Here is a 47,440-nt window from a genome sequence, read left to right as displayed (position 1 = left end):
AAGACATCGGCAAGCTGCCCGACTCCTCCATCGCTGAAGCCATCTCCCGTCTGCCGGGCCTGGCTACCCAGCGTCTGGACGGCCGTGCCAGCCGAGTAACCATTCGCGGCTTCGGTGAAAATGAAAGTGCCACCACCTTCAATGGTCGTGAGCAGGTTTCCATCTCCGACAACCGCGGTGTGGAATTCGATCTCTACCCCTCCGAGATCATGAGCGGTGTAACCGTCTACAAAACCCCGACTGCCAACCTGGAAGCTGAAGGCATTGCCGGCGTGATCGACATGCAGACCGTCAAGCCGCTGGAGCGTGGCGAGCGTGTTGTGCAGTTCAACGGTCAGCTGGAAGCGACCAGCTTTGACAAGCTGAATCCGGATGGTGAAGACAAAGGCCATCGTGGCACCTTCTCCTACATTGACCAGTTTGCGGATGATACCGTTGGTGTGGCTTTCGCCTACAACACCATGAGCTCCCCGAACCAGGAAGAGCGCTGGAACTCCTGGGGCTACCGCAACGATACCCCGGGACTGGAAGATTACTCCGTACTGGGCGGTGCCAAGCCGTTTGTACGTTCATCCCTGCTTGAGCGCGACAGCGCCATGCTGGTAGTTGAGTTGCAGCCGAATGACAAACTGCACACTACCTTCGATGCTCTCTACGTAGACTTCACCGACGAGAAGATCCTGCGCGGTATCGAACTCCCCGTTGCCTGGGGCCAGGGCAGCATCACTGCAAATGAAATTGACGAAGCAACCGGCTTCGTAACCAGCGGTACCACCGAAGGTCAGCGCGTTGTTGTGCGCAACGACATGGAGAGCCGCTCCGCGGAAATGAAGTCCTTCGGTTTCAATACCAAGTACGACTTCACCGACGACTTCCAGCTGGAGTTCGATGCCAGCCACTCCAAGGTTGAGCGCGATATCTGGAGCTTCGAGAGCTACTCCGGTACTGGCCGTGGCGACAGCGAAGGTGTTGCTGATGACCTCACATACACCTTCAATGGCGGTAACACCGGCGCACAGTTCGAGCATGGTCTGGACTACAGCGACTATGACCTGATTCAGCTGGGCGGCCCGCTGACCTGGGGCTGGAGCCAGGCGCTGAACGACAAATACAACCTCGCAGGCACTCCCTACGAGAATGCAGCGCAGGACGGCTTCCTGAATGCGCCGGAAATCGATGACGAGCTGACCTCCCTGAAGCTGGCTGCTACCCAAATTGTTGAAGCGGGTATCGTCAACGAAATTTCCTACGGTGTTTCCTACCGCGACCGCCAGAAAGTGAAGCGCTCTCAGGGTTACTACATGACCCTGGCGAACTTCGACGGTACTACCGAAAACAGCACCCTGATCGTGCCGGAAGAATACCGTCTGGGCACCGTTTCCTTGGACTTCATCGGCATGGGCGAGATGATTGCCTACGACGCGGCTGGCATGCTGCGTGACGGCTATTACGAGCTGACCGACGAATCCCTGACTGATATCAAGCACCTGACCAAGTCTTACGATATCAGCGAAGCCGTTACTGCGGCCTTTGCACAGGCGGACTTCGAAACTCAGGTGGCAGGTCTGCCGCTGTCCGGTAATGCTGGTCTGCGCTACGTATACACCGAAGTGACTTCCAAAGGTTACACCGGTAAGGTCGAAAACAACCTGGTCGTTGCAGAAGCCTCCAACGTGAAGCACGACTACGGTCACCTGCTGCCAAGCCTGAACCTGTCTCTGGAAATCGACGAGCAGCAGACTCTGCGCTTCGGTGCGGCCAAGACTATCTCCCGTGCTCGCATGGATGAGATGAACTCTTCCGTAAACTTCGAGTACTCTGCGACTCAGGATGACAACGGCAACAATTTCAAAATCTCCGGTGGTAACCCCTACCTGGAGCCGAAAGAAGCGATTGGCGTTGACCTGTCCTACGAGAATTACTTCAGCGACGAAGGTTACTTCTCCGTAGCAGTTTTCTGGAAAGACCTCGATTCCTGGCACTTCGACGACAACTACGAAGTTGATGTGTCCGAAGTGTTGTCTCTGGATTCCACCCTGATTCCGGATGGTGTTTCCTCCGACGCGACCCGCTACAGTAAGGTCAATGGCGGTGGCGGTACCCTGCAGGGTTACGAGTTGTCTGTGTCTCTGCCGTTCAACATGTTCAGCGAAAGCCTCGACGGTTTCGGCCTGCTGGCAAGCCACACTGGCGTTAGCTCTGATATCGAAGACATCAATGGTAACGAGTACGAGCTGCCGGGCTTGTCTGACAGCATCCAGAACATGACCATCTACTACGATAACCATGGTTTCTCTGCCCGTACCAGTGTGCGCAAGCGTTCTGACTTCAAGGGCGACGTATATGGCCTGGGCTTCGATACCGTACAGGTAGACGTGCTGGGTGAAACCATCGTCGACGCGCAGCTGGGTTACGACTTTGGCGAGTCTGGTATCGGTGGTCTGGAAGGCCTGTCCGTTTACCTGCAGGGCATCAACCTGACCGACGAGCCGTTTACCACACTGAGCGGTGACAATGAACTTCAGGTTCGCGATTACCAGAGCTACGGCAAGACCTTCTTGCTGGGCTTCAGCTACGAGCTGTAAGCACCTCTGAGTTGTCATCAGGGCCCCTGTGATTCCGGTTGCAGGGGCCTTTTTTGTTTTACAGGAGTTTATTGGCAGGGAAGGCGAGAAGTAATTTGAGAGAGCCCTCAACGGGGGATAGTAGTGAACAATAAAAAAATAAAGAAATTAGTCATTCTTGGCGGTGGCACGGCGGGCTGGATGACAGCAGCCCTGATGGCTCGCAGTATGCGCGAGACGGTCGACATTACCCTGGTCGAGTCAGACCAGATTGGTACTGTGGGCGTCGGTGAAGCCACGATCCCGCCAATCCAGAATTTCAATCGCGCGCTGGGCATTGATGAGCAGGATTTTCTCAAGGCGACCAGGGGCACCATCAAGCTTGGAATTCAGTTTGAAAACTGGTCGCGCCCGGGCAGTAGCTATATGCATGCCTTCGGCAACATCGGCAAGAATTTTCCGTTCTGCGATTTTCACCACTACTGGCTGCGCGCCCGCGCAAACGGCGATACGAGCAGTCTGTGGGATTACTCACTGAATTATCAGGCGGCGAAAAATAATCGCTTTGCGCCGCTGCCCAATATACCCAACACCAATCTTCCCGGTATCGCCTATGCCTATCATTTTGACGCCGGGCTATATGCGCAGTACCTGCGAAAGTTCAGCGAGCAGCGCGGTGTGCAGCGCATCGAGGGCAAGGTCTGCGATGTGCGCCAAAACGGGAACACCGGGGATGTAGAGAGCCTGTTGCTGGAAAACGGGCAGTCGGTAGAGGGAGACCTGTTTGTAGACTGCTCCGGGTTTGTGGGGCTGCTGATCGATAAGGTCGTGGGTAGTGAGTACGAGCGCTGGGACAAGTGGCTTCCCTGCGATCGTGCAATGGCAGTACCCAGCCAGTCCGCTGAGAAACTTGTTCCCTATACGCGGTCAATCGCCCACAGCGCCGGCTGGCAGTGGCAGATTCCCCTGCAGCACCGTACGGGTAACGGCATGGTGTATTCCAGTGCGCACTGGAGCGATGAGCAGGCCCGCGACGCGCTGTTTGCCAACCTCCCCGGAGCGGCCCTGGCGGAAGCCCGGATTATCCCGTTCAATACCGGCCATCGGCGCGAACAGTGGAAAAACAATGTGGTTAGCCTGGGGCTGGCGAGCGGATTCCTGGAACCGCTGGAGAGCACATCGATTCACCTGATTCAGTCCGCGGCAACCCGCCTGATCAAATGTTTTCCGCATTGCGGTATTCGCGACGTTGAAGTGGCGGAATTCAATCGCCAGTCCAGGGTGGAGATGGAGCGTATTCGCGATTTCATTATCCTGCACTACAAGGCGAACCAGCGTCGCGACAGTGATTTTTGGCGAGCCTGTGAGGATATGGCTGTGCCCGACAGCTTGAATGCAAAAATCGAGCTGTTCCGCAGTACGGGCAAGGTATTCCGCGATTACGATGACCTGTTTACCGAGGTGGCCTGGCAGCAGGTATTGATCGGACAGGGTGTGCTGCCTGAGGATTATCATGTCATCGCCGAGGGGCTGAGTGACGCACAGCTAAACGATCTGATGCAGAGCCTGAAAACCCTGATTCAGGGTACGGTTGCCCAATTGCCTGCGCACGAGGAGTTTCTAGCGGGGCATGTAGGATAAGCAAATGGAGCGTCATATACCGTTATATGGCGCTCCGGACTCCAGCTTATACTTTCTTGTCACAGTGTCCTTTGAAAAGAAAGTTTACCGCCTGCGGAAATATTCGATTCCAGAATGCTTCGTTGTGCTCTCCATCCGCGTCCAGCTGCGCCCGCCACTGATCAGGGCCAGCGTGTTGTTTAAGAAGGTGTGCCATCTGGTTGAATCCCTCGGTCATCGACTCGCCTTCCTTGCCTCCTGTTGAAAGGTAGATCCGGGTATTTTTCAAAGCGGGGTTGGCTTCGGTTGTCGCCAGTATTTGCGGCGCTATCCAGTAAGATGGCGAAAATAGTCCTGCGAGGCCAAAAGTCTGAGGATGGCGATTGATTGCGTGGTTGGAGATAAGGCCTCCCATGGAGCTGCCCATCACCGCGGTGTGTTCTCTCCCAGGCAGTGTGCGGAACTTCTGGTCGATGCGAGGCTTTAGCTCGTTGACCAGAAAATCCACATAGGCATCACCTTCGCCCTCGCCGAAGCGCTCATTGTCGTAGGGGTTAAGCTCGGTCATTCGCAGCTTGTCCCCGTGGTCGATACCGACCACGATCATTTCCAGGTCGCAGGTGCTGGCTAATTGATTGAGCGCCTCATCCACCCCCCATTCACCCACATACGAAGTGGCGTCATCGAACAGGTTTTGTCCATCGTGCATATACAGCACTGGATAGTGCTTGTTGGATTCTTCGTAACTCTCTGGCAGATACACGCGATATATACGCTCGCGCTGCAGGGTTTTCATTTCTACGGCGGGCATGACGTGCACATTGGACTGGGCGGTGGACGCTGTCGTGGGTGCTCCGTTGGTGGTCATAGCATGGAGGGCCAATAAAACAATTGCGGCTAGGTTGAAGCGCTTGGTCATTATTCCTTCTCTGGAAGTCTCGAGCAGGCTAGCAGTATCTATTGTTCGGCAAGAGTGTGCTTCCGCCTTGGTGGGGGAGGAGGATGGGCATAGTAGTTGCTGGGATGTTTGTCACTTATGGCAGGTTTGTGCAATGGAAGGGGGGCTTCGTCTGGAGCTCGCACCAGATGGATTCAAGTTAACAGCTTCCATACCCCTTTGCGGGCTGTATTCCATACGATATAGGCGATATATTTTTGTTCTTGCCTTACCCGTTCACGCTGGCCACTAGATACGTATCTCTTTTGGACCTCAATATCTAATAATCAAAAAATTTTGGATGGCATATGAAAAGGAATTCTCCATTCAGGTTCAAACTGCTTGCGCTTGCAATTCTCGCCCTGAGTCTGACTGCCTGTGGAGGTGGTGGCGGTGGTTCTGAGGCCCCTGCCCCTTCGCCGCAGCCGACGCCCGAGCCCGTCCCTGAGCCTGCCCCGGAGCCAACCCCGGATGCCAGCGGAGTGATTGTCGATAGTCCCATCGCCAATTTTCACTATTTGACAACCTCCGGCATTGAGGGGAGCACTGACAGGGGTGGGGTGTTCGAATATGTCACTAACGATAATGTAGTTTTCTCTCTGGGTGCGCTTCAGTTCCCGGAAATTCCCACTGCCAGTGCAATAACTCCGCTAGAGCTGTTTGCGGTAAAAGATATTCGAGATTCCAGGGTGGTGAATTTTATTCGCCTGATACAAAGCCTGGATGACGATGGCGATATCGATGAACGTATCCAGCTGCATGAAAGTACTGCGGAAGTGATCAATTCCTCAGGCCTTTCACTGGAGCATTTCAATCAGGACCCGTTGTCGTTCGAGAGCAGTAATGAGGTAACTGCGATTCTTTCGGGATTAGGTCTAGGCCAACTGGTGGACCTTGAGAGCGCGGTTGCGCATTTCTCGGCAACCATGCAGTACTCAAGCATTATCGATTCCGACCTCGATGGAACGTCGAATGCGGACGATCTCGATGACGATAATGATGGCGTTGAAGATGCGCATGATGCACAGCCCTATGATCAGGAAATCGGTGGGGATGCCGACATGGACGGTGTCGATAATATTGAGGACACCGATGATGATAACGACGGGGTAGAAGACGCGGACGATGAGTTCCCATTTGACCCGGCGGAGTCCCAAGATTCTGATGGCGACGGAATTGGCGATGCTGCCGACCCGGATGACGACAATGACGGGGTTGCTGACGAGAAGGATGCGTCTCCGTTAGACCCAGAGGTTTCTGGAGATCGTGACAGTGACGGAGTAGACAATTTATTTGACACTGACAACGATAACGATGGCGTATTGGACACCGAAGACGCGTTTCCTTATGACGAATCCGAGCAGTTGGATTCAGATGGCGACGGTGTAGGGAACAATGCTGACTCCGACGATGACAATGATGGTGTGGCAGATAGCCGGGATTCTGATCCGCTGGATCCGCAGGTTTCCGGCGATTACGACGAAGATGGTATTGACGACCTTCACGACTCGGATGACGATAATGATGGTGTGCAGGATGCGGTAGACGCCTTTCCTTATGACGATTCCGAACAACTGGACACCGATGACGATGGTCTTGGTGATAATGCCGATTCGGATGATGATAACGATGGTATCGAAGATCAGTACGATCAATACCCGAAAAGTGAACTGGCCAGCGGCGATCTCGACGGCGACGGTGAAGATAATATTTTCGATAGTGATGACGACGGCGACGGTGTGGAGGATTCCGAGGATCTGTTTCCGTTCGATGCGACAGAAACTGAAGACTGGGATGCAGACGGTATTGGCAATAACAGTGATCCGGATGACGATAACGATGGAGTCGCGGATCCACATGATGAGTCACCGAACGACCCGGCGCACAGCGGGGATTACGACAGCGATGGGTTAGACAATATCGTTGACCCGGACGACGACAACGATGGGATCGAGGATGAATCTGACCAGTTCCCGTTTGATGAAACGGAAAGTCGCGATTTTGATGGAGACGGCGTAGGTAATAATGCGGATCCGGATGATGACAACGACGGAACTCCCGATTTTCTTGATGAGGCGCCATTGGATCCGCAGGTCACCGGTGATACCGACGGCGATGGTATCGATAACCTGAAAGATCCCGATGATGATAACGATGGTTTTGTAGATAGCCAGGACAGTTTCCCACACGATGCCAGTGAGCATCGGGACTTTGACGGCGACACGATCGGAGATAATGCAGATGTTGATGACGACAACGACAACCTGCTGGATACCGAAGACAGGTTAAGCATTGTTGGCAATCAATCGGTGTACCTGCAGGAAGAGCCGATTGTATTGAAAGTGGAGGGATTTGATCCAAATTTTGAAAAGGCCCTGGATGAAGATGGCTGGCATGTTCAGTTCTATACCTATGATGTAAATAAACCGGAGCGGTATTTGTCGGAATACACCGCTGCGGGTGTATACAACGCGAATTATGAGTCGAGTACGGGGATCTGGAACATTGAATACTGGGCGCCGCGTGTTCCGGGCAGTTACAAGACTGAAGTTACTTTGTATTGCTCCATGTCACCGAGTAATTGCGAAAATCAGTTTCCCTATGTTCAGGTAGAGCAGTTTATCTATTTTGAATCTACCTGTGATGAGAAGCCTTGTACGTATGAGCTGGATGTTCCAACGGGTAGTTATGTTACGAACACCTATGAATATTCGTATGTGCCAAATTTCACGCAGCGGGAAAATGGCGAGCTGGTAGCTGTTTATTCAGAGTTGGACAATACCTATCTTGTGCGCTCTGTAAATCAGGGGGAAACTTGGGAGGCGGTGTCAACGCTGCCCGAGAAGCTCTACGAGAATACAGCCTTGATAGAGAACAGCATTGGAAATCTGTTGCTGTTGGGCTTGTGCAGCGATTTTGAATACTGTGTATATGAAACGGCAGATGGCAGTAGCTGGCTGAAAACGGATATCACTGGCGCGACCAATTTCGCCGGTTGTGATCAAATTGAATGCAATTCAAACGATATACGTCCGGAGTCAATGATCGAGAGTGTCGATGGCCAGTATGTCGTTAGCTACACAGTGCATGATACGAGTAGTGAGAACAGTCGATCAGAGGTTTATGTCACAACAAGCGGCGATTTTCAGAGCTGGACTGATTCAATCAAGGTGTCAGAGAGCGATGATCACAATTTCGCCTCGCAGCTAATGCAGTCCAGCGATGAGCGTTACTACCTTAGTTATGTTTCGTACGCATCTGGCGGGCTAGTTGTGGCGGAATCCGCCGACTTGCTTTCCTGGAGCAATAGTTATTCACTGGGATCCTACAACAACTACCGCTACCCATTTCTTGTTGAGCTGGCCGGGGTCAAGCACCTTTACTTCTCATCCTGGGATGGCCTGTATCACAGTGCGCTTTCGGAGGGGAGTTTTTCCGCGGTGAGCCTGGTCGCTGACGATATCAGGTACCCCAGTGCGATAACTCCTTTGCAGAGCGGAAACATTGGATTGATCTATGATGTGGACCTGAACAACCAGCACGATGTCTTTTATGTAGAAATAGACGCTGCAAATCTCCCGTAATGACCGGGGCAACGAAAAAAGGGGGCTGATTATCAGCCCCCTTTTCGGTTCTGCTTAATGCCGAATCTGCTTCAGTGTGACGTGGTGGTAAATGCGTTACACACCATCACATCCGTCTCCAGCGACCCGATGACGCGCTCGGCAGTATTGCCGCGCAGCAGTGAGCCAGTTTCCCCGTACTGGTTCAGGGTACCCATCACCACCACGTCTGCGTCGATTTCCTTGGCAATCTCGGCAACTACCTCGTTGGTGTAGCCCTGCTTCACGTGGATGCGATCGGTGGGGACACCGGTCTTGTCTGCCAGCTTGGCCAGGGCGCCGCGGTCCGGGTAGCGCATGGAGTCGAGGAACGCATTCACCAGATGCAGCTCGGCACCGTACATATTGGCAATGTAGTTGGCGCGCTCGGTGATCTGACGGTTCAGCTGACGCTGCTGGTTGGTCTGGGCCTGGTAGTTGACGGTCGCCAGTACCACTTTGCGGCGATCCTTGGCGCCGGGGCGAATCAGTACCACCGGGCACTTGGCCTGTTTCAGTACCTGCCACTTGGATTCGGCAAAGGTGAAGCGGCGGCTGCTGGTTCTGGCGTGCACCGGCAGGTAGATCATTTCGGCGTTGCAGCGCTTGGCTTCCTGGATGATGGCTCCCTGCCAGTCGCTGGACCAGCACACGGAGATCTCGAATTCGACACCGGCCTCTTCGATCGGGGTGCGGATCTGGTCGCGGAACCAGAACTCGTCGCGGAACAGGTGGTCGTTTACGGCACGGGTATCTACCGCTTCCCCGTCCACGGCCACGAATACGGCAAGCTTGGGCTGGGGGTTGCGCTCGCGCGCGGTGGTCAGTGCGCGTTCGAGGGCTACATGGCGGTCGTCATTGGGGTCGACGACAACGAATACGACGGGTTTATCCTGCATGGTCACTCCTTTTAAATTGGGAAACGGTTCCCTGAATTCTCTCTGGTATCACCGCGCAACAGGTTGATCTGGCGCAGTTCCCGCCTCTGTAATTGGTGCCAAAAGTGGCTTTGGGGCGGCCCTAAGACTGGGGAGTCAAGCCTATCACCGGCCGCTGCCTTTTTCATCTACGCCCCGGGGCGGGATGATGAAAATGTGGCTGTGGTGCGTACAGTAGGTTGCAGTGATTACCGTTCGATAACGGCGGAGAGAAGATAATGAGAAAAACATCCGGCCTGAGTGCCTTTATCGCCGCTGCCAGCCTCTCGCTGGCCGCCTGTAGCGATGGATCCGTTACGGATCCTGCGACGCCAGTTACCACAGCTGACTCCCCGGTCCACGCCGAGGCTGCGGAGAAGGTCGCGGCACCGACCGGGGCAGACCCATTCTGGAGCAATGCCACCGTTTATTTCATGCTCCCCGACCGCTTTGCCAACGGTGACCCGGACAACGATCTGGCCTACGGGCGCGAGGCCGATACGGGCCACCTGCGCGGTTTTCACGGCGGCGACCTGCAAGGCGTTATCGACAAGCTGAATGAGGGTTACTTCGACGCGCTGGGTGTTGACGCCCTGTGGATGTCCCCGGTCTACGAGCAGATTCACGGTGCCACGGATGAGGGCACCGGGCGCACTTACGCCTATCACGGCTACTGGCCCAGAGATTGGACCACCGTTGATCACAACTTTGGCAGTGAGGCGCTACTGGCGGAACTGATTGATACGGCGCACAGCCGCGGCATCCGCGTACTGCTGGATGTGGTGGCGAACCATACTGGTCCGGTGACTGGCAAGGATCCGCTGTGGCCAGCGGAGTGGAGCCGCGCCGATTCTGTGTGCGACTGGTCTGGCTTTGCCGGTACCGTCAGCTGCATGCTGGTTGATAACCTGCCGGACATCCGCACCGAAAGTGATGCGCCAGTGTCAACGCCGCCGCAGCTGGTGAGCAAGTGGGCGGAGGAGGGACGCCTGCAACAGGAGCAGGCCGAGCTGGACGCATTCTTTGAGCGCACCGGTTACCCGCGCGCGCCCAAATATTACATGGTGAAATGGCTGACCGACTGGGTGCGTGAGTACGGTGTTGACGGCTTTCGCGTGGATACGGTCAAGCATGTGGAGCCGGAAGTCTGGGCAGTGCTCAAGAAGGAGGCAAGCCTTGCCCTCGCAGATTGGAAGCAACGCAACCCGGATAGAAAGCTCGACAATCGCGACTTCTTTATGGTCGGGGAGGTCTATGGCTATGGGATTACCAGCGGACGTGATTTCGATTTCGGCGATCGCCAGGTGGACTTCTTTGACTACGGCTTCGACAGCCTGATCAATTTCGATATCGCTGCGCGCGCCGATCGCGAAGATATGGAGTCGATCTTTTCCCGCTACTCACAAATGTTGAACGGCGGGGCAATGGAGGGTGTTGGTGTGCTCAATTACCTGACCTCTCACGACGATATGAATTCCTTCGACCGCGAGCGCCAGCGTCCCCGCGAAGCGGCATTCAAGTTGATGCTGGCGCCCGGCGCCGCACAGATCTACTACGGCGATGAGCTGGCCCGGCCGCTGACGGCGCCCGGTGCCCAGGGCGATGCCCAGCTGCGTAGCCCTATGAACTGGGGGGATCTGGAAAAAACCGAAACCCGCGAGATACTCGCTCTTTGGCAGAAACTGGGTCAGTTCCGACAGTCTCATCTGGCGGTCGGCGCCGGTGTGCACAAGCGTCTCAGTGAAGCGCCCTATGTATTCAGCCGCACACTGGAAGATGATCGGGTAATAGTGGCACTGGATATGCCAAAAGGGGAGAAGTCCCTGTCTGCTGCCGGCGTCTTCGCCGAGGGCACCCTGGTGAAAGATTATTACTCTGGTGTTGAAGCCCGGGTAGAAAATGGCACTCTGAAATTTGATACAGAGTTCGATACTCTGCTTTTGGGTAGCCCCGCCACCCAGGCATTGAGCGCCCGGTAACTGACCGGGCCGCGAAATTTGTCATCACTCCGCAGCGGTGAGTTCCAGAGCACTTGCTACCGGATCTTGCCTCGTGCAGTGAGATGACTTGGAATTGACGGCTGTATTGACGTCTTTGTTTGTCCGGCCTTTTTTGGCCGCGTGTGACCCCATCTCTTTCTCGTCGAAAGATTTACCGGTATCCGCTGACGCGTGATACCGGTTTTTTTTGCCTGTCACTTTTGTGCGGTACCTCACTTTTACAAACTCTCATTGGCGGGTTTGCCAACTCCTCCCCCGGGGAGGGTGAGGTAATCCTTTGCGATCAGAGTAATTTGAATATGCGCCTTACTCGGCGCTGCGCTTATGCGGTTCCTGCGCACAACACAGCTGCGATGTATTCAGTTGAAAAAAATAAAGACTGAATGTTGAACTGACATGACAGTCGTCCGGATAAAAATAACGACCGGAGCATAGCGATGATATCTGCCCCCCTAGTGGTCGGAGACAAGGTCTCCGCTACCTACGTATGCCTGCGCGCTTTTCTGCTGCTGGTACTCTGCCTGCCTGTTACGGCATTTGCGCAAAACTGGTCGGAAGCGTGGTTTCGCGGCACCCCAAACGATTGGGGTACCACAGCGATGACCTACGACGCAGAAGCCGGTGCCTGGGTTACAGAACAGACGTTCGACGATGCCAACCCGCGCTTCAAGATCAGCCACTTTCAGAACTGGGATGAAGCCTACCCGGCGAATGACTTCCTGATGCAAAACGGGCGCTATCGGATTACTTTCGACGACGTCAGCAAAGCGATTTCGGTGACGGAGATTGTTGATCCCCCGGCTGGGTCGAGTAATCAAATCTGTTTCGATAATGCGCAGAATTATGCTGATCCCCATATCTATTTCTGGGGACCGCAGCCGGCTGCCGGGTTCAACGATCTACCCGCTTGGCCTGGACGACCAATGACCCAGAGCGGTGGCGTTTACTGCTATGACTTTGCCGGGCATCTTGATGGTGCCATGCCGGACTCGCTGAATGTAATTTTCAATGATAACGGTGCAACCCAGACGCCCGACCTGCTTTTCAGTGGCGATCCCTGCTACCTCGATGGCCAGTGGCAACCTGCACAGAGCTGCGGGCTCGATGAAACCCCGGATCAGCCTCCCAGCGAGCGTCCGCTGCTGGCGCAGCCGCTGAATTTCCCCATTTCCGGCAATGTATCCGGTGGCAACTACCGGTTTGAAATCGCCTATCCCAACCTGCAGGGCATGTTTATGTCGCCGGTGATGGTGGTGCCGGATGGGTTGAATGACCTGCTTTATGTTGTGGATAAAACCGGTTCTATTTTTACCTTCCCGAATCGTGAAGATGTCGCTCCGGGCGAGGTGCAGACCCTGCTCAACATCAACACTGAAGTGCGGAACTATCACGAACAGGGCCTGCTCAGCATGGCCTTTGACCCGGGTTTCGCCAGTAATGGCTTTATCTATATCTATTACATCCACGGTACCGATGACAACGAGCGCGCACCGGATGGCAGTTACGGCGATGCCATCCTCGAGCGCTGGACGGTAGATGACCCGAACGGTCCGGTTCAGGTAGTTGCCGGCTCCAGAGCGGAGCTGCTGCGAATTCCCCAGCGCGGTCCCGACCACAAGGGCGGCATGATGCAGTTCCACCCGGAGGACAATTACCTGTACCTGAGTATCGGTGACGGTGCCTACGGGCACAGTGCCACCATGTCGTATCCGGAAGACCCGCGCACTAATAATGGCGCGCAGGAAACCGATAACCTGCTGGGTACTTTTGTGCGTATCCAGCCACTGGCGCAGCCGGTAGACGGGAAGTATTACGCGATCCCCGCAGATAACCCCTTTGTGGGCGTACCCGGTTTCCGTGAGGAGATCTGGTCCTATGGCCACCGCAACCCCTGGCGCTGGAGCTTCGATGGCGAAGCCCCGTATACCCTGTGGGAGACCGAAGTCGGTCAGGCCGGGTTTGAAGAGGTCAACCTGATTGAAAAGGGAAAAAATTACGGCTGGCCGGTGTGTGAAGGCACCACCAACCGCGGGGATCTGGGGGGAGACCCGGCGAAAAACTGCAGCACGGATTTTGAGCCTCCGCGTGATGGTTACGCGCATCCTACCGGTTTCTCGATTATTGGCGGCGTGGTCTATCGGGGCGGTTCGCTTCCGGGACTTACCGGCAATTTCATCTTTGGCGATTACGTTACCAAGCGTATCTGGTCGATTGTAGATGGCGAAGCCAAAACCCTGATCAGTGATACCTTCCCGGAAAACATCGCCTCTTTCGGTACCGACCTCAGTGGCGAAACACTACTGGTTTCCACCTATGGCGTGGAATACGGTGGCCAATCCACAATTTACAAGGTGGTGGATGACGACGCGGAAACCGCGGTAATTCCTGTGAAATTATCTGAAACCGGTCTGTTTGCCGATCTCGAAAACCTGGTACCGGTCTCGGGTGTTTTGGAATACAGCCTGAATACCAAGGGCTGGTTTGATGGCGCCAGTGTGCGTCACTTCATCTCTCTGCCCAACGACAGCCAGATCAATTTTGCCGATATTGATGACTGGGATCTGCCGGTGGGGACGGTGCTGGTAAAACACCAGAGCATCGCCACAGCAGAAAATCCCGAACAACCGTTTACCACATCCGTGCTGTTCCGCCAGGATACCGGCAAGTGGCAAGCGGCGAATTATTACTGGAACAGCGCCGGTACTGACGCTGACCTGGTGAACGAAACGCTCACAGTGATGGATGGCGGCATTGCAAGCCGCCAGCGGGCCGTGCAGTCAGCCGCCGACTGCGGATCCTGCCACATAGGAAGTGGCAGTCGCGAGCCCCTGGCGGTACATACGCGACAGTTCAACCGGGCTTTCCAGTACGGGGAGTCTCCGGAAAGCGCTGCCAACCAGCTGGATGTATTCAATACGATCGGCCTGTTTAGCGAAGATATTGGCAATGCGCAAAATCACGCGCAGTTTGTCGCGGCTGGTGATACCTCCGCAGATTTGAACGAGCGCGCACGCACCTACCTGGATACCAATTGTTCTCACTGTCATGCCAGTGGTTTTATGGATCTGCGCTACGACACGCCGCTGGCGGATACGCGCCTGCTGGAAGTGGAAACCACCGGCAGTACCGCCCGCCTGCGGCCATTCGATCACGCCAGCAGCCTGATTTATATCTATCAGACCACCGATAACAATCGCATGCCCAAAGGGACCCGTTACACCAACCCGGTGGCGGAGGACCTGTTCAGAAACTGGATTGATGCGACAGCCGCGCAGCAAACCGGTATCGCTTTGCTGGCGGGCAGCGACCGCCTCAACAGCGGTGATCTTCTCAGCGTTACCGTGCAAGCCGAGTTTGATAACGGTTTTACCACGGCTGTCGCCGGTACCCCCAGTGTGACTTCCAGCAATAGCTCGGTGGTTACTATCGAGTCCGTCGATAGCGGTGCGTTTACCCTGCGTGCGGTTGATCCCGGCAGCGCCACGGTAACCGTGCAGCAAAACGGGTTTAACAAGTCGCTAACCATTTCGGTGACTACGGTGGATACCGGAATAACGGATATCGCTATTGCACCGCAGGGACTGTCTCTGGAGAGCTCCCGTCAGTTGGCAGCCTACGGTGTGCGCGCCGACGGTACGCGCCAGAACTTGTTCGGACAAGTTAGTTGGTCCGTGGCCAGCGGCCCGGCCTCTGTCGACCAGAGTGGCCTGGTGACGCGCACCGGCGGCGGTGATGTCACTGTGCGCGCGGAAGCCGGCGAGTTTGCTGCAACGGTTGCGCTCACCGAGGCGAGCGCCGGAATCTCTGTGCGCTATGACAACCCGGACGATTGGGCCCAGGTATTTGTACACCTGTGGGTGACCGTCGATGGTCAGGATCAGGCGATTACCCAGTGGCCAGGACTACTGATGTCGGGCCCGGATGTCGAAGGTTGGTGGAGTCATACGATAGCGGAGGAAGATCTTCACAACGGACAGATCAATCTGGTGTTCAACAACGCCAACGGCCAGCAGACCGGCGACCAGCGCAATATTGCCGAATCCTCGAGTCTGGCAGGCGGTACCTGGGAACCCTGGGAGCTCGAGGGCCCGGTCGGCGGCGATACTTCGCGCCTGTCTGTGATTGGCGGTGCCACCGCCGATGGTGGCCGCGACTATGCGATTGGCAGCGTCATTACCGTCACCGCAGATACCCCGCCGCTGGGTACCGAGTTCGCCAGCTGGAGTGGCGATGCGGCACCCTATATCGTCGGCGACCCGTCGCAGCCCCAGGTGCAATTGTTGATTCCCCAGCACGACCTGTCCCTGGTTGCCCTGTTCCCCAGCAGCAACAACGCTTACGAGGCCGGGCAGAATTTTTACGCGGCGCACTGTGCCAGTTGTCATGGCGATCAGGGGCAGGGCGGTGTGGCGCAGGCGCTTGCTGGGTCCGGTAGCAACTGGCAGTTGGCGCAGCTCACGCAATATATCGAAGACTTTATGCCCATGGATGCGGCGGCCAGTTGCGTCGGCGATCAGCCTGGGGCCTGTGCCTATGAAACGGCGCGCCTGATCGTGGATGAAGCCTGGGATAACGGCTCCTGTGGTGACAGCAGTTGCGATGGCAGCAACCTGGACCAGCGCAATCTGCGTCTGCTGACACGGGACGAGTATCTCAACAGCGTGCGCGATATTTTTGCCATCGACTTCGATGCCTCGCTGATGAACCCGGTCCCGGCGGATGGTCGATTCCGCAATTTCGATACCGCCTCTTTCCTGACCGCCGGCAACGATCGTACGCTCGGTTACGAGCTGGTGGCAGAGCAGGTTGCGGATCTCGCCCTCGGACAGACGGGTTTCCTGAATCTTGCCAGTGGTTGTGGCGATGTAAATTGCGTGGTGGACACACTTGGCTTCCGCCTGTTCCGTCGTCCGCTGACCACTGCCGAGATCGCCAACTACACGCCGCTCTACAGCAGCGAGGATGATGGCCGGTTACTGCTGCAGGCCTTGCTGATGTCGCCGCATTTTATGTATCGCTCCGAGTTGGGGCAGCTGGATGCGGAAACCGGACTTTATCGTCTCGATAACTACGAAGTGGCTACCCTGCTGTCGTACACCTTCTGGGGTACCACACCGGACGATACGCTGCTGCTGGCGGCCACCGAAGAAAACTTTGATGTGGCTGCGCAGGTAGATCGACTGCTGGCGGACCCCAGATCTGAACAAGGCCTGCGCCGGTTTATCGGTGGATGGCTGATCAACAACCAGTATCCGTTCCCGGCCATCAGCAGTCCCGATCTGATCGCTGCCTTCAAGGAAGAGACTGTCGGCTTCGTGCTGGAAAATATCCGCAACGATGCGGCTTACAGCACCCTGCTGAGCGGCAATGCCACCTGGGCGGATGAGGTTCTGGCGGCACATTACGGCCTCGATACCAGTGCGGGCAGCGGTTGGATGATGCGCAACTTCCCCGTGGGGGATCCGCGTACAGGTACCGGCCTGCTCGGGCACGGCAGCTTCCTCGCGTCACGTACCAGTACCGTCAACCCGGCGCCGATCAAGCGCGGTGTCTACGTGCGCGAAGTGTTGATGTGCCAGGAATTCCCGCCCCCCGCGGCGGCGGATTTCAACGTGGTATTCGAAGAGACCGACAGCAACCGGGAAGCCACTGCGCGCCACACCTCTGATCCGGCCTGCGCCGCCTGTCACCAGTTTATCGATGGTGTCGGCTTTGGTTTCGAAGGCTTTGGCAGCGATGCGCTCTACCGGACCATCGAAACCATCGGCACCGGTGAACAGCAGGCGATTGATGACAGCGGCAGTATCAAGAGCCTGTACACCCCGGCCACAGTGCTCGATCCCACCAGCCCCAGTTACGACTTCTACTCGGTAGCGGAACTGGCCAGCCTGATTGCCGGCAGTGATCAGGGGGAGGCCTGCTTCGCCCGCCAGTTCTACCGCTATGTGGTAGGGCGAGAGGAAAGCGCCAGTGATGACCTGATCATTCATACGGTGAGTGAAGACCTGCGCAATGGCGGCGGCATGCAGGCCATGCTGCGCAGCCTGGTCTTGTCCGACGCATTCACCCTGCGTCGCTGAAACAGGAGAATAAAAATGAAACTGTTCAATCAATTCCGTCTTCCCACCGTCAAGGAATCCACCAGCCAGTCGCGCAGGAAATTTCTCCAGCGCATGGCGCAGGCGGGTGTGCTGTTGCCTTTGGCCAGCAGCATGCTGGGACAAAAAGTGCTGGCACAGGGCGGCAGCGCCCAGCGGGTACTCTTTCTCTATTACCCCAACGGCGTGGTGCCCTACAACTGGTTGCCGCAACAGGGCGCGGGTGCCATCAGCGGCAGCCAGGAGCTGAGTTTCGGCCTCGGGCCGCTCGCCCCCTGGCACAACCGCATGATCGTTCTGCAGAACCTGACCCTGGACATCGGTTCCGGGGCCGGGGCCCACTACAACGATATGCGCGGCATTCTTACCGGTAACAACCAGATCAGCCGCGAGAGCGCCAGTATTGATCACCTGATTGCAGAACAGCTGGGTAGCGAGGGTGTACTCAGCCTCGGTGTGCGCACCGGTAGCCGCTCGGACATCATGATTTCCAAACCGCGCGGCTACGACAGTGAAGCGCGGCCTATCCCCAACAACGACCCCGCGGATACAGCGCAGAAGCTGGCGGTGGGTATTCAGGGCGGGGGTAATGATAGTAACGGAGAAAAGCAGGCGTATTACGAAGCGGTACTGAACGACTTCGACAGCCTTGCCAACGCCACCCTGGATGCGGCGCGCAGGGACAAACTGACCCTGCACGAAAATGCCCTCAAGCGCCTGCGGGACCTTGCCAGTAATCAGGTGGGCCAGTGCACCTTCAATACCAATGTGATGAGCGATCCCTATTACGCATCCAGCAATCAGCTCACACCCACCGAATGGCAGATGTTCCCGCACCTGGCGCGGGCGCAGGTGGACAATATTGTGGGCGCCTTTTCCTGTGGTCTGCACCGGGTGGCCACCCTGCAACTTTCCAAGGGCGACGAGAATGGCAACCTGGTGAATTACTCCTACGACGAGTGCTGGCAGATGGCTCAGGACGCGATCAGCCAGGGTATCCAGAGCACCAGCGAGAGCGGCCCGCTGGGTGCAACCACTCGCTGGTACAACGAATTTGCCAGCCACAGTGCTTCGCACCGTCCGGGCGATGTGCCGCACACCGCCCAGGTGCGCTGGTATCACTCCCTGCTCGCTTACACCCTGCAGCAACTCGAGGATAGAGGCCTGCTGGATGACACCCTGGTGGTGATGTTCAGCGAGGTGGGGGATGGCTCCAAGCACGGTGGTGCCGCGGGTGCGGTTACGCTGGCCGGTGGCGCCGGCGGCGCGCTGCAGATGGGGCGAATCATCAATTGTGGGGATGGCGCCAACAATGGCCAGCGTATTTTTGGCACACATCAACTGTTCGGTGATGTTGCCCGCTATCTGGGGGTGAACAGCCTGCCGGAAAGCCATTGGAGTGGCGGGGTCGTTTGATCTGGCGAAGTACAACTTGAGAAAAAATCATCAAAAAATACACACGGAGAAGAGCGGGGGAAATATGACTGTAAAGCGGTATGCGTTGACCGGGTTGTTGACGATGGTGGCGCTGACGGGATGCGGTGGCGGCGGAAGTGGTGCAACGCCTGCGCCGACGCCGCAGCCAACACCACAACCAGCACCCGAACCGGAGCCCCTGCCGGAAATTTCCATCGATCCGTATTGGGCCAATGCGAGCATCTACTTCCTGCTGACGGACCGATTCAATAATGGCGACAGCAGCAACGACCTGGCCTACGGTCGCCAGGCCGACGGTGCCCCCCTGCGCGGTTTTCTCGGCGGAGATCTGCGCGGGGTCATTGATAAGCTGAACGAAGGTTATTTTTCCGATCTTGGCATCGACGCTATCTGGATGTCTCCGATTATGGAAAATGTGCACGGCTATCTGGAAAGCTCCGGTCGCACCTATGCCTATCACGGTTACTGGCCAAAGGACTGGACCGCGGTAGATGCCAACCTGGGCAGTGAGGCCGACCTGAAGGAGTTGATCGATACCGCGCACGCGCAGGGCATCCGGGTATTGCTCGATGTGATCGCCAATCACACCGGCCCTGAAACCGCACAGGACGCGCTGTGGCCAAGCGTATGGGTGCGCACCTCACCGGTGTGTGACTGGTCCGGTTTCGCCGGCAATGTCACCTGCACACTCACCGATCACCTGCCGGATATCCGCACGGAAAGTGACGCGCCGGTGGAGCTCCCCGGCTTCCTGCTGGAAAAATGGCAGTCCGAGGGACGTCAGGCAGAGGAGCTGGCGGAGCTGGATGCGTTCTTCGAGCGCACCGATCATCCTCGTGCGCCGCGCTATTACCTGATGAAATGGCTTACCGACTGGGTGCGGGAATACGGCGTGGACGGTTTTCGTGTGGACACCGCCAAGCATGTGGAGCCGGAATTCTGGGCGGAGCTGAAACGGGAAGCCGAAAACGCGCTGGCCGACTGGAAAGCGCAAAATCCGCTGCAGAAAATCGACGATAAAGCCTTCTTTATGCTCGGCGAAGTGTACGGCTTCGGCGTCGATGATTTCTCCAACAGTGACGGTCGCCAGTATGATTTCGGTGATCAGCGGGTGGATTTTTACCAGTATGGTTTCGACAGCCTGATCAATATGGGATTTGTGCACCAGGCGGAACAGTCGCCGGCAGAGCTGTTTGCACAATATGCACAGGGTCTTAATACCGGTGACCTGAAGGGCGCCGGTGTCCTCAGTTACATCAGCTCCCACGACGATTTGGACAGCTTCGACCGGGACCGAAGTCGAGCATTTGAATCTGCCACAAAGTTGCTGCTGGCACCCGGCGCAGCGCAGGTGTATTACGGCGATGAACTGGGTCGGCCGCTAACGGACGAGCAGGCACTGTACGATGCCGAGTTGCGCAGTTTTATGAACTGGCAGGATATGGCGAATGTCGATACCCAGCTTTTGCTGTCGCACTGGCAAAAACTGTTGAATTTTCGCCGGCGGTTTGCGGCGCTCGGCGCGGGTGAGCATCAGGTGATCCAGCAGGCGCCGCTGGTGTTTTCCAGGAGCCTGGAAAACTTTGCCCCGGTGGTGGTCGCACTGGATCAACCTGCCGGCGACAAGCAAATACCGGTCGCTGGCGTATTTGAGGAGGGGCAGTCGTTGCTGGATTTCTATTCCGGCAACAGTACCCAGGTGGTCGATGGTGAAGTTGTAGTGAGTTCACCGAATTCCGTGGTTTTGCTCGGAATGCCGGAATAACCCCGTATCCGTGTTCAAACTGTTCCAATAAAAAAGCCCCGGAGATACCGGGGCTTTTTGTTTGGCGGGTGTGGCTTACTGTTCACTGGGCAGGTTCTGCAGTGCGGCTTTCAGCTCGCGCAATTTTTCCTTTACCCGCGCCGCATTATCCGGGCCAATGCGAATCATCAATTTGTGCAGTCCGGGCATTTTCTCCAGTTTCTCATCCTCAAACTTGTAGTACACCGTGGGGCGGACCAGCTTGATGGGGCCTTCAACTTCCGGTGCCGCCAGTGCCTGATCGATCGCGGCGAGCACCGCCGCGTGGAAGTTCTTGTTCTTCAGCCCGAGTTCGCCGTAGGCCTGTTTCAGGCGCGGGTACCAGAACTGATAGAGATTCACTGCGGTATCGGTATCGACCATGGCGAACAGGCGCACCGGCTGCTCGTAGCGCTGGTAGTTTTCCTGGGAGAGTACGTAGATCTTCTGGCCATCATCGCGGGTTTCCAGATCCTTCACCACCAGAGTGTCCTTCAGGTTGTTGAAGGGACGGTTCTTGTGCATCAGGTCTCCCTTGGTCGCGGTGTTCACCGCCGCTACCCATTTGCGCACCACTTCATCCGGCACTATCCAGTTTGCCAGCGCACCGTCGGAGGAGAGGCTGATGATGTCCTTGCGCGCTTCACTATCACTGTCGTTCAGGGCGGGCAGCTGACGCGGCGGATCTTTCGGCTCGGCGGGTTCCGGGGCGGGGGGAATGACTGGCTCATCCTCTGGCTTGTCGAGGTCGACGCTCGATGTGTCCGGTGCGGGTTCGGTGACGGGGGCGGGGACTTCGGGCTCCGGGGTATCCCGCACCGCGAACCAGTAAATGCCGAAAACTACTGCTGCTACCACCAGCAGCGCGATCAGCCAATCTTTGATACTGCCACCCATCTGCAAATCCTCCCGTTGATTCCCGCGCTCAGCGTCTGGCGCCTTAAAAGACAGTGTAAACCACTGACTGTGAAGTCTAGGACAGTATCAGGTCGCGAAGGTTTCGGATAGCGCGTTCCTCCGCCCCCCGAATATCTTCTGAAAGTCTCTCCCCGCAAAATCTCCAAAAATTATCCCCGCTTAAGTTTGCCTTAATTTGGCCCCCGTAGACTCACAGCATCGACAATCCAAAGAGTGGGTCTCATGGCAGCGGAAAGCTCTCCAAACATGGAACGGGAAAGTAAAGGATCTGCGCGAGTCTTCGCGCCAAGTGGCTGTCCGGGTTTCTTCCTGAGTGCAGCCGGAGACCGCAATCGGACCGCGGTGGAATCCTATATCGCGACCACCTTCGCCGAGACCTACGGCGCGCGGCTTTACCATTTTATGCCCCTGTTGCTGGCCCAGCGCAATGACAGCGGGCTGGTTTCTGCCTTGGGCATGCGCCGGGCGGACACTGGCCCCCTGTTTCTGGAGCAGTACCTGGATCAGCCAGTAGAAGCCGCACTGGCCAGTGCCACCGGCGGCGAAGTCGAACGGGGCGATATTGTGGAAATCGGCAATCTGGTCTCCACCGCCCGCGGCGGCAGTCGCCTGCTGTTTCTGATGCTGGCCGAGCTGTTTGCCGCCGCGGACGTGACCTGGGCCATTTTTACCGCCACCCCGGAAGTGCACCGCCTACTGAAAAAGCTCACCGGAAACCAGTTTGTGCTGTGCCAGGCGGACGGCGATCGCCTGGGTGACCGGCTCGCCGATTGGGGCAGTTACTACGATACCCGGCCGGCAGTGACCGCCATCAATGTGGCCGAGGAGCGCGATGCACTGCTGGCGCATCCGTTGATCCGGGAGTTATTACAGGCCTGTGCCACACCGGCACAGCAGATGGCGCATGCATTGCGGGAGGTTTACCCATGCAATTGATCGAACAGATCGCCGCGCACGCAGCGAGTTCACCGACACGGGCTGCGCTTGTTGGTGTTGAGGAAAACACCAGTTACTCGCAGCTATTAGAGGCAACAGAGTCGCTGGCAGGCGCGTTGCAACAACTGGGCACAGCGGTGCTTGGCTTGTATGCGGACAACGGGCCCCAGTGGCTGCTGGTAGACCTGGCCTGTCAGAAAGCGGGCGTAACGCTGGTGCCGCTGCCGGGCTTTTTTACCCCCCAGCAGCTCGAGCACACCATTCGCACCAGTGGCATGCAGGTACTGCTGACGGACGACTGCGAGCGCTTTACGCCGTTGTCTGTGGTGGGTGAGGCGCGGGGTGAACTCGCCGGCCTGGCCCTAGTCGAGACGCAGGGACCCGAGCGGGTAATCCTGCCCGCAGAGACCGCCAAGATTACCTTCACCTCAGGCTCCACAGGCACCCCCCGCGGCGTCTGTCTGGCGAATGAAACCCAGTACACCACCGCCGCCGCACTGGCCGGGCGCCTGGGTGAGCTCGATTGCGCGCGCCACCTGTGCCTGCTGCCCCTGGCCACCCTGCTGGAAAATGTCGCCGGTGCCTACACCTGCTGGTTACTGGGGGGCACCGTGATTGCACCGCCGCTGGCCAAGCTCGGCTTCCACGGCAGTTCCCAGCTGGATGCCGCGCAGCTGTGCCGTTGCATCGATGAGTATCAGCCAGACAGCCTGATACTGCTGCCGCAGATCCTGAAACTGCTGGTGGCGCAAATCCATCTGGGACAGTGGCGTGCGCCGGCCTCGCTGCGCTTTGTCGCTGTGGGCGGGGGCAAGGTCTCCGCGAAGTTACTGCACCAGGCGCGCGCGCTGGGGCTGCCGGTCTTCGAGGGTTATGGCCTGTCGGAGTGTGGATCGGTGGTGGCGTTGAATCTGCCTGGTGCCGACTGCCCCGGAGCCGCAGGACGTCCGCTGCCCCACTGTGAAATCCGCATTCGTGATGGCGAAGTGCAGGTGCGCGGTCCCCGTTACCTCGGCTACCTGGGCGACAGTGGTGCCGTCACTGATTTGGCCAGCGATATGGATGGCGACTGGCTGGCAACCGGTGACCTCGGTGCCATCGATAACGACGGCTTCCTGCACATTACCGGGCGCAAGAAGAACCTGCTGATCAGTGCCTTCGGTCGCAATATCTCGCCGGAGTGGATCGAGAGCGAAATCCTGCTGGATCAACAGGTGCTGCAGTGTGTGGTGATCGGCGATGCGCGCCCGTACTGCTGCGCGCTGATCTTTCCCCATCCCGGTGTGGCGGACGCGCGGATCGACGACTGGCTCGAGACGGTCAACCAGCGCCTGCCGGATTACGCACAGGTGCGTAACTGGATCCGCCTGCCGGCGCCACTGACATTTGCCGACGGCCAGCTGACTGCCAACGGTCGCCCGCGCCGCAATGCCATTGCCAATCAATATGCCGAATCCATTGAAACGCTGTACGGAGAATCCCATGCCTTTCTATGACGAACTGCAACAGCAGACCGAAGACGCCCGCCTGTCACTGTTGAACGTGCCACTGATCCAGCGCGGCGCTCGCGGTGAAATTGAATTACCGGAATATGTAGCTTTTCTCACCCAGGCCTACCACCACGTGAAGCACACGGTTCCGCTGATGATGGCCTGCGGCAGTCGCCTGGGCGATCACCAGGAGTGGTTGCGCGAGGCGCTGGCGGAATATATTGAAGAGGAAACCGGGCACCAGGAGTGGATCCTGAATGACATCGCGGCCTGTGGCGCCGATGCCGAGGCAGTGCGCTACAGCCGGCCCAACCTCTCCACCGAACTGATGGTGTCCTACGCCTACGACAGTATTGCCCGCGGCAACCCGGTGAGCTTCTTCGGCATGGTCAATGTGCTCGAGGGCACCAGTATCGCCCTCGCCACCAGCGCGGCCCGCGCCATCCAGACCTCGCTGGAATTGCCCAATAAAGCCTTCAGCTACCTGTTGTCCCACGGCGACCTGGATATCGGCCATGTGGATTTCTTCCGCGGTCTGATGAACCGCATCGACAGCGACACCGACAAGGCCGCCATCGTGCACAGTGCGCGGGTGTTCTTCCGCCTGTACGGAGATGTGTTCCGCGAAGTGGACCGCCAGAGCGTGGGCCTGGAGGCGGCGTAATGCACACTCACTCACCATCTGAAATAAAACCCGAAACCAAATCCGAAACAAAGCCCGAAACCAGGCCACTGACGGTGCTGGTCACCGGGGCTAGTGGCGGCATCGGCCGCGCCATCGCCACCCTGCTCGCCACGCGGGGCTACCGCCTGATGTTGCAGGGGCGCGATGCAAAACGTCTTGAACAACTGCGTATATCCTTGCCTGGGGATGCGGGCCACCGCATTTTAGTAGCCGACCTGCTCAACCCCGCCGCCCGCCGCACCCTGGTGCAGACCTGCCGTGAAGAAATGGGAGGGGTGGATGTGCTGATCAACAACGCCGGTGTTTCCACGTTTGCACTGCTCTCCGATACCAGTGACGAGGAACTGGGGCGGATACTCGGCACCAACCTGCTTGCTCCCATGGCTCTGACCCGCGACCTGTTACCGCTGCTGCAGGAGAGCAAACGGGCGGCGGTGATCAATCTCGGCTCCGCCTTCGGCCATATCGGCCATCCGGGTTTCAGCGTTTACGGCGCGAGTAAATCCGGCTTGCACGGCTTCACCGAGGCCCTGCGTCGTGAGCTGGGTGATACCGGCTTGCGCGTACATTACCTGGCACCGCGCGCGGTAGATACCGCGTTGAATACCGATGCGGTCAATGGGTTGAACCGGTCCCTCGGCAACAAATCCGACTCCCCGGAGCGGGTGGCGCAGGCCTGCTTGAGCCTGCTGGAAGGTGCTGCCAGCCAGCGTCGTTTTATCGGCTGGCCGGAGCGCCTGTTTATCAAGGTCAACGCCCTGTTTCCCACCGTGGTGGATTCGGCGCTGGTGAAAAAGCTGCCGGTCATTCGCGAATACGCACAACAGAACTTCCCCGACCTCAAAGGAGAAACACCGTGAAACATTCATCGCTTTCTGCACAACCGTTTGTCCGTTACCTGACGCTGCTGTTGATGACACTGGTTGCCCAGGTATTGGTTACCGCGTCCGCCGCTGCGGAATCCGCCGACGAGCGGGTTGCCACCCTGCAAAGTGCCTGGGCCAGGATCAAGTACCGCACCCCGGAAAAACAGCAGGCGGCGCTGTTTTCCGAGCTCATAGGTCAGGCGCAGGCGGCTACCGCAACTTATCCACAGAGCGCACCGGTATGGGTATGGAGCGGGATCATTCGTGCATCGTATGCCGGCGCCAAGGGCGGCCTCGGAGCGCTGTCTGCGGTAAAGGCGGCGAAATCTGATCTGGAGCAGGCTATTGCCATCGACGGCAGTGTGCTGGATGGTGCCGCTTATACCAGCCTCGGCTCCCTGTATTACCAGGTACCCGGCTGGCCAATCGGGTTCGGCGATGATAAAAAAGCGGAAGCTTTCCTGCGTAAGGGGCTGGAGTTTGGCGCCAAAGACGTTGATGCCAACTACTTCTACGCCGACTACCTTTTCCAGAAGAAAAGTTACACGCAGGCACTCGAATTTCTGCAGCGTGCGGAGAAAGCGCCCGCCGATCCCCAGCGGCCACTGGCCAGCGAAGGGCGGTTGGGGGAAATCAAAAGCCTGCAGGCAAAAATCCAGCAAAAAATGCACTAGGCTCAGGCCGATCACTGCACAGGGATAAGCACAGTCAATGCGGGTATTGCTGATCGAAGATGATGAATCCCTGGCCGACGGCATCGCCACGGCGTTGCGCCACAGTGGCTACGCCGTCGATCACGCAGCCCTTGGCGGCGAGGGTGTGTCCCTCGCGCGCGCCGCAAAGCCCGATGTGATCGTACTGGACCTGGGTTTGCCGGATCTCGACGGGGTGGAAGTATTGCGCCTGGTGCGTAGTCACGGGGTCAAGTCTTCAGTACTGATCCTGACCGCGCGGGATGATCTTGCCTCCAAGGTACAGGGGCTGGATGCCGGCGCCGACGACTACCTCACCAAACCCTTCGCCGTGGATGAGCTGCTTGCCCGTTTGCGGGCGCTGGAGCGACGTTTGGGGGTGGGGCTCAGTTCTGAAATCACCATCGGCGACGTGCGTATCAATCTCGCCAGCCACGAAGTATTCCGCGGCGACGAAGCGGTGAAGTTGTCGCGCCGGGAGTTCACCCTGTTGCGGGCCCTGGCGGAGCGGCCAGGTAATATCCTCAGTCGCGAGCAGCTGGAAGACAAGCTGTATAGCTGGGGAGAGGAAGTGGCCAGCAACACCGTGGATGTGCATATCCACAACCTGCGCAAGAAAATCTATCCCGAATTTATCCTGACCATCCGCGGCGTCGGTTACAAGGTGGGCCCCGCGCAGTGAGGTCGATTCGTTTCTTCCTGCTGATCACGCTGCTGGCTACCATCGTGCTGGTCAACTTTGTCGCCGCGCTGCAGGGGTATCGCGGCAGTATGTCGGAGGCGCAACGGCTGTTTGACCAGCAGATGGTAGCCACGGCGCAGTTGCTTTCCACCATGCCAGCATCACAACAATCGCCGGAACAACTTCCGGTCGTGGTGGAGCACACCGGCCCCATGGCGTTTCAGGTGTGGACGGAGAAGCAGGCCCTGTTGATGCGCTCGGTCAACGCGCCTGAGACACCGGTAAGTGCCTTTGCCGAAGGCTACCGGGAAGTGAATTTCTCAGGCTTCCGCTGGCGTGTGTTCTCCCACTATGCGCCGCAGTTACCTGGCTGGGTGCTGGTGGCGGAACGGGTCGACCTGCGTTACCAGCTGGCGGACAGGGTAATTCTGGAGTCGGTCACGCCTATTTTGATCGGTATCCCGGTGGCCGGCCTGCTTATCTGGTTGATTCTGGCGCGGGGCCTCGGCAGCCTGCGCAGGTTGGCGGCAGCGCTACAGGAGAAGCGCGCTGAAGATCTACACCCACTACCGCTGGACAATCCACCGGAGGAGTTACTGCCGGTCGTCTCCTCTACCAATGCACTGCTGGCGCGCTTACAGGAATCCTTCGAGCGCGAGCGGCGCTTCTCCGCGGATGCCGCGCACGAGTTGCGTACCCCCATCAGTGCGATCCAGGTCCATGCGCACAATCTCGAGCGGGAGTTGACGGAAACCTCCGCTGCCGAAAAGCCCGACTCCCTGCAAAAGCTACAGGGCAGTGTCGAGCGTATGGCACACCTGGTGGAGCAGATGCTGGACCTGTACCGAACCACCCCGGACCATTATCCGGCGCGTTTTGAAAGGGTTGATCTGTACGCATTAGCGCGAGAAGTCATTGCCGAGCACTATGCCGGCTTTGCCTGCAGAGATCAGCAGGTGGAACTCTGTGGCGCGCCGGCCGACCTCTGTGGAGATCGTTTTGCACTGTCGATTCTGCTCAAGAATCTGCTGAGAAATGCCAATAAATACTCACCACAAGGCGGGCAGATTGAAGTTGCGGTGAATGTTCTGAGCGAGCGCGATGAGGTAGAGCTACGTGTAGAAGATTCGGGGCCCGGTATTGCCGAGGCGGAGTACGCACGTGTTTTCGAACGCTTTTACCGGGTGGGTGGCGACCGACATGTCACCGCGGTGGAGGGGTGCGGGTTGGGACTATCGATTGTTCAGCATATCGCCCAGTTGCATCATGCGAATATCAGGCTCGGTACCTCACGTTTTGGTCATGGCCTTTCCGTGCAAGTCCGCTTCCCCCTGGTAAATCCCGTTGGGGAAAACTCCGTATCAGAATCGATGCAAGAGCGAGCAACAAAAAATGTCTAAATACCCGGTCGCCTGCATGGGTAAATTCCTGCTGCTGATCCTGTTTGCCTGCCTGAGCCTCGGAGCAGCGCGGCCGGAAATCAAGCTGGAAATTCGCGATCACCTGTTCCTCCCCTCGGAACTGGTGGTGCCAGCGAATACCAAGATTAAACTGATTGTGTACAACCGCGATCCCACCCCGGAGGAGTTTGAGAGCTACGAGCTGAACCGGGAAAAGGTCATCATGGGCGGGCAGAAGGCCATCATTTTTATCGGTCCGTTAAAGCCTGGTGAGTATCCGTTTTTTGGTGAGTTCAATCCGAAAACGGCGCAGGGAAAAATCATCGCGGAATAAACTAAGTAGCGTCGGATTGCCGTCATGTTATTGACCAGTGTCATCATCATTCTGCGGGAAGTGCTCGAAGCGGCGCTGCTGCTGACCATCCTGCTCGCGATGAGCCGATTCATCGGGCTCAATACCCGCTGGTTTCTGCTCGCGCTCGCCCTGGGTGGCCTCGGTTCCATAATTTACGGAAATAATCTGGCGGCGATTTCCAACGCATTTGACGGCACCGGGCAGGAACTGCTGAATGCCGGTCTGCACATTTTTATCTATGCCCTGTTGCTGATCACTACCTCGCTGATGGTGATTAATTACTATCGCCCCGGATGCCGGCTGTCACTGCTGAAGTGGTGCATGCTGCTGGCGGTGATGAGTTCGATATTGCGCGAAGGGGCGGAGATTTATATTTATCTGTACACCTTCCATACCCAGCCAGCGTTGTTTGGCAGTGTATTGAAAGGGGCTCTGATCGGCGCGGGTATCGGTTTCAGTATTGGTGCCCTGCTGTACTATCTGCTACTGGCACTGCCGGAGCGTCACACCCTGCTGATCACCTGTATTCTGCTCACGATCGTCGCCGGCGGTATGTGTTCACAGGCGGTGCAGCTTCTCATACAGATTGACTGGCTGCCGTCCCAGATGCCGCTGTGGGACACCTCGGCGCTGCTGAGGGAGGATTCGCTGGTAGGGCAGCTGCTGTATGCGCTGATGAGTTACGAGGCGTCGCCGACGCCCCTTGAAGTATTTCTATACGCAATGAGTTTGGCGGTTATGGCGCTGACACTCGGATTTACCCACTATGTTTATCGATCGCACGCTCATGTTCCCGCTGTTGCCCACTAAGGCCTGGCTTGCCCCGCTGACTCTGGCAGCTGCCGTGACTGTCACACCGCTTGTGGCGCATGCGGATGGCCAGGTGGTGGACCGCGTTTACGACCCTTACGTGCAGCCACTGGAAAAAGAGCTCGAATGGCGCACCTCCGCCATTCCCGGAAAGGACAAAACCTGGGGTGGGGAGCAGATACATCACCTGGGACTTGGCCGCAGTTTTTCCGACCGCTGGTTCGGCGAGGTCTACCTGATCGGCGCGCGGGACTCCGAGCGGGACCTGAAACTGGAGGCGATCGAGCTGGAGGCCAAATATCAGCTCACCGAGCAGGGCGAGTACGCCGCAGACTGGGGACTGTTGTTTGAACTGGAGCACGAGCGCGAAGAGAATGTGTGGGAGGCGGCAGCAACGCTGATCAGTAGCCGGGAGTGGGGACGCTGGACCGGAACGGCCAATCTCGCCGCAATCTACGAATGGGGCGACGACTTCAAGAACGAGTGGGAGTCGGAATTGCGCATGCAGGCGCGCTACCGCTGGTTGCCACATTTCGAGCCCGGGGTGGAATTCTACGCGGGGCAGGACTATCGCGGTATCGGGCCGATCATTCGCGGGGAAAAAAAACTCCCCAAGGCGAGCAAGCTGATGTGGGAGCTGGGGGTGATTCAGGGGCTAACCAGCGACAGCCCGGACCAGACATTCCGCCTGTTGTTGGAGTATGAATTTTTCTGAGCGGATGCCGGTGGTGACCCACCGGCGTCCACTCAGATAAACCCCAGGTGCTGGATCAGTTGTCCAGCTTCAGGATTACACTGTCCTGAGGCTTCAGCTCCAGCGCGATCGCGCCTTCGCCACCCTCTACCTGCAGCGCTGCATCAACATTGCCGGCGAGCTGTTCCTGCAACGGGTACTGGCCGTCTTTCAGGTTCCATTGCTGCACCAGCTCTGTCGGCAGCTTCAGCGTCAGCTTCTGTTCTGCATCGGCAAAATTGGCAACCACCACCAGTCGCTCATTCCCTGCCCAGCGGGCAAAGGCAAACTGTCTGTCGCCATAGCCTTCAGACTGGGTACGATTGAACTTGTGCAGGTCCAGGTACTCACCTTGCAGTGCCTCGCTCTCGCTGGAGAACTGCATCAGGCGCTGGTAGAAATCGCGCAGCTGCTGTTCACTCTCGCTCAGGTTCTCGCCGTTAAAGGCGCCTTCGTTGTTCCAGCGGCGAATGGTAGGTACCGACCAGTAATCAAAAATGGTGGTGCGGCTGGCCTTGCCAAAGCCCGCATCACCGGCGCCGGGCTCACCCAGCTCCTGGCCGAAGTAGACCAGTGTAGGTGCACCGCTGATGGTGGCAGACACGACCATTGCCGGCTTGCCGGCCTCGGCACTGCCGGCAAACTCGGGACTGGCGATGCGCTGCTCGTCGTGGTTTTCCAGGAAGCGCAGCATATTGTCTTCAATGCCTTCGAGGCTGTGCTGGATATCCACCAGCGGGTCGGTACCGGCCTTACCTTCCATGACCGCACGGATGGCATCGTAGGTGCCTACCTTGTCGTACAGGTAGTCCATCTTGCCCAGATGGATGTAATCCCGGTACAGATCCGGCTGGTAGATTTCCGCCAGCAGCAGTGCGTCTGGTTTCTGCATTTTGATGCTGGAGTTCAGGTAACTCCAGAATTCCACCGGCACCATGCCGGACATATCGTAGCGGAAACCGTCGACACCAAACGCCAGCCAGTAATCCGTAATCTCGCGGAATTTCTGCCAGCTGCTGGGCACGTCTTTATCTGCCCAGAAGGCCGCATGCGCGCGGAAGTCTTTCTGTGCGTAGTCCTGCGGCAGTTCCGCAAAATCGTGAGAGCCATCCGGGCGCACGCCGAAGTTGATCTTCACCGTTTCGTACCAGTCGCCCTGGGCCGGTTGCGGGGCGCGACTGCCATTGCCGGTCCACTTTGCCGGTACTTCCTTGAATTCACCGTCTACCAGCGGATGGGTCTCTCCATTCAGCGGCTGGTAGCCGTCTTCCGCCTGCGGCACCTGGAAGGGTTCGCCAGGCACATAGTAGAAATTGTTGTCGCGGGCATAGGCCACGCTGGTGTTGTCGTCCGCACCGAAGTCGCGCACGCCCTCAGGCTTGGCCAGAGAGTGATAATTGCGCGCAACGTGGTTGGGCACGATATCGATGATCACCTTGAGGCCCGCGTCGTGGGAGCGTTTGATCAGCACCTTGAATTCCTGCAGGCGTTTGCCCGGATCTTCGGCCAGGTCCGGGTTAACGGAGTAGTAGTCCTTGACCGCATAGGGAGAACCGGCGCGGCCCTTGATCACATCCGGATCGTCGTTGGCGATACCAAACTCGGTGTAGTCACGCACCACGGCATGATGCAGTGCGCCGGTATACCAGATGTAGTTGGCTCCAAGAGCGCGGATTTCCTGCAAGGCACCCGGGGTGAAGTCGCTGAATTTACCGACTCCATTTTCCTCGATGGTGCCCCATGGCTTATTGGTGGTATTGGTGTTGCCGAACAGGCGCGGCAATACCTGGTAAATCACCGGTTTGCCGAACGTTTCTACCGGTGAGGGCAGCGCGCTTGCTGTTTGTGCGGCATCCTGTGTGTTTTCCTGCACGCCTTCCTGAATCCGGGTGGTCTGTGCATCGGCAGCTTTATTATCGCAGCCGCTCAGCAGCGCAGTGGCGATGGAAGAAGCCAGTAGCAGTCGGGTAAATGTTTTCATAACAGCCAATAATTCCGTTCGTTATTTCTATTCCCTTACAGGGATACAGCGAGCTTCAGGTCTTGTTTGCCCCAGGCGAATTTCACCTGCAGGGTATTGCTGCGCTTGTCGTAGTAAGCAGTGTTGGTGGTGAGTTGGTTTTCCTTGCGCACCAGCGGAATTGTTTCGCCACCGAGGGTGATCGACGTGGGCACTTGTTGCCAGTTGTGCAGCACCAGGTCGATGGCGCGGGTTTCCGGCATACCGGTATAGCCGTTGCCACTGCGGCTGAAGGCAAAATTCAGGGTGTTGTCTTTGCGTGCGCTGGTAAAGGCGAGCTGTTCGTACAGGCCCTTGGCGAAGGCATCGGCAGTCACGCCGTCATCCTCGTACACAGAGCCGCTGGACGTGTTGACGGAGGCATCGGCGTAATAGTCCAGGCGCAGGTGCTCGCTGGAATATTCACGGGTGTTGCGCACATCCTTGATGGTTGGGATAAACGCACCGGCGCGTACCAGTACCGGAATGGTGTCGAGCTCCACTTCCACTTCTGCGATATCGTCGCGGTAAGCTTCATCGGTCCAGTAATCGAACCAGACGCCGCCGGGCAGCTGTACAGCCACTTCGTCGATGTTTTCCTCGGTGACCGGCGCCACCAGGAAGTCGTTGCCCCACAGGTAAGCGTCCTTGTTGTCCATCAGCGCCAGGTCGGATTCGTTTTCAAAAAACAAGGGACGCATCAGCGGCATGCCGGTCTGGCTGTTCTCGAAGGCGAGGGTGTAGTTGTAGGGCAGCAGGCGATAACGCAGTTTTACATACTCGCGCAGAATGTTGCGGGTCTTGCGGTCGTGGAAGACCGGCTCCGGGGCAATATGGTCCTGTGCGTGTGGGCGGTACACCGGCTGGAATACACCGTACTGCAACCAGCGGATATACAGCTCGCGATCAAACTTCTCGCCACCGGCAAAACCACCGAGGTCGGAGTGGGTGTAGCCAAAACCCAGCAGGCCCATCTGCAGTGACAGTTCAACCTGCGGCTTGAGACCGCCCCAGCTGCGTTCCACATCACCGGTCCATGGGATCATGCCGAAGCGCTGTGAGCCGGGAAACCCTGCACGCATCATGATGAATGGACGCTCTTCCGGGCTTGTTGCCTTTTCGTTGTCGAACAGCATCTGCGCCCAGCGGTGACCGTAGGCATTATGGATTTCATCTGCCATACCGACCGCATGCACGGTATCGGACGGGTGTACTTCCGGCTCGCCCAGGTCGCCCCACCAGCCGGCTACGCCCTGTTCTTTCAGATCGCTGTAAACGTTCCAGAACCAGTCGCGGCCGTCTTCGGAGAACACATCGATGAGACCGGTATTGCCGAAGTAAAACTCGAACTGCTTGGGTTCACCCGCAATATTTTTCGCCAGCGCGTTGCTGGCTACTGCATTGTCCCAGCGCTCAGAAGTGGAAAGAACGAAGGGTTCGGTGACCAGAATGGTGTTGATGCCCTGTTTATCCAGGTCCGCCATCATGTCCACCGGCGTGGGGAATGTGTTCTCGTCCCACGCCAGGTTGCCCATATGCCCTTTGATGTCGGGTCCGAACCAGAACAGATCCAGCACCACCGCATCCAGCGGGAAATCTTCCTCGCGGAATTTCTCCACCACGTCGCGCACTTCCTGCTCCGAGCGATAGCCGAAGCGGGAAGCAAAATTACCCAGTGCCCAGCGCGGCGGCATGGGCTGGTGGCCGGTTACGTCCACGTAGTTTTCGATCAGCTGTGGATAAGAGTCGCCAGCAACCACGATATAAGCACTGCGACCGGCCACTGCTTCAAACTGCATCACGTCGGCTTCGCTGGCGCCCAGGTCCATGGTGCCGGTGGCACTGTTGTCGAACAGCAGGATGTATTTGTTGCTGCTCATCACCGCCGGCAGGCCGAAATACATCTGTTCGGATTCGGTGGTGTAGCCGTAGTGGGCTTTGTTGTATAGCGGCAGGCGATGGCCGCGGCGGTCCATGCCCAGCACGCGCTGGCCGCCGCCGATCAGCTTCTCGTTTTCCTGCAGGGCAAAGCGGAAGCCGCGCATGGTCTGGTTGGCGAAGAAGCCGTGTTCTTCCGCCAGCAGCGGTTCGTCGTTGCGCAGGTATTCGATCGCAAATGGCGACTTGTGGATAACTGCGGTGAGATCACCCAGCGCATAGCGCAGGGTGTCCTGGGAAACGCTCAGCTGCGCCTGCACATCTGCCTCAAGTTGCGCGCGAGCAAAAGAGGGCAATTGCTTCATGCCCTCGCGCTGGTAGTGCACCTCCAGCGCGCCGCTGTTCAGCGGGGTCAGGGTGACCTGGCTGTCGCTGGTTTCGATTACCAGTTTGTCATCGAGCAACTGGTGGCTCTGGTAGCTGCGAGCTGTCTCCGCGAACGCGGGCTGCATGGCGGTAGCCAGCAGGGTGGGCAGCAGGGTCGCCAGCCCGAATTTCTTGAACAGCCTTTTGGGCTTAAGGGATTTCACGTCTTTCATCGTCGCTTGCTTCTGTTTTTTTAGAATACTTCGGCAACCAGTACATCGCTGGGCGCGATCACCAGTTCGTTTAGTGGCGTGGATTTGCCGTTGGTAATGCTGGTAGCTGTTGATTTGGCCTTGAGCATTTCCGCCAGGTGCGCCACCGGCAATTCGCGTGGACGGTCACTCTTGTTGATCGCCACCATCACCGTGTCCTTGTCGCTGTAGCGGAAGTACACATAGAGGCCATCGATCGGCGCAAAGTGCTTGAGCTTGCCGTTGTGGATAACGTCCTTGTCCTTGCGCCAGTTGAACAGGGTGCGCACAAACTGTTGCGCCTGTTGCTGTTGCGGACTCAGGTTCTTGCCGGTAAATCCATTGGTCTTGTCGCCTTCCCAGCCGCCGGGGAAGTCACTGCGCACCACACCGTCGTCGCGGTGCTTGGGGCTTTTGGCCAGGATCTCATCGCCGTAGTAAAACTGGGGGATGCCGCGCATGGTGGCGAGGTAGGCGATCGCCATGCGGAACTTGCCGGTGTTTTCATCCAGTTGGCTGTACAGGCGGCTCATATCGTGATTGCCGCCGAGGATCACCAGGTTGTTCGGGTTGGGGTACAGCACATCGTTGGCCAGTGACTCGTACAGTGTTACCAGGCCGGTACTCCAGGTCTCGGGCTTTTCGAGCCCGTCACGCAGTCCGTAGAGCAGCGGGAAATCCATCATGCTCGGCATATGCGAGACGTAGCCGTTGCGGTTGTTGTTGCCCGCCTGCCAGTAGGCCACCAGTGCCGCCTGCCGTGTCCATTCTTCGCCGACGAGATTGAAGTTGGGGTATTCCCGCATCAGGCGTCCGGACCAGCGGGTAAGGAAGTCCGCATCGGAATAGGCATAGGTGTCTACGCGAATACCCGACAGGTCGGCGTACTCCACCCACCAGATGGCGTTCTGGATCAGGTAGTTGGCCATACGCGGATTGCGCTGATTGGGGTCCGGCATGGAATCGGTAAACCAGCCATCGGTAAACAGCGCGTGATCCCGGTGACTGGCATAGGGGTCCATGTGCACGGTGCGGGCGTGGTTGGTGTACTCGTAGTCACCCTTTGCGGTGCCGTCGCCATTCAGCCAGTCACTGCCGGGCAGGTCCTGCAGCCACCAGTGCCCGTCACCAATATGGTTGGGCACCATATCCTGAATCACGCCGATGCCTTTTTCTTTCGCTGCGGCCACGAACGCGCGGAAGCTTTCGTTGCTGCCGTAACGGGAGTCAATGCGATAGAAGTCAGTGGCGGAGTAGCCGTGGTAGGAATAGGCAGGCTGGTCGTTTTCTATCAGGGGATTGGGCCAGATCTGGGTAAAGCCCATGTCCGCTACATAATCCAGGTGCTGCAGCATCCCGGCGATATCACCGCCGTGTCGACCGTTGGGGTCGTTGCGGTCGGGGCCTTCCTGGGTATCGGCGGTGTTGTCGTTGCTCGCGTCACCGTTGGCGAAGCGGTCCGGTGTGATCAGATAGATGGCATCGCTGCTGTCGAAGCCCTGGCGATTGGCCGAGCCATCACGGCGTTTCTTCAGCTCGTAGCGGAGTGCTTGCTGCCAGTCGCCCTTGTGCAGCTGGATTTGCAGCGCGCCGGGCTCGGTGCCCCTGGCCACCGCAAGATTGATAAACAGGTAATTGGGATTTTCTTCGCGCTCGGTGCCGGTAACGGTAACGCCGGGGTAATCAATGCGTACCTCGGCATCCGCGAGATCTTCCCCGTGCACCATCAGTTGCAGCCGGGATTCCGCCATGTCGGTCCACCAGAACGGCGGTTCCACGCGCTCGATACGGGCATCCGCCTGGCTACAGGCGGCAGAAAGGGGGAGGAGCAGCGTAAACAGCAAGCTGGCAACCAAGCAGTTTGGGGACTTTGTCATCGCGGGCACCTGTGTTGGCTCAGCCTGTTAGGCGATTGTTGTGCGGCTAGTGTCTGACTAGACCCGTACTTTTTTTCACCATTGTGCCGTCTCAACGGCGATCTGTTATCCCCCTCCCGGCAGGGGGAGTTCCCGCCCGGGACTGCGAACCGACCTGGCGCAATATTCCTCCACGCCCCGGCCGGGGAGGAGGTCAACCATCCCCGTATTTCCGACCATGCGATCAGAGCCTTCTATTGGGCTCGCCAACTCACAGAAAAATAATCCACAAGAGATGATGAAAATGTTGAGAGAAACACTAGCCCTCGCGGGCCTGTTGCTCTGTGCGAGCGCGACCGCCCAGGCGGAATGGTACCTGCGCGGTACCCACAACAACTGGCAGGCCGACCAGATGCAGAATCTGGGCAGCAATACCATGCTGGCGGACGATGTGGTTTTCACCAGTGCCGGCGAGATCAAGTTTGACCGCTGGGGCGACTGGAGCGAAAACTACGGCGTGAATGGCCAGCAAAATGGCAACAATATTGCTGTCCCCGCCGGCACCTGGGATATCAAGTTCTACACCGATACCCACGACTACCACATCCTGCCCGCAGAAGACCCGGAAACCCCGGATGCCACCCTGCACCTGCGCGGCACCCACAACGGCTGGGCCGCCGGCGACCTGCTGGCTCGCATTGGCGAGACCGATGAATACGATACCTGCCGCAACTTCACCAGCGGCGACGGCAACGGTGGCCCGCGCTTCAAAATCGATCCCAGTGGCAGCTGGTCCGGCGGCGAGTTCCCGGCCCAGGATATGGCTGCCAGTGGCTGGACCTATATCGTTGCCGACGGTGCCAACAACACTCTGGTGAGCGTCACCACCGACCTCGGCGAAAACTGTGGCGCCGTGGAGGCGGACAGCGATGGTGACGGCGTGCCGGATAGCCAGGACAACTGCCCCAACACCCCGGCCGGCACCACTGTGGATGCCAACGGCTGTGAAACCACCCAGCCCGGGTTAACCGACTTCCGCAACCGCAGCATGTATTTCGTGTTTGTGGACCGCTTCCACAATGGCGACACCAGCAATGACAGCGGCAACAATGCTGCGGCCACCTCTACCACCAAATCCGGCGGCGGCCTGTCCGAGTGGAAAAAATACTGGGGTGGCGATATCCAGGGCCTGATCGACAAGCTCGACTACCTGGAAGCCCTCGGCGTAACCGCCATCTGGGTCACCCCGCTGAACGACAATATCGACAACTCCGGATCAGACGGCGCCTACCACGGCTACTGGGGCCGCGACTTCTACGAAGTGGATGAGCACCTGGGGGACTGGGCGCTGGTGGATCAGCTGGATGCGGCAATGGAAGCCCGCGGCATGAAGCTGGTGCTGGATATCGCCCTCAACCACTCCAACCAGGACGACCAGTACGAGTTCGGCGCGCTCTACAAAGAGGGCACCTTCATCACCGATGTGAACCTGGATAACGGCACCTGGTATCACCACAACGGCGCCATCGCCGACTGTGGCGACGCAGACCCGTCTACCACCTGTGGCAGTGAGTGGGACGATCCCTGGGCCTTCCGCAACAAGACCCTGTTCAACCTCACCGACTTCAACCACGGTGTCAGTGGTAACAGCACCGCGGACCAGTACCTGATCGACGCTGCCCTGAAGTGGATGAGCCACGGCGTGGACGCCTTCCGTATCGACGCCATCAAGCATATCGAGCCGAGCTTTATCAATCGCTTCAGCAGTGCGGTGCGCGCGCAGAACCCGGATGTGTATATCTTCGGTGAGTGGTATGGCGCCGGTGCCGGTGAGAGCCTGTCCATGCAGTTCCTGAATGAGGACCGCGGCTCCGAGCTGCTGGACTTCCAGCTGCGCAATCATATCGAGCAGGCCATCGCCGGTGATATCACCATGACCCAGCTGAACACCCACATTGAATCCCGCCCCGGGGCGATGAACAACCGCGATAGCTGGCAGCCGATCTTCCTGGACAACCACGATGCCACCCGCACCAGTGTATTCCTGCAGACCACCGGTCCGGTGGACAACGGCCGCACCGGCAAAGGCTTCTCCAAGTCTCTCGCCGACGCGCGCCAGAACCTGGGGATGGCCCTGGTAATGACCCTGCCGGGCATTCCCACCATTTACTACGGCAGTGAACAGAACAGCACCTGGTTCACCGCCAACGGCGACGGCCAGGTGGGGCACGACCCGTACAACCGGGAGGGCATGCCCTCGTTCAGCGAGACAAGCGCGGCCTTCCAGTTGATCAGCGCACTGGCCGAACTACGCGCACAGAGCCCGGCACTGGCGTCCGGCAGCTACACCCAGCGCTGGGTCAACGGGGATATTCTGGTATTCGAGCGCACCGCCGGCAGCGATGTGGTAATGGTCGCGGTCAACCGTGGCGGCAGTACCTCAATCAATGTCAGCAACCTGGACCTGGCTGACGGGCAGTACAGTAGCCTCGTTGGCAGTGATTCAGTGAACGTCAGCGGCGGTTCCGCGGTTCTGAACCTGGATGCCAATGAAGTGATTGTGTTGCATTAATGTAATTGTTCACCAAACACAAAAAGCCCCGGGTATCTTCCCGGGGCTTTTTTTTTGGGGATGTGGCCCAGTCCGGCAACCTGAAGAAACGGTCAGGCGATGTGGCGCTAAACGGTATTGCCGTTAAATTATTGGCCTTCTAACATTCTTGCAAGAATAAAGAATCGTCGGGGACGCCGCATGGTTTCACATCAGCTTATTGGTGCCGAAGTCTCTCTTTATACGGGAAAGCTTCGTTGCTACCTAAAATACAAAAGCATTCCTTTCGAAGAGGTCACCGCCTCGCGGGAAGTGTTTCAAAATGTCATTATTCCGCGTACCGGTGTGCGTTATATCCCGGTACTGATTAGTGATGACGATAAAGCGATTCAGGATACCACCGAGATAATTGACTTTCTGGAAAAGCGTTATCCTGAAGCCAGTGTCTATCCCAGAACTCCGAAACAAAATCTAGTCTCACTTTTACTCGAAACCTACGGCGATGAATGGCTCGTTATTCCGGCGATGCATTACCGCTGGAATATCGACGAAAACCGAAATTTCGCTATCGGCGAGTTCGGTCGCACATCCGCACCGCACGCCAGCAAAGAAGAGCAGATGGCCATTGGCCAGCAGACCGCCAGGCCGTTCGCTGGCGCGCTGCCGATGCTGGGGGTGAAAGACGACATCGTTCCCGCGATCGAAAAAAGTTACCTGAGCCTGCTGGCGGATCTGGATCGGCACTTTGCCGTATATCCCTTTCTGCTCGGCAGCCGCCCCAGTATCGGAGACTTCGGCCTGATCGGCCCCCTGTGCGCGCACCTGTATCGCGATCCCTATTCCGGACGGTTGATGGAAGCGCAGGCACCCAATGTGGTGGCCTGGGTCAAGCGCATGATCGAGCCCGCGCCGCTATCCGGTGAGTTTTTAGCGGATGACGAAGTGCCCGACACCCTGTATCCGGTATTGCAACGCATGCTGGAGGAGCAGGGTCCGGTAATTCGGCAGACCATGGAACAGGTCGGTAACTGGCAGGGCGGAGATCAGATAGATAGGGCAATCGGTGAAGTCGGGTTTACCATCGAGGGTGTCAGCGGAACGCGTCTGACGTTTCCCTATATGCAATGGATGTGGCAGCGCTGCCATGATTTTTACACCAGCCTGGAAGGGGAAGAAAAGCGCAGGGTGAACGGTATGCTGGATGCAATAAGCGGGCTGGAGGAATTGCTCGAGCAGCCCGTAGCACGGCGCATTCACCGCGTTGAAAACAAAATGCGCGTGGATAAAGCGCAATAGCTCGTGCCCCGCCGTATGGGGCACAGTTTACTTACCGGCGCAGTATCAACGGTTGGTGGCCGCTGTGAATCGGGTCATTCGACCTTTTGCCATACCTCGTATTCAACCCGCTTGCCATTTTTCCAGCGAGTGTTGTACCAGTATTCCCCTTCTACCCTGGCATCAAACGCGAATATCGCGCCCGGTTTCTCGCCAAAGGAATTGAGCTGTAGCTTCTCGACGTACTTGCCGTCCTCGAACTCATAAGACCCAGTGCCCGAAGCCCAGAAAGTGTCGCCCTTCATGGAGGTGAAACTGAAGTGGGTATCGGAAATGATTTTCAGGGACTGCATATTGAGTGACTGGTAACTGACCAGTTTTCCCTCACCGTTGATGTACTCGCCGGATTTCAGCTTCCACACCCCCTTGAGATCGGTTGATGATGCCAGGGTCATGGGAGATGCCAGGAATAGGCAAGCGAGAACAGCGGTTAATTTCATCGAATAATCCATTATGTCGTTATTAGGGCGCACTACAGGTGAAATCAAGCGGGATCCTGCTTTTCAGTCAGTATCCGCTCGGTCCTCTGTCTGAATCCCTCTTCAAATGCCACCAGGGCGGCCAGCAGGGCCGACAGTATAAAGCCTGATATGGGAACGCCAATAAACCAGATGAAATAGAGAATCGGGTATCCGATGAACGGGCTGAATATCGTGCCCAACAGAATCACGATAAAAGCCAGCATCGAGAAGAAACACAGTATCCTGGCAAACGAGAGCACTATGGATAGGTGCTTGCTCTGTATATTTCCAAATGGATCCATTTCTATCCTCCTTGAGATTAATGTTCCATGGCGAGCGTTAGAAAAAGTGATTAACTAATGATCACGGGCAGGCCTGCCGAAGCTGTTTGTTATCAAAAAGTACATAGCCTACCTTCTCTACTTGGTGCGCTTCCGAATGGCCGGCATATTGAAACGCCGATAACCTGAGTGGCTTTTGTCCATCTGGACCCTGGCAAGTTTTACACTCATCATAGTCCAGTGAGTCGTATGATGATTTAAGTGAGAGAGCTTTGTTTATGGACCGGATATCCGCAGTGTCGCTTACCCTTGTACTGACCCTCTTGCTTTATGCTTGCGACAGTCATCGGAATGATGAAAAAAAACAAGTTGGCATGGATTTCACCCCTCTGGACTATCTTCCTGCATTGAAAGGCGATTACTTCAGACTGGAATCGACCAACGTCGGACGTCCCTACCACATATATGTACGATTGCCCGAGGGATATGAAAAGTCTCCAGAGAAACAATACCCCGTAATCTACCTGCTTGATGGTGATTCACTGTTCCCGATTCTCGCCGCCAACCATATGTTTCTCCATTATGACGACAATATCCCCGAAGCCATTGTGGTTGGTATCGCCTATGGTGGATTTGATCCCGCAATCAACTGGCGTGATGCAGATTTTTCCACCGAAACTACTCAGTGGAACCGCAGCGGTGGGGCAGAAAACTTTCATCACTTCCTGGAGCAGGAGCTTTTGCCAACAGTGGAAAGCCGATACAGGATCGACACAACCCGGCGAGTTCTGTATGGCCAGAGTCGTGGCGGCTTCATGGTGCTGTACTCTGCCTTCAATCATCCGGATCTGTTCTGGGGGCGGATTTCGGGCAACCCCAGCTTGCATCCCAATAAAGCGCAATTCTATGCAGAGCCGGCAAAGGCTGAGCGTGGCGACCTAATGCTGATTGTCTCCAGTGCAACGAAAGACCGCTATCAGGAAAATCGCGAGCTCGCACGCGAATGGCAAGAGCACTGGTCAGGTCGCCAGGACGCTCCTTGGAGTATTCGTTTCAACTCTATCGAGGGCGGCACTCACGCCGCGAATAGCCCGGAAATCTATCGCTATGCCATGAGGCAGCTGTTCCAGCGGGAGATTGAAATGGCTCGGCGCGTATCAACGGGTGCAGCGGCTGAGCACTGATTCGGCCACAAGTCGGTTAATCATTTTCTTTTGCTAGCGCTCGCAGCATGATATCTACCTGCTGGCCTTTATAGGACTGCGTACTCAATAATGCCCAGCCCAGCGCCTCGTAATAGTCGCGGCTGCTGGGCGTGAACAGGTATAGGCGGTCCAGCGAATTGCGGCGAGCAAAGGCGATCAAATGCTCGATCAGCTGCTTGCCAACGCCTTGCTGCCGGTAATCCGGGTGTACAAACAGGTTGGCCAGCCACGGTGTCCACGGCTCGTCGATGTCCATATCATGGGGTAGTAGGCTGATTGAGCCAACCACCTTGCCGTCTACTTGCGCGACAAATGTGGAAGGTACTGTCCCATGCGCCGCCGATGCCTCCAGATCTGCCCGGAAATCTTCCAGCGTCTCCTCGGGGTAGAGCGCGTGCCATTCGTTGAAGTGCCATCGGGCCAGGGTATCAATGGCTTGCGGGACATCTGCCAGGTTGAAAATCTGCATGGGGGTTCGCTGTATTGTTATGGTGCTGCTGTTGCGATCCTGAAGAGAGCCTGCGGTCGATGGTTACTCGCCGGCTTGTTGTTCCTGCTTGGCTCGCTCGGCCTTGGATATATAGCGAGGCTTGCTCTTCGGATTGAGCTTGTCGTTGGCCTTCTTGGCCTTCTTCTTCAGGATCTGGTTGACTTTCTTCCGGCGGTTCATGGGATTCTCAATGGGGTTGCGGGCATGTATGGGCGCCATAGCTGGCCTGGCGAATGTGTGCATATTAACGTCGCCGGCATGTTCAACCAACGTGTGCTACATTGCGCGCGCAGTCCGCATCGCCCCATATCCACCAGACGAGAGTGAGCCCTCCCCATGAAACCCTGGATCGAACTCGGCACCGCCCAGATTCCCAACGATGGCGGAGTGCTCACGCTGCGCCAGCGCGACCAGGAATTCTCCATTTCATTGTCCGGGCCCCGTGGCGAGCTGATGAACAGTCGCCGGTTCAACAGTGAGCAGCAGCTTTCGGTACTGGGCTGCGCCCACCTGAAGAATCGTAACAACGCCCGTGTCGTCGTGGGCGGAATGGGCATGGGCTATACACTGGCCGCGGCGCTTGACGCGGTGCCATCCACAGCCGAGGTGATCGTCGCTGACCTGATTCCGGAGGTAGTGGAGTGGAACCGTGGGCCCCTGGGGGAGTGCGCCGGGAGTCCATTGGATGACCGCCGGGTAAGAGTACATATTGGCGACGTGGCCGAGCTGCTGACGGAGCATGACCGTCTGTATGACGCCGTGCTCCTGGATGTGGACAATGGCCCCGAGGGCCTGACGCACACCGACAACAACTGGCTGTATTCTGTCGAGGGTACCAGCAGTATCTACAACAGCCTGGCTAAGGGCGGCATGTTGGCGGTTTGGTCCGCATCGCCGGATAGCGTATACGTCAGCCGATTGAAGAAGGCCGGCTTTCAGGTCGAGGTTAAGACCGTGCGCGAGCGTCCCGGTAAGGGTGCACGGCACACGATCTTTTTGGCGAAGAAAGTGGCCGCGCGGCCTGCCAATAAGAGGCGCTAATCGAGAGTTACCCGGTTGTCGCGCTGGCGCAAACGAACCGGGTTGATATCGTTGATATCAGCGTCTGGTGTTTGTCTGTATTACTGGAATACCGGGAAGACACTGGCATCGCCATAGTGCTCGATGGGCTGCATGTTTTTCAGTACATCCATATCCGCATCGGCAATCACAAAGTCTACATCTGCATTGTTCTGCATGTGTTGCGGATTGGCGGTCTTGGGCAGCGGCAGCAGGCCGAGCTGCAGGTCGTAGCGGATGCACAGCTGCGGTACTGAAACGCCATACTTGCTGGCCGTCTCGGCGATCTGCTCGTTCTTGAATAACTCACCGTGTCCCATTGGCGAATATGCCTCTACGAGTATGCCTTTGTCCTGAGAATACTGGATCAGCTCCCAGGGCGTGTTGCTTACGTGTGCCAGTATCTGGTTCACCACCGGCTTCACTGAGCAGGATGCCAGAATGTTATCGATGTCCTGCTGAGTGAAGTTGGACAGGCCGATAGCACGGATCTTGCCCGCATCGTGCGCTTCCTCCAGCGCGCGCCAGGCTTCCCGGTTACCTTCCAGGAATCGGTCCTCGCTACCGTAGCTACCCCAGGGTTGCGGGCTGTGGATAATCATCAGGTCGATATAGTCCAGCCCCATGCGTGCCAGTGAGCCGTCGATGGCCTCAACCGCACCCTTGTAGTCCTTGTACTGTGCCGCGAGCTTGGTAGTAAGAAACATCTCGTCCCGGCCTACACCACAAGACTTGATACCTGCAGCGACTTCGGCCTCATTGCCATAGTCCTGCGCGGTATCGATATGCCGGTAGCCCATTCCGGCGGCGTCCTTGACCGCCTGTTCGGCCGCATCGCCTTCAATCATCCAGGTGCCAAGCCCGAGTTTGGGAATTTTGATGCCATTAGAGAGGGTATACGTATCTTGCAAAACCATAGCCGCGGTCCTCTTAAACCTTGTTGAGTCTTTCCAGTTGCCCAATAGACAACCCGCAGGGTCGAGCGTGAGCGTGGCTACTTGGCCATTCACATCCAGACACCTGTATTGCATGTCGTTAATACTAAGTACTTGCGGGGTGATTGGGTTTGCCTGATTAAGGCCAGGTCTTGCCTGATCCTATCGATCAGCCGAAAACTGCGTGAAAAGCTCTGTATGGAGTAAGCGAAAGGCAGGCATGTGAAGCGCTGTTTTAAGAGATAAATTCGCGATATCCGGATCACTGATCGGGTAGATCATTGCACAGCTGGCACGCAATTCTTTTTTTATAGTTGCGTATACGTACAACCAGGAAGATGGTTGAACTGATAAAAGCCCAAAGCATCCCAAACTCCAGGGAATATTCCAGCTCCCTGCCTTTCAAATACTGCACACCAGCGAACAGCGTGAACAATACAATAAGCATGACCAAGTATTGAAAAATCCATTTGCGAATAGGCACTGTTGGCTCTCCCTTGTGTACCAAATAACTACGATTATTGACGGGACAGTTTGATTATATGTTTTCCCCGCAACAGCTCTGTCCTTGCTGAATTGGCGGGCACTTCACGGTTCCAAACGAACAGAAAACACAGCAATCACCCGGCTTGGGTTTTAGCAGGGTATGGCAGCTCTCGCACTCATAAAAGAAGATGCAACAATCTGTCGGCATGATTTCCATCTTCTGGTGATGGCATTCAGGACAAGTAATCGTTGACTCGAGAATTATGTCTTCCATATTCCTGTCACTGTTTTCTGGTTGTCAGGTGTGATCCGTCATGTAATGGCGTATGGCCTTGAATTTTCCCACCTGCTCTTGCTAGCTGTCTTCGATACATTGGAGTAATAGGATATGTCTGCCTGGCGAAGAGGCCAAGACTGATCACATCTATATACTTTTTCATTGTGCAAATGCCTGTTCAGAACTAATTGAGCAGGCTTCTGTTGGTTGGGTTTCATTTGATCGGTTTACAACCCAGCAATCGCCGTAAATAGAACAGTAACAAATCTCGATTTGTATATTTTTATCTAAAGTCAGGATGTCTCTAATTAGTTCTCCCTCGTACTTAACGGGATTCACAGTTTGTCCTGATGGTAATGTAATGTCGCTGAAGTGGGGCTGAGAAATATGTTTGAACTCCGGTAATTCATCCCACTTTTTTAAAAATTGATCCCCTGAACTTACTTTTGCATATTCTATAATCGCCGGGCCGGTGCCTTTATTTGAAACTCCGTAGCTGAAACCGTTATTATTGTAGCTTCTGAAAATTTCAACTCTTGGCCAGACCGATGCTTTCGCATATGCGCGATCGATGTAGGCAGAATAAATAGAAATGGCCGCAGTGACTAAGCCAATAAATAACGCTGTTAGTGCAACTAGCATTTCCGGATTTTGATACCATTTTTCTTTTTGCATTCACTAACTCCTTTAAAACGAGTGGTTATGCATCTTGTCTCTCTGCGAGGGCTTTCTTGTAGGCGCGCTCAGTTGATCTCCAAACAAAATAGCCAAATGCCAATCCCCCGAGGGCCCAAATCACAGCGCTAATCAAAATAAAAATTGGAGACCACTGAGCGTCATCAGGCTTGTTTACAAAGAAGGTCATTATCAGAAACATTGGCAATCCCCAAGCCAATAATCCATTGACCAGAATGAAATTTTTTCTGCCTTTTTCTCTTGTCCTGGACCACTTTTCAAAATGTTTTTTCTTCACAATTTAACTCTCTTCTAGGTGTTTTCACGATTACCGAATGCATAGCGTGCAGTTGGAAAGTTGTTCCGCGGCGGCCAGAAGGTTCGAAGCACTACTACCTGTTATTTCTAGGCAGGATGTCCTATAAATACCAATTTAATTATTTTAGCCCAGGCGTACCACGTATGGATGCCTTTCAGTTGCCCATTCATGATAGAGGTCGGATAGATACTGAGTTAACTCAGCTTCGGTAATTTCTGACGGAACAAATATTCCAGCATTTCGGCGCTTACCCTCTGAACCCTGGTAGAAAGTTGCCCAACTGTTTTGACGTCTTTCAATCAGGACCTCCTTACCGAAAATATTGTATTTATATCTCTCCATAACTTTGGTCATTTACCTGGCGCCGCGAGTGGCGGCAGCTTGGTTTGTGCGCTTTATACGCGAAAACGGGAGCGAGGCGATCTGCGCATAAAGAGCACAAATTAAGTTGTCAGGTGGATGCCAGCGGGGCCGGAACGAAATGCCTCGCC

At 56.7% G+C, this 47,440-nt stretch carries 36 protein-coding genes; 21 read left to right on the top strand and 15 right to left on the bottom strand.

Going from position 1 to position 47,440, the window contains the following annotated elements; translation table 11 throughout:
- The coding region (locus B4U49_RS13095; protein ID WP_078085048.1) for a TonB-dependent receptor at nt 1-2,585 on the top strand (2,585 nt) is incomplete at its 5' end.
- Nucleotides 2,586-2,708: 123 nt separating this feature from the next.
- Nucleotides 2,709-4,205: a tryptophan halogenase family protein gene (locus B4U49_RS13090; RefSeq protein WP_078085047.1), complete on the top strand. Its 1,497-nt coding sequence runs from the start codon at nt 2,709-2,711 to the stop codon at nt 4,203-4,205.
- 46 nt (nt 4,206-4,251) lie between these two features.
- Here the strand turns inward: B4U49_RS13090 and B4U49_RS13085 are convergent, their stop codons facing one another.
- Nucleotides 4,252-5,052 carry an alpha/beta hydrolase gene (locus B4U49_RS13085; protein WP_239692620.1) on the bottom strand — a complete coding sequence of 267 codons (801 nt, stop codon included), beginning with the start codon at nt 5,050-5,052 and terminating at the stop codon, nt 4,252-4,254.
- Nucleotides 5,053-5,429: 377 nt separating this feature from the next.
- Between B4U49_RS13085 and B4U49_RS19485 the strand changes: the two genes are divergently transcribed.
- Complete coding sequence (locus B4U49_RS19485; RefSeq protein WP_143735658.1) at nt 5,430-8,705, top strand: hypothetical protein; 3,276 nt, start codon at nt 5,430-5,432, stop codon at nt 8,703-8,705.
- Between the two features lie 71 nt (nt 8,706-8,776).
- Here the strand turns inward: B4U49_RS19485 and B4U49_RS13075 are convergent, their stop codons facing one another.
- Entirely contained in the window at nt 8,777-9,622 is an 846-nt protein-coding gene (locus B4U49_RS13075) for a universal stress protein (RefSeq protein WP_078085044.1), read from the bottom strand.
- Nucleotides 9,623-9,879: 257 nt separating this feature from the next.
- On the opposite strand from B4U49_RS13075, the gene B4U49_RS13070 reads away from it, so the two are divergent.
- The 4 genes from B4U49_RS13070 (at nt 9,880) to B4U49_RS13055 (ending at nt 20,940) form a co-directional block, all read left to right on the top strand.
- Nucleotides 9,880-11,619, top strand: coding sequence for an alpha-amylase family glycosyl hydrolase (locus B4U49_RS13070; RefSeq protein WP_078085043.1), 1,740 nt, complete (start codon nt 9,880-9,882; stop codon nt 11,617-11,619).
- Nucleotides 11,620-12,077: 458 nt separating this feature from the next.
- Complete coding sequence (locus B4U49_RS13065) at nt 12,078-17,720, top strand: PQQ-dependent sugar dehydrogenase (protein WP_078085042.1); 5,643 nt, start codon at nt 12,078-12,080, stop codon at nt 17,718-17,720.
- Nucleotides 17,721-17,735: 15 nt separating this feature from the next.
- Nucleotides 17,736-19,154, top strand: coding sequence for a DUF1552 domain-containing protein (locus B4U49_RS13060; protein WP_078085041.1), 1,419 nt, complete (start codon nt 17,736-17,738; stop codon nt 19,152-19,154).
- A 64-nt stretch (nt 19,155-19,218) separates the two neighbouring features.
- Entirely contained in the window at nt 19,219-20,940 is a 1,722-nt protein-coding gene (locus B4U49_RS13055; protein WP_078085040.1) for an alpha-amylase family glycosyl hydrolase, read from the top strand.
- Nucleotides 20,941-21,015: 75 nt separating this feature from the next.
- Here B4U49_RS13055 and B4U49_RS13050 read toward each other — a convergent pair whose 3' ends face one another.
- A complete protein-coding gene (locus B4U49_RS13050) occupies nt 21,016-21,855 on the bottom strand; it encodes a DUF3014 domain-containing protein (RefSeq protein WP_078085039.1) in 840 nt (279 codons plus the stop codon).
- Nucleotides 21,856-22,122: 267 nt separating this feature from the next.
- Between B4U49_RS13050 and B4U49_RS13045 the strand changes: the two genes are divergently transcribed.
- The 10 genes from B4U49_RS13045 to B4U49_RS13000 are packed head-to-tail and all read left to right on the top strand — an operon-like array spanning nt 22,123 to nt 30,507.
- The gene (locus B4U49_RS13045; RefSeq protein WP_158078620.1) at nt 22,123-22,812 is read left to right on the top strand and encodes a thermostable hemolysin; all 690 of its coding nucleotides are present in this window, start codon (nt 22,123-22,125) and stop codon (nt 22,810-22,812) included.
- Nucleotides 22,803-24,308, top strand: coding sequence for an AMP-binding protein (locus B4U49_RS13040; RefSeq protein ID WP_078085037.1), 1,506 nt, complete (start codon nt 22,803-22,805; stop codon nt 24,306-24,308). The genes B4U49_RS13045 and B4U49_RS13040 overlap by 10 nt, the downstream gene beginning before the upstream one ends.
- On the top strand, nt 24,295-24,966 hold the full coding sequence (locus B4U49_RS13035) for an iron-containing redox enzyme family protein (protein ID WP_078085036.1): 672 nt from the start codon (nt 24,295-24,297) through the stop codon (nt 24,964-24,966). Before B4U49_RS13040 ends, B4U49_RS13035 begins: the two co-directional genes overlap by 14 nt.
- Nucleotides 24,966-25,847, top strand: a complete 882-nt coding sequence (locus B4U49_RS13030; RefSeq protein WP_078085035.1) for an SDR family oxidoreductase — start codon at nt 24,966-24,968, stop codon at nt 25,845-25,847. Before B4U49_RS13035 ends, B4U49_RS13030 begins: the two co-directional genes overlap by 1 nt.
- Nucleotides 25,844-26,527: a tetratricopeptide repeat protein gene (locus B4U49_RS13025; protein WP_204903039.1), complete on the top strand. Its 684-nt coding sequence runs from the start codon at nt 25,844-25,846 to the stop codon at nt 26,525-26,527. The genes B4U49_RS13030 and B4U49_RS13025 overlap by 4 nt, the downstream gene beginning before the upstream one ends.
- Before the next feature lie 37 nt (nt 26,528-26,564).
- Nucleotides 26,565-27,227, top strand: a complete 663-nt coding sequence (locus B4U49_RS13020; protein WP_078085034.1) for a response regulator transcription factor — start codon at nt 26,565-26,567, stop codon at nt 27,225-27,227.
- Nucleotides 27,224-28,627 (top strand): ATP-binding protein, encoded by a 1,404-nt coding sequence (locus B4U49_RS13015; protein WP_078085033.1) that lies wholly within the window; start codon nt 27,224-27,226, stop codon nt 28,625-28,627. Before B4U49_RS13020 ends, B4U49_RS13015 begins: the two co-directional genes overlap by 4 nt.
- Nucleotides 28,620-28,961, top strand: coding sequence for a cupredoxin domain-containing protein (locus B4U49_RS13010; protein ID WP_239692619.1), 342 nt, complete (start codon nt 28,620-28,622; stop codon nt 28,959-28,961). Before B4U49_RS13015 ends, B4U49_RS13010 begins: the two co-directional genes overlap by 8 nt.
- 24 nt (nt 28,962-28,985) lie before the next feature.
- Nucleotides 28,986-29,792: an FTR1 family protein gene (locus B4U49_RS13005; RefSeq protein WP_078085032.1), complete on the top strand. Its 807-nt coding sequence runs from the start codon at nt 28,986-28,988 to the stop codon at nt 29,790-29,792.
- A complete protein-coding gene (locus B4U49_RS13000; protein WP_204903038.1) occupies nt 29,749-30,507 on the top strand; it encodes a hypothetical protein in 759 nt (252 codons plus the stop codon). Before B4U49_RS13005 ends, B4U49_RS13000 begins: the two co-directional genes overlap by 44 nt.
- Before the next feature lie 55 nt (nt 30,508-30,562).
- Here the strand turns inward: B4U49_RS13000 and B4U49_RS12995 are convergent, their stop codons facing one another.
- The 3 genes from B4U49_RS12995 to B4U49_RS12985 are packed head-to-tail and all read right to left on the bottom strand — an operon-like array spanning nt 30,563 to nt 36,896.
- On the bottom strand, nt 30,563-32,506 hold the full coding sequence (locus B4U49_RS12995; protein ID WP_078085030.1) for an alpha-amylase family protein: 1,944 nt from the start codon (nt 32,504-32,506) through the stop codon (nt 30,563-30,565).
- A gap of 35 nt (nt 32,507-32,541) precedes the next feature.
- Complete coding sequence (locus tag B4U49_RS12990) at nt 32,542-35,001, bottom strand: glycoside hydrolase family 31 protein (RefSeq protein WP_078085029.1); 2,460 nt, start codon at nt 34,999-35,001, stop codon at nt 32,542-32,544.
- Between the two features lie 20 nt (nt 35,002-35,021).
- Nucleotides 35,022-36,896, bottom strand: coding sequence for a glycoside hydrolase family 13 protein (locus B4U49_RS12985; RefSeq protein WP_078085028.1), 1,875 nt, complete (start codon nt 36,894-36,896; stop codon nt 35,022-35,024).
- A 283-nt stretch (nt 36,897-37,179) separates the two neighbouring features.
- Here B4U49_RS12985 and B4U49_RS12980 point away from each other — a divergent pair, with 283 nt between their 5' ends.
- Together B4U49_RS12980 and B4U49_RS12975 are read left to right on the top strand one after the other, a co-directional pair.
- Nucleotides 37,180-39,447: an alpha-amylase family glycosyl hydrolase gene (locus B4U49_RS12980; RefSeq protein WP_275078287.1), complete on the top strand. Its 2,268-nt coding sequence runs from the start codon at nt 37,180-37,182 to the stop codon at nt 39,445-39,447.
- Nucleotides 39,448-39,627: 180 nt separating this feature from the next.
- Complete coding sequence (locus B4U49_RS12975; RefSeq protein ID WP_078085027.1) at nt 39,628-40,722, top strand: glutathione S-transferase family protein; 1,095 nt, start codon at nt 39,628-39,630, stop codon at nt 40,720-40,722.
- 74 nt (nt 40,723-40,796) lie between these two features.
- Here the strand turns inward: B4U49_RS12975 and B4U49_RS12970 are convergent, their stop codons facing one another.
- Entirely contained in the window at nt 40,797-41,201 is a 405-nt protein-coding gene (locus B4U49_RS12970; protein ID WP_143735657.1) for a hypothetical protein, read from the bottom strand.
- A 44-nt stretch (nt 41,202-41,245) separates the two neighbouring features.
- Nucleotides 41,246-41,524: a hypothetical protein gene (locus B4U49_RS12965; RefSeq protein WP_078085025.1), complete on the bottom strand. Its 279-nt coding sequence runs from the start codon at nt 41,522-41,524 to the stop codon at nt 41,246-41,248.
- Nucleotides 41,525-41,799: 275 nt separating this feature from the next.
- Between B4U49_RS12965 and B4U49_RS12960 the strand changes: the two genes are divergently transcribed.
- Entirely contained in the window at nt 41,800-42,687 is an 888-nt protein-coding gene (locus tag B4U49_RS12960) for an alpha/beta hydrolase (RefSeq protein ID WP_239692618.1), read from the top strand.
- Nucleotides 42,688-42,703: 16 nt separating this feature from the next.
- Here the strand turns inward: B4U49_RS12960 and B4U49_RS12955 are convergent, their stop codons facing one another.
- Nucleotides 42,704-43,177: a GNAT family N-acetyltransferase gene (locus tag B4U49_RS12955; RefSeq protein ID WP_078085023.1), complete on the bottom strand. Its 474-nt coding sequence runs from the start codon at nt 43,175-43,177 to the stop codon at nt 42,704-42,706.
- 63 nt (nt 43,178-43,240) lie between these two features.
- Nucleotides 43,241-43,378, bottom strand: coding sequence for a DUF2986 domain-containing protein (locus tag B4U49_RS12950; RefSeq protein ID WP_078085050.1), 138 nt, complete (start codon nt 43,376-43,378; stop codon nt 43,241-43,243).
- A gap of 156 nt (nt 43,379-43,534) precedes the next feature.
- Here B4U49_RS12950 and B4U49_RS12945 point away from each other — a divergent pair, with 156 nt between their 5' ends.
- Complete coding sequence (locus B4U49_RS12945) at nt 43,535-44,239, top strand: spermidine synthase (protein WP_078085022.1); 705 nt, start codon at nt 43,535-43,537, stop codon at nt 44,237-44,239.
- Between the two features lie 80 nt (nt 44,240-44,319).
- Here B4U49_RS12945 and B4U49_RS12940 read toward each other — a convergent pair whose 3' ends face one another.
- The 5 genes from B4U49_RS12940 to B4U49_RS19560 form a co-directional block, all read right to left on the bottom strand.
- Entirely contained in the window at nt 44,320-45,174 is an 855-nt protein-coding gene (locus B4U49_RS12940; protein WP_078085021.1) for an aldo/keto reductase, read from the bottom strand.
- 556 nt (nt 45,175-45,730) lie between these two features.
- Nucleotides 45,731-45,952 carry a GDCCVxC domain-containing (seleno)protein gene (locus B4U49_RS19480; protein ID WP_078085019.1) on the bottom strand — a complete coding sequence of 74 codons (222 nt, stop codon included), beginning with the start codon at nt 45,950-45,952 and terminating at the stop codon, nt 45,731-45,733.
- Nucleotides 45,953-46,114: 162 nt separating this feature from the next.
- A complete protein-coding gene (locus B4U49_RS12925) occupies nt 46,115-46,630 on the bottom strand; it encodes a hypothetical protein (RefSeq protein WP_078085018.1) in 516 nt (171 codons plus the stop codon).
- A 25-nt stretch (nt 46,631-46,655) separates the two neighbouring features.
- Nucleotides 46,656-46,928 (bottom strand): hypothetical protein, encoded by a 273-nt coding sequence (locus B4U49_RS12920; protein WP_078085017.1) that lies wholly within the window; start codon nt 46,926-46,928, stop codon nt 46,656-46,658.
- 144 nt (nt 46,929-47,072) lie between these two features.
- Entirely contained in the window at nt 47,073-47,291 is a 219-nt protein-coding gene (locus tag B4U49_RS19560; RefSeq protein WP_078085049.1) for a DUF7661 family protein, read from the bottom strand.
- Nucleotides 47,292-47,440: the final 149 nt, after the last annotated feature.

This window comes from Microbulbifer mangrovi (assembly GCF_002009015.1).
Lineage (GTDB): Bacteria > Pseudomonadota > Gammaproteobacteria > Pseudomonadales > Cellvibrionaceae > Microbulbifer > Microbulbifer mangrovi.
This window is presented reverse-complemented; position numbering and strand designations above follow the sequence as displayed.

Excerpts from the sequence above, each read along its gene's own strand:
- B4U49_RS13085 (WP_239692620.1), bottom strand. The coding sequence starts at position 5,052 with ATGACCACCAACGGAGCACCCACGACAGCGTCCACCGCCCAGTCCAAT.
- B4U49_RS19485 (WP_143735658.1), top strand. The coding sequence starts at position 5,430 with ATGAAAAGGAATTCTCCATTCAGGTTCAAACTGCTTGCGCTTGCAATT.
- B4U49_RS13075 (WP_078085044.1), bottom strand. The coding sequence starts at position 9,622 with ATGCAGGATAAACCCGTCGTATTCGTTGTCGTCGACCCCAATGACGAC.
- B4U49_RS13070 (WP_078085043.1), top strand. The coding sequence starts at position 9,880 with ATGAGAAAAACATCCGGCCTGAGTGCCTTTATCGCCGCTGCCAGCCTC.
- B4U49_RS13065 (WP_078085042.1), top strand. The coding sequence starts at position 12,078 with ATGATATCTGCCCCCCTAGTGGTCGGAGACAAGGTCTCCGCTACCTAC.
- B4U49_RS13060 (WP_078085041.1), top strand. The coding sequence starts at position 17,736 with ATGAAACTGTTCAATCAATTCCGTCTTCCCACCGTCAAGGAATCCACC.
- B4U49_RS13055 (WP_078085040.1), top strand. The coding sequence starts at position 19,219 with ATGACTGTAAAGCGGTATGCGTTGACCGGGTTGTTGACGATGGTGGCG.
- B4U49_RS13050 (WP_078085039.1), bottom strand. The coding sequence starts at position 21,855 with ATGGGTGGCAGTATCAAAGATTGGCTGATCGCGCTGCTGGTGGTAGCA.
- B4U49_RS13045 (WP_158078620.1), top strand. The coding sequence starts at position 22,123 with ATGGAACGGGAAAGTAAAGGATCTGCGCGAGTCTTCGCGCCAAGTGGC.
- B4U49_RS13040 (WP_078085037.1), top strand. The coding sequence starts at position 22,803 with ATGCAATTGATCGAACAGATCGCCGCGCACGCAGCGAGTTCACCGACA.
- B4U49_RS13035 (WP_078085036.1), top strand. The coding sequence starts at position 24,295 with ATGCCTTTCTATGACGAACTGCAACAGCAGACCGAAGACGCCCGCCTG.
- B4U49_RS13030 (WP_078085035.1), top strand. The coding sequence starts at position 24,966 with ATGCACACTCACTCACCATCTGAAATAAAACCCGAAACCAAATCCGAA.
- B4U49_RS13020 (WP_078085034.1), top strand. The coding sequence starts at position 26,565 with ATGCGGGTATTGCTGATCGAAGATGATGAATCCCTGGCCGACGGCATC.
- B4U49_RS13010 (WP_239692619.1), top strand. The coding sequence starts at position 28,620 with ATGTCTAAATACCCGGTCGCCTGCATGGGTAAATTCCTGCTGCTGATC.
- B4U49_RS13005 (WP_078085032.1), top strand. The coding sequence starts at position 28,986 with ATGTTATTGACCAGTGTCATCATCATTCTGCGGGAAGTGCTCGAAGCG.
- B4U49_RS13000 (WP_204903038.1), top strand. The coding sequence starts at position 29,749 with ATGTTTATCGATCGCACGCTCATGTTCCCGCTGTTGCCCACTAAGGCC.
- B4U49_RS12995 (WP_078085030.1), bottom strand. The coding sequence starts at position 32,506 with ATGAAAACATTTACCCGACTGCTACTGGCTTCTTCCATCGCCACTGCG.
- B4U49_RS12990 (WP_078085029.1), bottom strand. The coding sequence starts at position 35,001 with ATGAAAGACGTGAAATCCCTTAAGCCCAAAAGGCTGTTCAAGAAATTC.
- B4U49_RS12985 (WP_078085028.1), bottom strand. The coding sequence starts at position 36,896 with ATGACAAAGTCCCCAAACTGCTTGGTTGCCAGCTTGCTGTTTACGCTG.
- B4U49_RS12980 (WP_275078287.1), top strand. The coding sequence starts at position 37,180 with ATGTTGAGAGAAACACTAGCCCTCGCGGGCCTGTTGCTCTGTGCGAGC.
- B4U49_RS12975 (WP_078085027.1), top strand. The coding sequence starts at position 39,628 with ATGGTTTCACATCAGCTTATTGGTGCCGAAGTCTCTCTTTATACGGGA.
- B4U49_RS12970 (WP_143735657.1), bottom strand. The coding sequence starts at position 41,201 with ATGAAATTAACCGCTGTTCTCGCTTGCCTATTCCTGGCATCTCCCATG.
- B4U49_RS12965 (WP_078085025.1), bottom strand. The coding sequence starts at position 41,524 with ATGGATCCATTTGGAAATATACAGAGCAAGCACCTATCCATAGTGCTC.
- B4U49_RS12955 (WP_078085023.1), bottom strand. The coding sequence starts at position 43,177 with ATGCAGATTTTCAACCTGGCAGATGTCCCGCAAGCCATTGATACCCTG.
- B4U49_RS12950 (WP_078085050.1), bottom strand. The coding sequence starts at position 43,378 with ATGAACCGCCGGAAGAAAGTCAACCAGATCCTGAAGAAGAAGGCCAAG.
- B4U49_RS12945 (WP_078085022.1), top strand. The coding sequence starts at position 43,535 with ATGAAACCCTGGATCGAACTCGGCACCGCCCAGATTCCCAACGATGGC.
- B4U49_RS12940 (WP_078085021.1), bottom strand. The coding sequence starts at position 45,174 with ATGGTTTTGCAAGATACGTATACCCTCTCTAATGGCATCAAAATTCCC.
- B4U49_RS19480 (WP_078085019.1), bottom strand. The coding sequence starts at position 45,952 with ATGGAAGACATAATTCTCGAGTCAACGATTACTTGTCCTGAATGCCAT.
- B4U49_RS12925 (WP_078085018.1), bottom strand. The coding sequence starts at position 46,630 with ATGCAAAAAGAAAAATGGTATCAAAATCCGGAAATGCTAGTTGCACTA.
- B4U49_RS19560 (WP_078085049.1), bottom strand. The coding sequence starts at position 47,291 with ATGGAGAGATATAAATACAATATTTTCGGTAAGGAGGTCCTGATTGAA.